Raw genomic sequence first — 57,671 nt, forward strand, 5'->3', positions numbered from 1 at the left:
GACGGCCAGTACGGGGTGTCCGTTGCGGCGGGCGTCGGAGAGCCGCTCCAGAAGCAGCACGCCCACGCCCTCGCTCCACGCGGTGCCGTCCGCCGCGTCCGCGAAGGACTTGCAGCGGCCGTCCGCCGCCAGCCCGCGCTGCCGGCTGAACTCCACGAACAGATCGGGCACCGCCATCACGGTCACACCGCCTGCGAGAGCCAGGCCGCACTCGCCCTGGCGCAGGGCTTGGGCGGCCAGGTGCAGGGCCACGAGCGAGGACGAGCAGGCCGTGTCGACCGTGATGGCCGGGCCCTGCAGGCCCAGCGTGTACGAGACCCGGCCGGACGCCACGCTGAGCGTGTTTCCGGTCGTACGGTAGGCCTCCACCGCCTCCGGTGCATTGCGCAGGTGGGAGGCGTACTCGCTGTACATCGCACCGCTGAACACACCGGTGCGGGTCCCGCGCAGGGTGGCCGGCGCGATGCCCGCGCTCTCCACCGCCTCCCAGCTGGTCTCCAGCAGCAGACGCTGCTGCGGGTCCATCGCGGCGGCCTCGCGCGGACTGATCCCGAAGAACTCGGCGTCGAAGCGGTCGGCGTCGTGGAGGAAGCCGCCGTTGCGGGCGTACGAGTGACCCGCGCGGTCGGGGTCGCCGTCGAAGAGCCGGTCCAGCGCCCAGCCGCGGTTGGTGGGGAAGGGGCCGATGGCGTCGGTGCCGTCGGCGACGAGCTGCCACAGGTCGTCGGGGGAGCGGGTGTCGCCCGGGTAGCGGCAGGCCATGCCGACGATGACGACCGGGTCCTCGTGATCGGATGTGCCGCGCACGGCGATCTGCTGCCCGGTACGGACCACCACGCCCTCGCCCGCCAGCTTGGCGAGCTCGCCCGCCAGGAACTCCGCCAGGGCCGTGGGAGTGGGGTGGTCGAAGACGGCCGTCGCCGGCAGCGTGATCCCGCTGACCTCCACGACACGCCGCCGCAGCTCAAGCCCGGTCAGCGAGTCCATGCCGAGGGTCTTGAACGCCGTGTCCTCGTCGACGGCGTCCGCTCCCGCGAGGCCGAGGACGGCGGCGACCGTGGTCCGCACGAGCTCCCCGACGGCGCGCAGCCGCTCGGCCGGGGCGAGCGCGGCGGTGCGCTCGGCCCAGGAGGCGCCGTCCGTCCCGGACGAGCCGGTGGCCGCGGCGGCGCGGCGGCGTGGCGCGCGGACCAGCGTGCGCAGCAGGGCCGGCGCGGACCGGTCGGGGGAGCGCAGGGTCGGCAGGTCCAGGTCGGCCGCGGCGAGCAGCGGCTCCGCCGAGGTGAGCGCCGCGTCGAAGATCTGCATGCCGCGCTCGGCGGACACCGGCAGGACGCCCTTGCGTGCCCACCGCGCGATGTCGAGCTCGCTCAGCCCGCTGGTCATGGCACTGGCCGTGTCCCAGAGTCCCCAGGCGAGGCTGGTGGCGGGGAGGTTGTGGTGGTGGCGGTGGTGGGCGAGGGCGTCGAGGTAGGTGTTGGCGGCGGCGTAGTTGGCTTGGCCGGGGTTTCCGATGAGTCCGGCGATGGAGGAGAAGAGGATGAAGTGGGTGAGGTTGTGGTGGGTGGTGAGTTCGTGGAGGTGGTGGGCGGCGTCGGTTTTGGGGTGGAGGACGTGGGTGACGTGGTGGGGGGTGAGGTTGTCGAGGGTGGCGTCGTTGAGGGTGCCGGCGGCGTGGATGACGGTGGTGAGGGGGTGGTCGGTGGGGATGGTGTCGAGGAGGTTTTGGAGTGCTTGGCGGTCGGCGGTGTCGCAGGCGGTGATGGTGATGTGGGCGCCGGCTGCGGTGAGTTCGTCGTGGAGTTGTCGGGCTCCGGGGGCGTCGGGTCCGGTGCGGCTGGTGAGGAGGAGGTGTTTGGCGCCGTGGTGGGTGACGAGGTGGCGGGCGAGGATGTGGCCGAGTCCGCCGGTGCCGCCGGTGATCAGGACGGTGCCTTCCGGGTCCAGGGGGGTGGCCGGGACGGTGGGGGCGGGGGCGGTTTCGAGGCGGGGGGTGTGGAGCCGGTTGTTGCGGAGGACGAGTTGGGTGTCGGGAGCGTCGGCCGCGGTGTGTGCCGCTGTGGTGAGGCTGTCGGTGTCGTCGATGTCGAGGAGGGTGATGCGGCCCGGGTACTCGTTCTGTGCGGTGCGGACGAGGCCGGTGAGGGCCGCGGCGGGCAGGTCGAGGATGTCCTCGTCGGTGGTGAGGGCGGTGGCGCCGCGGGTGAGGACGATGATCCGGGTGGAGTCGAGTGCGGCGTCGGTGAGGAGTTCCCGGAGTACGGCCAGGGTGTCCTGGACTGCTCCGTGTACATCGGTGAAGCTCTCCGACAGGGCTATGAAGGAAGGAAGTTGCGCGCCGTCGCCCAAAGCCGTCCGTAGTTCGGCGACGTCGGTGTACGTGTCGCCCGAGACGGCCGCGGCCAGTCCGTGCGGATCGGACCCCAGCACCGCCCACAGCCCCGCCGCGCTCTCCACGGACGCCTGCGGCACGGGCTTCCACACCAGCCGGTGCAGCCCGGAGCCCCGTCCCGCGACCGCGCTCTGCGCGGCACGGAGGTCACCGGCCGGCCGGAGCGTGATCGAGTCGATCGTGACGACGGGCCGGCCCTCGGGGTCCGTCGCCGTCAGAGAGGCGGTGTTCGCGTCGACGGGAACCACGTGCACGCGCAGCGCGGTCGCACCCGCGGCGTGCAGGGTGACCCCGCTGAAGGAGAACGGGATGGTCAGCTCGGTGCCGTCACCGAGCAGCATCGCGTGCAGGGCCGCGTCGAGGAGCGCCGGATGGATCGCGAAGGCCGAGGCGTCGGCGTGCTGTTCCTGCGTGAGGGAGACCTCCGCGAACCGCTCATCGCCCGACAGCCAGGCCCGGCCCAGCCCCTGGAAGACCGGCCCGTACTCGTAACCGCGGTCCGCGAGGCGCTCGTAGACGTCGTCGAGCGGGACCGGCCGCGCGCCCTGCGGCGGCCAGGCCGGCGCGGCGGCCGGGACCGGGTGCTCGCCGGCGGCCAGTACGCCCGAGGCATGCCGGGTCCACTCCGCCTCGCTCGCGCCCTCGGGACGGGAGTGGACGGTGACGGACCGGGTGCCCGACTCCCCGGCCGGGCCGAGCGCGACCTGGAGGTGGACGCCGCCTTCCTCGGGGACGAGCAGCGGCGCCTCCAGCACCAGCTCCTGGAGCCGGTCGTGACCGAAGCGGTCACCCGCGGAGACGGCCAGGTCGACGAGGGCGGTGCCGGGCAGCAGGACCGTGCCGACGACCGCGTGGTCCACCACCCACGGGTGGGTACGGCGTGACACGCGGCCCGTGAACAGCACGCCCTCGCGGTCGGCGAGGCTGGTCACCGCGCCGAGCAGCGGGTGCTCCGCCGGGGTGAGGCCCAGCCCGGACGGGTCCTCCGCCGTGACCGGGGTGTCGAGCCAGAACCGGGTCCGCTGGAAGGCGTACGTCGGCAGCTGGACCCGCCGGGCGCCCGTACCGGCGAACACGGCGGACCAGTCGACGCCGACGCCGTGGCAGTGGGCTTCGCCGAGCGCGAGCAGCAGCCGCCCGGTCTCGTCCTCGTCGCGGCGCAGGGTGCCCAGAGCGGTGCCCCGCACACCCGCCTCGTCGAGGACCGCCTGCACCCCGATGGTGAGCACCGGGTGCGGGCTGACCTCGATGAAGGTGTGGTGCCCGGCGGCGAGGAGCTCGCCGACCGCCTGCTCGAACTGCACGGTCTCGCGCAGGTTCTGGTACCAGTACCCGGCGCCCATCACGCTCGCGTCGAGCAGCAGCGCCCCCGTCAGCGACGAGTAGACCGGCACGTCTCCCGGTCCCGCCTCGATCCCGTCGAGGAGCCGCGCCAGCTCGCCCTCGAGCTCTTCGACGTGGGCCGAGTGGGAGGCGTAGTCCACGTCGACGAGACGGGCCCGCGCCCCCTGCTCCTTGGCCTGGGCGAGGAACTCGCGCAGGGCCTCCGGATCCCCGGAGACCACGGTCTGGGCCGGGCCGTTGACCGCGGCGACGGAGATCCTGCCCCGCCATGTGCCGATCCGCTCGCGAACCCATGCTGCGGGCTGGGCCACGGACATCATGCCGCCCCGGCCCGACAGCACGGTCAGCGCGCGGCTGCGCAGCGCCACCACGCGGGCCGCGTCCTCGACGCTCAGTACACCGGCCACGCACGCTGCCGCGATCTCGCCCTGCGAGTGGCCGATCACGGCGGCCGGTTCGACACCCAGCGAGCGCCACACCGCGGCCAGGGACACCATCACGGACCACAGGACGGGCTGTACGACGTCCACGCGCTCGAAGCCGGGGACCCCCTGCGCGCCCCGGACGACGTCCAGGAGCGACCAGTCCACATGCGGCTCCAGGGCCGCCGCGCACTCGGCCATCCGGTCGGCGAACACCGGTGAGGATTCCAGCAGGCCGGCCGCCATGCCCACCCACTGCGCGCCCTGGCCCGGGAAGACGAACACGGGGCGGGCCGCCGGCCGGCTCTGCCCGGTGACCAGGCCCCGTGCGGTGGCGCCGTCGAGCAGGGCCAGCAGGCCCTGCTCGAGCTCCGCGCGATCACCGGCGACCACGGCGGCACGACGGTCGAAGTGGGCTCGGCCGACGGCGAGGGAGTGGCCGATGTCCTCGAGCCGGACGCCGGGGTTGTCACGCAGGTGGTCCAGCAGCCTGCCGGCCTGCGCCCGCAGCGCCTGGTCGGTCTTCGCGGACACGAGGAAGGGGACGGGCGCGCCCGCGGCCGGCGCCTCTGCGGCGGGCTCTGTTTCCTCGGCCTGCGGCTCCGCGGCCTGCTCCAGCACGAGGTGGGCGTTGGTGCCGCTGACACCGAACGAGGAGACGCCGGCCCGGCGCGGCCGGTCGCCCTCCGGCCACGGCGTGGCCTCGGTCAGCAGCGTGACGGCGCCGCTCGACCAGTCCACGTGCGAGGTCGGGGTGTCCACGTGGAGGGTGCGCGGCAGCAGGCCGTTGCGGATCGCCATGACCATCTTGATGACACCGCCCGCGCCTGCGGCGGCCTGCGTGTGCCCGATGTTCGACTTCAGCGAGCCCAGGAACAGCGGACGGCCGGGTGCACGGTCCTGGCCGTAGGTGGCCAGGATCGCCTGGGCCTCGATGGGGTCGCCGAGCCGGGTGCCCGTACCGTGCGCCTCCACCGCGTCGACGTCCGCGGCCGACAGGCCGCAGGCGGCGAGCGCCTCACGGATGACCCGTTCCTGGGAGGGGCCGCTGGGGGCGCTCAGCCCGTTGCTGGCGCCGTCCTGGTTGACGGCCGAGCCGCGGATGACCGCGAGGACCTCGTGTCCGTTGCGCCGCGCGTCGGAGAGCCGCTCCAGCAGCAGCATGCCGACGCCCTCGCCCCAGCCCGTACCGTCGGCCGCCTCCGCGAACGACTTGCAGCGGCCGTCCACCGACAGTCCGCGCTGCCGGCTGAACTCCACGAACATGCCGGGGGTCGCCATCACCGTCACACCGCCGGCCAGGGCCAGTTCGCATTCGCCGGCCCGTAGCGCCTGGGCGGCCGTGTGCAGTGCCACGAGCGAGGCAGAGCACGCGGTGTCGACGGTGACCGCAGGGCCCTCCAGGCCGAGGGTGTAGGAGGCCCGGCCGGAGACCACGCTCGTGTACGTGCCGGTCAGCAGGTAGCCGCCGACGCCCTCGCCCGCCTCGTGCAGCCGCGGACCGTAGTCCTGTGCCATGGCGCCGACGTACACGCCGGTCCCGCTGCCGCGCAGCGCCGCCGGATCGATCCCGGCGCGCTCCACGGCCTCCCACGCGGTCTCGAGCACCATGCGCTGCTGCGGGTCCATTGCCGTGGCCTCGCGTGGGCTGATCCCGAAGAACTCGGCGTCGAACCGGTCGACGTCGTGCAGGAACCCGCCCCGGCGGGTGTACGAGGTACCCGCACGGTCGGGGTCCCCGTCGAAGAGGGTCTCCAGCGCCCAGCCGCGGTTGCCGGGGAACTCGGAGACGGCGTCGCGCTCCTCCACGAGCAGCCGCCACAGGTCCTCGGGGGACTCCACCCCGCCCGGGAAGCGGCAGGCCATGGAGACGATCGCGATGGGCTCGTCGGAGCCGTGCTCGCGGCGCGGGACGGTCCGGGAGGGGGGCAGGGGCGCGGGCGCCGTCCCGGAGAGCTCGGCGAGCCGGGCGGCCAGCTTCTCGGGGGTGGGGCGGTCGAACAGCAGGGTCGTGGGCAGGCGCAGCCCGGTGGCGGCGACGAGCCGGTTGCGCAGTTCCACCGCGGTCGCGGAGTCGAACCCGAGCTCCTGGAAGGTGCGGGCGGGGTCGATGTCCGCGCCCGAGCCGCGGCCCAGGACCAGGGCCGCTTCCGAGCGCACCAGGTCCATCAGGAACCGGGCCGTGCGCTCGGCGTCCCCGCCGGCGCCGGGGGCGCCGGCGGGGGCGGCCCCGAGCCGGAAGGGGTACGTGGGCAGGGCGACGACCGGTGCGCCCGCGGGGAAGACGGGGCTCCAGTCCACCGGGGCGCCGTGCGCGTACGCCTCGGCCGCGCAGGACAGGAAGCGGTGCGGTCCCGCCGCGCCGCGCCGCAGCGAACCGACCACGGCGGCGGTGGACCCGGCCGCGTCCAGGGTCTGCTCGAGGGGCAGCGTCAGCACCGGGTGCGGGCCGATCTCGACGAAGAGGTCGTGGTCGGCCACGCACCGGACCGAGCTTTCGAACAGCACGGTCTCGCGCAGGCTGCGGAACCAGTACGAGGCGTCCAGCGAGCGGGTGTCCAGCAGCGCGCCCGTCAGGGCCGAGTAGAAGGGGATGGCGCCCTTGCGCGGGCGGATCGGGGCCAGCGCGGTGAGCAGTTCCTCGTGGATCTCGTCGATGTGCGCGGAGTGCGCCGCGTAGTCGATGGCGACGCGCCTGACCCGCACGCCCTCGGCGGCGAGCTCCTCCTGGAGCCGCTCGACGGCCTCCAGGTCGCCGGCCACGGTGATCGAGCGCGGCCCGTTGACGCCCGCGACCGACAGCCGTCCGCCGTACGGGGCGATCCTCGGCCGCACCTCGTCGAGGGGGAGCAGGACCGAGAGCATGGAGCCGCGGCCCGCGAGCCGGGCCTGGGCCCTGCCGCAGAGCGCGCTGGTGCGGGCGCCGTCCCGCAGGGTCAGTCCGCCCGCGACGACGGCCGCGGCCATCTCGCCGATGCTGTGGCCGACGACCGCGGCCGGCTCTATGCCGAAGGAGCGCCAGAGCGCCGCCAGGCCGAGGGAGGTCGCGAACAGCACGGGCTGGACGACGTCGATGCGGTCGAGCGCGGGTGCGCCGGACGCCCCGCGCAGCACGTCCTCCAGGGACCAGTCGACGTACGGGGCGAGCGCGTCGGCGGTGGCCCGGACACTGGCGAGGAAGACGTCCGAGGCGTCGAGCAGGTCGGCGGCCATGCCGGGCCACTGCGCGCCGTGTCCGGGAAAGACGAACACGGCCCGGTCGCGCGGCACGGCGGTACCGGCGACGCGTCCGGGACCGCGGCGGCCCTCGGCGAGCGCGGCCAGCTCCTGCGTGAACTCCGCCTCGGTGGCGGCCAGCAGGACGGAGCGGTGAGCGAACGCGGTGCGCGAGACGGCCAGCGAGTGGCCGATGCCGGTGACGTCGGGGCGTTCGCCGGAGCCCTCGGCGAGCTGTGCGAGGAGCTGCCCCGCCCGGGCGCGCTCGGCCTGCGCGGTGTGCCCGGACAGCACCCACGGCAGTACGCCGGCCCGGAAGGCGGCCGGCCGGTCGGCGAGCCGGTGCCGTGCACTTCCGCGGGGCGTCCCGCCGACCTCCACGGCCCACACCACCCCGTCCCCGTCGACCGCCCGGACCACTCCGGCCCGCCCGGCCCCTGCGGAGCGCACCGCCGCGGCCAGCCGAGCCCCGGCCCGGGCCCCTGCCCCGGCGAAGCCGTGGCTCTTGTCGGCGGCTTCGGCCGGGGTGATTGCGTCGCTTCCGGTGAAGCCCTCGTGCCTGGCGTCGCCTCCGTCGCCACCGGCCCCCGGCTCGTCCGAGATGGTGCCCGCCGCTCCGGCCGTGAGGCCGTCCTCGGCTTCGCCCGGCTGTCCGGCGTCCCGGCCGGCGGCCTCCCCCGACCGGCGGACGCCGTCGCCACCATCGACCGCTTCACCGGCCGCCGCGCGCCGCCCGGCATCCCGACCTTCGGTGGGGCCCCCGCCCGTGGCATCCGCTCCGTCGGCCTCCTCGCCCTCGGCGACCATGGGGTCCATGGTGTCCATGGCGGCCGGGCCCTGGGCCGAGGTCCCGGCCTCGGCCGGGACGGCGTCGGCTCCGGGCGCGGGCCGGGCCGCGTCCGGCCCCGCCGCCGGGCCCGTGGCGCCGAGCACGGCGAGGATCCTGTCGCCGTCCGCCTCGGCCCGAGGCAGGGGCTTGAGGACGACGACGGTGCCGTCCGCGGTGCCGGCGAGGGCGATCGTGCTCTCCCCGGACCGCAGACTCTCGGCCGCGAGGTGCACCGCGGCCGGCGCGGAAGCGGCGCCCGCGCGGACGGTCCGGTGCGCACCGTCCAGGCCGAACACGGCCCCGACCTCGCCACCGAGGTCCTCGCCCTCGCCCTCGTCCCCGGCGTCCGTGCCGAGGAAGACGCCCGTACCGGCGGTCCCGCGCAGCGAGGCCGGTACGACCCCGGCGTCCTCCAGGGCCTCCCAGCACAGTTCCAGCAGGAGCCGCTGCCGTGCGTCCACCGATGCGGCCGCCTCCGGCCCGATGCCGAAGAACGCCGGGTCGAAGCCCTCGGCGGGCCCGCCCGCTCCCGGGAAGCGGCAGGACAGGCCGATGACGGCAACGGGCTCCCCGGTGGTCCCACCGGTCCCGGCGGTCCCGACGAACTCGGCATCGCGGCGGGTGGTCTCGACAGACATGCGGATCCTCACTCCAAGTCCAAAGGTGTTCCGGGGAGCAGCACTTCGAGGGGGCCGCCCGGAACACCCGGGAGGCGACCCGCCTGTACGACCGGACCGCGCGCGGCGGCTACCACTCCACGCGCAGCCGGGCCAGTCCACGCGTGCCGAGGCCGTCCTTCCACACCACGGCGTCGGGCACCGCGGCCGTCCGCAGGGTCGGGAACCGCCGCGTCAGACGCTGCAGCACGATCTGCAACTGCAGCCTGGCCAGCGGGGCGCCGAGACAGCGGTGGACGCCGTGGCCGAAGGTCAGGTGGGCGGCGTCGCGCCCCTGCGGATCCAGCAGCCCGGGCTCCGGGAACGTCTCGCCGTCCCGGTTCCCGTGCAGCAGGGAGACGATGACGCCCTCCCCGGCCTGGACGGTGACGCTGCCGAGCGGTACGGGTTCCACCGCCACCCGGGGGAAGCTGATCGGGGTGGAGGGGGTCAGCCGCAGCAGTTCCTCGACCGTGGGGGCCAGCCGGTCGGGCTGGCCGCAGAGCTCCGCGTACGCGGCGGGGTCGTGGAGCAGGGCGTGCACCGACAGGCCGAGCTGCCCGACGACGGTCTCGTAGCCGGCCATCAGCAGGGTGAGCCCCATGGTGAGCAGCTCTCCCATGGACAGGTCGCCCCGCTCGTGCGCCGCGATCATGGAGGTGAGCAGGTCGTCCTGCGGCCGGTGGCGCTTGCGGTCGATCAGGTCGGCCATGTAGTCGATGAGTTCGAGGCGGCGGCGGGCCTTTTCCTGCGGGGTGCTGGCGGAGATGTCGAACAGCACCTCGACCCAGTCGCGGAAGCGGGAGGCGTCCTCGGGGGGTACGCCGAGCAGCGAGCACAGGACGGCCAGCGGCAGCGGGGCGACGAGCGCCTCGATCAGGTCGGTGCCGGGACCCGACGCCTCCAGGGCGTCGAGGTGGCGGTCGGCGAGCTCCTCGACGGCCGGTGCCATGGCGGCGGTGCGGCCGGTGGTGAACGCCTTGGTCACGACGCGCCGCAGCCTGGAGTGGTCCGCTCCGTCCATGCTCATCATGGAATTCGGCACGGGCTGGGCGTCGTTGAGTTTCGGTGCCTGCGGCGCGACGGCTTCGGCGCGGCTGAACCTCTTGTCCGTCAGGACCCGGCGCGCCAGTGCGTAGTCGCACACCAGCCACATCTTGTCGCCGGCGGGCGTGAAGAACGGGACGACGTCGATGCCGTCCGCAACCTGTCCCTCCCCGGCCACGTACTGACCGAGGAACTCCGGAAGCGGGCCCAGCGGGCCGGCGCTGCGGTGCTTCATGCCTTTCCTCCCCGTTGTGGTCGGCGGTCAGGTGTTCAAGAGGCGGCGCTCGGCCTCGCGCAGGACCGCGGTCTGCCGGTTGAACGCGATGCGCACGTAACTCTCACCGTCGGCGGGGTCGGCGAAGAAGGGCGTTCCGGGTACGACCAGCACCCCGGTCCGGTCCAGGAGTTCGCGGACGAAGGCGAGGCTGTCCTGCCGGCCGCCGGTGAGCGGGGAGATGTCGGCGAAGAGGAAGCAACCGCCCTCCGCGGGGGTGAACTTCATGCCCGCGCGGGAGAAGACGTCCTGGGCGAGGTCGCGCCGGTCGGCCATCTCGGCCGCGGCGAGCGCCAGGTCGAGGCCGTGGGCGGTGCGTCCGGCGGCCACCTGGAGGGGGACCGCGGCGCCCAGCGTGGTGAGCTCGTGCACCTGGCGAAGGGCGCCCGTGCGCACGGGGTCGGCCCGCAGGAAGCCCAGGCGCCATCCGCTGACGGCGTGGCTCTTGGACAGGGATCCGACGACGATGCTGCGCTCGGCCAGCCCCGGTACGTCGGCCACGGAGACGTGCGGGCGGCCGTCGAAGACGAAGGCGCGGTAGACCTCGTCGGATATCACGGTGACGTCCCACCGCTCGCACAACTCGGCCATCAGGCCGAGCTCCTGGCGGGTGAGGACGCGTCCGGTCGGGTTGCCGGGGGTGTTCAGGACCACGGCCCGGGTCCGGGAGGAGAAGGCGGCGGCCAGCTCGGCGGGGTCGAAGCGCCACTCGGGGGCGTGGAGCCGTACGTAGCGGGGTACGGCCCCGGTCAGTTCGACTGCCGCGGTGAAGTGGTCGAAGCCGGGGTCGAGGAGGACGACCTCGTCGCCGGGATCGACGGTCGCCAGCAGCGCGACGAAGAGGGCCTCCGTCGCGCCCGCGGTGACGGTGATCTCGGTGTCCGGGTCGGTGGGGGTGCCGAGGAACTCCGCGATCCGCTGCCGCAGCGCCGCGTCCCCGTTGGGGTGCTCGTACTGGTTGTGGCCGGCCCGCATGGCGCGGGCCGCCTCCTCGATCATGTCTGCGGAGGTTTCGGGATGGCCGGGCGTGCCGACCGCCAGATCGACGGCGTCGCGGGTCCGCGCCAGCATGAACACCTCGGTCAGCCCGCTGCCCTTGAGCCTCGCCGCACGCGACGAGACGGGCGACCTGTGGGCCCGTGAGTGCGTCATTTCCGATCCTCCTGCTCATGCCGAATCGACTGAATGCGATGAATAGGGAGGCGCAGTGCGAGCGCGGAGAAAATGGCCGTAGCCGTTCCGCTTTACCTCTGGTGCCTCGTGGGAAAGCCGAGCCGGCGGCTGTGGGAATTCTGCCGAGCCGCTCCGGAGAAACTCTGGCCGAGAATGAACATACCTCTCGCCCGGGAGGCGGAGAACAGAACGGCGACCGACAGGCGGCGCCGGCGGGCAACGGCTGTTCAGTTGTTCGACGGTCCGGTCGTTCCCGTCCCGTCGACGGGACGGCGCGGCTGCGGCGCGGGTGGCTTTGGCGGGCCTTTAGCACGTGCTGCGAGCCTCCACACCTGTTCTGTAGACCCCTTCACGTGGAGGCACGATGGCGATTCAGGTCGGCGACATCGAGGGATCGAGAACGGGTCGGATCCGTACGGGCCCCGAGACGGCACCGAGGCCGCGCCGGGGCATGGGCGAGGATCCGCGGCGGAGCCAGGTGCTGACCACCAAAGTGGGTCTGCAGATGCCCGCGGGGATGTCCTTCGACGACTGGGAGAAGGCCGGCCGCCAACTGTCCGGAATCGTGGATTCCTCCTCGTGGTGGCTGGGTGACTGGCTGGTGTACGGGAAGGACCACTACACCGACCGCTACCAGCGCGGGATCCGCGCGGCGGGGCTCCAGTACCAGACCCTGCGCAACTACGCCTGGGTCTCCCGCCGGTTCGACTTCACCCGCCGGCGGGGCTCCCTCAGCTTCCAGCACCACGCGGAGCTGGCGTCCCTGCCGCACGACGAGCAGGAGACGTGGCTCGATCGTGCCGAGCAGCGCCGGTGGACCACCAAACAGCTGCGCAGCGCCATCCGTGCCGCGCGCGAGAGCCAGGACCGGGTTCCGGTCCCCGCGGAACCGACGCGGAGGCTGGAAGTGCCGGGCAGCCGTCTGGAGTGGTGGCACAAGGCGGCCGAGCAGGCGGGCGTCGACTTCGAGCGGTGGGTGCTCGTCACCCTGGACAGCGCGGCGAAGCAGGCCCTCGCGGAGCTCGGCAGGCTGGAGGATGCCGGGGACGGGGCGGCGGAGCTCATGGCGGCAGCCGGGCCCCGAGCGCAGCTGGAGAACCGGGGCCCCTTGGAGATCGAAGGGCCGAGGCCGCCCGCGGGGCCGGGGCAGTGCGAAGGACCGGCCCCCGATGCCTGAACGGCGTGCGCACGACGGCGGCCCGTCGGGCCCGCACTCCGCGGGGGAGTGCGGGCCCTGAGGGGTCCGGGGAGCCGAGCCCCCGGGCCCCGTCCGGCCGATCAGGGCAGCTGCCGCATGAGGTCGGCCGTGTCGCGCTGCCGCGTGCACCCGCTGTGGGTGAAGGAGTCCAGCACCCGGCCGCGCACCTCGGCGGGCTGTTCCTGGCTGAGCTTGAACATGCCCTCGGCGCCGGTCACCGTGATCCGGAAGGCGCCCACGGCCGGCAGGAGCTGGTGGAAGTAGCCGATCGAGTCGGTCATGTCCCAGCCCGATCCGAACTTCGCCTCCTCGAAGGCGCGCACGGTGGACTGCACCACGTCCATCGTCTCCTCGCTCGATTCGATCTTCTCCACCACGCCCCGCACGTGCACCGAGGTGAAATCCCACGTCGGAGCCGCCGGTGATTTCTCGTACACCGTCGGGGAGACATAGGAATGCGGGCCGGTGAAGGTCAGCAGGACGACGCCGCCGGTCTTCATGGCCGCCCAGTGGGGATTGGCCTTGTTCATGTGCCCGAGCAGCCTGGCACCCGAAAGGTCCGGCGCCCATTCCTCGTTCGCCCGCGGATCGGCGATGACCGGCAGATGGGTGGCGAACGGGCCGTCCTCGGCGGTCCCGTTGATCACCGCCAGCGCCAATGGATTGTCGCGCATCAGATCTGTCATCCATGAACGGTCCGGTTCACGGTAGTTACTCGGGACGAACATCCGGTATTCACCCTCTCAGTCGGCGCCGTGCGCGAACACATGGATATCCGGACCGACCGTACCGCCGTCCTGTCACCGGGACACGGGTCTTCGGTATTCGGTTCGCGCAAAGGTCGCTCGGATTGCTTTGTTGGTGACTTCAGGTTGGCGCCGGGACGTTCTCCGGCGCAATACTGAATAAAGGTCTCCCGGATCACCGGTCGAGATTCCAAGACGCTAGCGGGAGAATTGTCTATGGGTACAACGAGTACGCATGAACACGAGATTCACGACGTGGTGGGCATTGGCTTCGGCCCGTCCAACCTGTCGCTCGCAATCGCTCTGGAAGAGCACCGGGCCAATGTTCCGGACCGTCCGGTCAAGGCCGCGTTCTTCGAGCGTCAGGCATCGTTCGGTTGGCACCGCAATATGCTGCTGCCGTCGACGACCATGCAGATCTCGTTCCTGAAGGACCTGGCCACCTTCCGCAATCCGGTGTCCAGGTTCAGTTTCGTTTCGTATCTGCACGAGGCCGGACGGCTGGTGCAGTTCGTCAACAACCAGGACTTCTTTCCGACCCGGCAGGAATTCCACCAGTACCTGGAATGGGCGGCGGCGGGCCTCGCCGACCGCGTGTCCTACGGATCCGAGGTCACCGCGATCCGCCCCGCCGGGGACGCCGCGGCCGGATCCCCCGACCACCTCCAGCTGGAAGTGCGGGGCGCGGGTGGCGGCGTCAGGCTGGTCAGGGCGCGCAACGTGGCCATATCGACCGGCCTGGTGCCGCGCCTGCCGGCCGGGGTGACGGCCGACGAACGGGTCTGGCACAGCTCCGAGTTCCTGGAGAGGTTCCGCGGCCTGGACCCGAACGAGCTCAAGAGCGTGGCGGTGGTCGGCGCCGGCCAGAGCGCGGCCGAGATCACCCGGTTCCTGTACGACATGCTCCCGCACGCGCGCGTCAGCGCGGTCATCCCGTCCTACGGCTACTCCGTCGCGGACGACACGCCCTTCGCCAACCAGGTGTTCGACCCGGCCGCGGTCGACGAGTACTACTTCGGCACCGACCAGGCGCGGGAGGCCTTCTGGCACTACCACCGCAACACCAACTACTCCGTGGTGGACGACGAGGTGATCCGCGACCTGCACCAGCGCTCGTACGAGGAGGAGGTGCGCGGCCACAAGCGGCTCCACTTCCTCAACCTCACCCGGGTGGCCGGGGTCGCCCGGACCGGCAGCCGGACGCGGCTCACCCTCACGTCGCTGCTCGACAGCGAGCCGCAGGAGCTGGACGTCGACGCGCTCGTCTTCGCGACCGGCTACGAGGGCATGGACCCGGCCGGCCTGCTCGGCGACTTCGACCGGCACTTCCTGCGGGACGAGGCCGGCCGGCACCGGGTGGAGCGCGACTACCGCCTGGTCACGGCATCGGGGCTGTCCTGCGGGATCTACCTCCAGGGCGGCACCGAGCACACCCACGGCCTGTCGTCGTCCCTGCTGTCGAACATCGCCGTGCGCAGCGGGGAGATCGCCGACTCCATCGTCCTGCGCAGGGCGGAGCAGGAGCTGGCCGGGGAACGTGCCGTCGAGGCCGCGGGCGCGGGCGCGGCGGTCCGGGCCTGACCGGATTCCCCCCGCACGACCGAAGGGTGGGCCCCGGTGCTGTTCGTCCAGCACCGGGGCCCACCCTTCGGACTTCACCGGCCCTTCCGCGAAAGGCGCGGAACACCGGATTCACTTCATGCGGCGTCGGCGGAAACCCGGTCCGCGGACATCGCGTCGCGCAGGCTCTTCGGCCGCAGGTCGGTCCAGTTCGCCTCGACGTGCTCCAGGCACAGCTGACGGCTTTCCTCGCCGAATACGACGCGCCAGCCGGCGGGGATCTCGGCGAACGACGGCCACAGCGAGTGCTGGTCCTCGTCGTTCACCAAGACGTAGAACCGGCCGTCGGCGTCGTCGAACGGGTTGCTGCTCATGCATCCACTCCAATTCAAGCCGTTCACGGTCCGATTCCCGCACGGGAAACGGGCCGTCATCCATTAATGGGGATGGAGTTGGCGAGACCGCCGTGCCCGATCATGGCACCTTTCGGGCGCCCCGTGGAGACCGGTGTGCCGATGAGGCAGTCCACCGGTCCCGTCGATGCGCTTCGCCCGCCGTCCTGTTGACGGGACGGCTCCGGACACCCTGCCCCAATTTCTGGGCGTCCTGCCTGAGTTCCGGGAAATGGGCTTCCTTTTGCGGCTTCTCACGCGCAATGCTGGACGGGCGACCACGGCCCCGTGCCGTGGTCCTTCACGTCCCCGGGAGCCGAGTCCTCCACATAAGGAGTTGTGCCGATGAGCGTCGCCAGCGCGGCCGGCCGTTCTCTTCCCCCTGCGCACGAGGTTCTCACGATGCCCAGCCGGTGGTCCGCCCTGGAGAAGGCGCGGTCCGTCTGCGAGGCGCTGCCCTGGCTGACCCGCCACCAGAACCGCACCGTCGTCATCAAGCTGGGCGGGCACGCCATGGTCGACGAGCAGCTGACCGCCGCCTTCGCCCGCGACGTCGTCTTCCTGCGCTACGCCGGGCTGCGGCCCGTGGTCGTCCACGGCGGCGGCCCGCAGATCGGAGCGGAGCTCGAACGGCGCGGCCTGGCGAGCGAGTTCAAGGCGGGCCTGCGGGTCACCTCCGCTCCCGCGATGGACGTGGTCCGGATGGTGCTCGCCGGGCAGGTCCAGCGTGAGCTCGTCGGACTGATCAACGCGAACGGTCCGCTGGCCGTCGGAATGACCGGCGAGGACGCGGACACCCTCACCGCGGTCCGGCACGTCCCGTGGGTCGACGGCGAACCGGTCGACATCGGCCGGGTCGGCGACATCACCCGGGTGGACACCGGAGCCATTGAGGCACTGCTCGCGGACGGCCGCATTCCGGTCGTCTCCTCCGTCGCCCGCAGCGCCGAGGACGGCCACGTCTACAACGTCAACGCCGATACGGCGGCCGCCGCGTTGGCCACCGCGCTGCGCGCGCAGGCGCTCGTGATGCTCACCGACGTCGAGGGTCTGTACGCGGGATGGCCGGCCGGCGGGGAAGTCATCGCCCGGCTCACTGCCCGCGAGCTGGAGAAGCTGCTGCCGGAGCTCGCCGACGGGATGGTTCCCAAGATGACCGGCTGCCTGCACGCCGTGCGGGGCGGCGTCGGCACCGCGCGCGTGATCGACGGACGGGTCCCCCACGCGGTCCTGCTGGAGATGTTCACGGACGAGGGCGTGGGCACGGTGATCGTGCCGGACCCGGATCCGGATCCGAGGCCGGAGGCGGACCCGGGGCCGGGCAGGGCGGATCCGGGCCGGGCGGAGGTACGGCCGTGAGCGGGACGGCCGCTGGGGTCCGGTCAGCCGTCGGCCATGATGGCGCCACTGTGATGCCGTGTGGCCTCACGCGGCATCACCCCGCAGGGCATCGTCCCGCTATGGGGAGCGGCCGATATCAATTCCCCTGCGCAGCACCGGCGGTAAGCGGAATACGGTCCGTCAGCGGCCTCGACCGCCCAGGTCGGCGGTGCCGGCGCAGCGGCGCCGAGCACCCCGTGCGGCAGTCGAACAACCGACTTCTTTCGGCCGCTTCCGCCAAGTGGCTCAGATGTGGCGCGACAGTGGCGCCATGCGTGTGCCATGATGGCGTCACGGAGCTGGCGCCGATCGGTCCCGGCAACGCGTTCGATCCCGCCTTCACGGACTTCGCCTTCACCGGCCCGACCCGGGTCCGGGGCCAGGCCCGCGGCCGGCTGTGCCGGCCGCCCCGACCCGACCGGAATCACCCCGCTCGTACCACCGATTCAAACAGGAGTTCTTTTCGTTATGGCCACCTTCCTTTATAAAGTGGGACGATTCGCCTTCCGGCGACGCGGTCTGGTCGCACTGTTGTGGGTCGCCGTTCTGGTCGGGGTCGGTTTCGCCGCCTCCACCGCGCCGGCTCCGCCCGCCGATACGTTCTCGATGCCGGGTACGGAGTCCCAGAAGGCCTTCGACCTGCTGAAGGAAAAGTTCCCGGCCATGAGCGTGGACGGGGCCACCGCCCGCGTGGTGGTCCGTACGCCGGGCGGCGAGAAGCTCTCCGACCCCGCCCAGAAGGCCAAGGTCGAGACCCTCGTCGGGGCCCTCGCCAAGGCGCCGGACGTGGTCTCCGCCTCCGACCCCTTCACGACCAACGCCCTCAGCCAGGACGGCACCACGGCCTACGCCGTCGCCACCTACAAGCTGACCGCGCTCAAGCTGGGCGACGAGGCCCACGACGGCCTCGACAAGGCGCTCGCCGACGCCCGCGCCACCGGTCTCGTGGTCGAGGCCGGCGGCGACGCCGTCAAGGTCGACGGGGCACCGGGCGGCGGCGCCGAAGGCATCGGCATCCTCGTCTCCGCGATCGTCCTGGTCCTCACCTTCGGCTCGATGATCGCCGCGGGCATGCCGCTGCTCACGGCCATCCTCGGCGTGGCCATCGGCGGCGCGGCCATCACCGCGCTCGGCAGCACCCTCGGCCTGTCCAGCACGACGTCCACCCTCGCGCTGATGATCGGCCTCGCGGTCGGCATCGACTACGCCCTCTTCATCGTCTCCCGCTACCGCTCCGAGATGGCCGAAGGCCGTGAGCGCCAGGACGCCGCGGGCCGGGCCGTGGGCACGGCCGGCTCCGCCGTCGTCTTCGCCGGCCTCACCGTCATCGTCGCCCTCGCCGGCCTCACCGTGGTGAACATCCCGATGCTCACCAAGATGGGCCTCGCCGCCGCCGGCACCGTAGCCGTCGCGGTCCTCATCGCGGTCACCTTCGTCCCGGCCCTTCTCGGCTTCGCGCCGGTCAAGGTCATGCCCCGCCGGGACCGCAAGCAGTACAGCGGCAAGCCCCTGACCGAGCGCCAGCAGCGCAAGGCCGACAAGCGCGCCGCCAAGGGCCCGAAGCCGAACCTGGGCACCCGCTGGGCGCGGTTCGTCGTCCGCCGCCCGCTCGTCGTCCTCCTCTTCGGCGTCGTCGGCCTCGGCGCCGTCGCGGTGCCGGCAGCGAGCCTCCAGCTCGGCCTGCCCGGCGAGGGCACCATGGCGCCGGAGACCACCCAGCGCAAGGCCTACGACATGCTGTCCGAGTCCTTCGGGGCCGGGTTCAACGGGCCGCTGATGGTCACCGTCCAGGCCAAGGACGCGGCGACCGCCGCCGCCGGGGTGGGCAAGGAGCTCGCCAAGATCGAAGGCGTCGCCACGGTCACCCCCGCCACGCCCAACGACAAGGGCGACACCGCGGTCCTCACCGTCATCCCCAAGACCGGACCCACCGAGACCGAGACCGAGGAGCTCGTCGGCCACATCCGGGGCGCCGCGGGCACCCTGGGGGCGGGCAACGGCGGCGCCGAGATCCTGGTGACCGGCCAGACCGCCCTGTTCATCGACTTCTCCCGGACCCTCGACGACGCGATGCTGCCCTACCTGGGCCTGGTCGTCGGACTCGCCTTCCTCCTGCTCGTCCTCGTCTTCCGCTCGCTGCTCGTCCCGCTCAAGGCGGCCCTCGGCTTCCTGCTCTCCGTGAGCGCGGCCCTCGGCGCGGTCGTGGCCGTCTTCCAGTGGGGCTGGCTCGGGGACTTCTTCGGCGTCGAGCAGCCCGGCCCGATCATGAGCACGCTGCCGATCTTCATGATCGGTGTGGTGTTCGGCCTCGCGATGGACTACGAGGTCTTCCTCGTGACCCGGATGCGGGAGGCCCACGTCCACGGGGCGCAGCCCAAGGACGCGGTGGTCACCGGATTCCGCTACGGCGGCCGGGTGGTCGGCGCCGCCGCGATCATCATGGTCAGCGTCTTCTCCGGCTTCATCATGGAGGACAACGTCTTCGTCAAGATGGTCGGCTTCAGCCTCGCCATCGCCGTCCTCTTCGACGCCTTCGTGGTCCGCATGGCCCTCGTCCCCGCCCTGTTCGCCCTGCTCGGCCGGTCGGCCTGGTGGCTGCCCCGCTGGCTCGACCGGATGCTGCCCAACATGGACGTCGAGGGCGAGAAGCTGAGCCGCACCGCTCCCGCCGTGCCCGCCCAGCAGCACCGCGAGCATGAGGCCGGCGCCCTGCGCTGACCCCCGCCGCACGACTCGAACGCCCGTACCCGGCGACCGCCGGGTGCGGGCGTTCGGCGCTCCGGCGGCCCGGCCGGTCAGGTGACGGGCAGTCCGGTCGGCTCCTTGATGCGCTTCATGATGATCTGCGAGTTGACCTCGGTGATGCCGGTGAGGGCGGTCAGCTTCTCGATCCACAGCCGCTCGTACGCGCGCAGGTCGGCGACGGCGATCCGCAGCAGACAGCCGGGGCTCCCGAAGAGCCGGTAGGCCTCGATGACGTCCGGGATGTTCTGGAGGGCCGCCTCGAAGGCCTCGACCGCCTCGCGGTCGCGGCGCACCTCCACCGAGACGAGCACCTCGAAGCCGCGCTCCACGGCCTCGGGGTCGATCACGGCGCGATAGCCCTGGATCACCCCGTCCTGCTCCAGCTGACGCACCCGGCGCATGCAGGGCGACGGGGTCAGCCCCACCCGCTGGGCCAGCTCCTGGTTGCTCAGCCGCCCGTCGGCCTGGAGCTCGCGCAAGATATCGCGGTCAATGGCGTCCATGGCGCAATTATCACCCACTCCCTCTCGTCAGCACCGGCGGAAGTCGCAAGCATATTGCGCCCGGATCGCTCTATCATTGCTGCTTTGAGTACATATGTGCGAGTGAAGGGTGGCCACGCAGCATGGGACGGATCGTCGTCATCAGCACCGGCGGCACGATAGCCAGCCGCTGGCAGGGCTCCGGATTCGCGGCGGACGCCGACGGCAACGAGGTCATCGCCACGGCCCCCCTGCCCGAGGGCATGACCGTCGAGGTCGTCGACCTGTTCAGCGTGAACAGCCCCCGCCTCACCACGGCCCACCAGCTCACCCTCCTGCGCACCGTGCACGAGGTGCTCGCCGACCCCGGCGTCGACGGCATCGTCGTCACCCACGGCACCGACACCCTGGAGGAGTCGGCGTTCCTCGTCGACCTCCACCACCACGACCCGCGCCCCGTGGTCTTCACCGGCTCGCAGCGGCCCATGGGCACCGCCGACGGCGACGGACCGGGCAACCTGTACGACGCACTGCTCACCGCGGCCACCACCCGCGGGCTCGGCGTCCTGGTCGCCTTCGCCGGACGCGTGCACGCCGCCCGCGGCACCGTGAAGACGCAGGCCGTGGACCTGGACGCGTTCGCCGACCCCTCCAGGGAACTGCTCGGGAAGATCGGCTTCGGCAAGGTCACGGTCCTGCGCAACCCGCAGCGCCCGGCCGCGCTCCGGCTGCCCGCGATGCCCGAACTCCCGCCGCGCGTGGACGTGGTGATGCACCACGCCGACGCCGACCCGGTGCTGCTGAACGCCTCCGTCGAGGCCGGCGCCCGAGGCATCGTCCTCGTCGGGACCGGCGCGGGCAACGCCACCCCGGAGATCGTCGAAGCGGTCCGGGCCGCCGTCGAGCGCGGGGTGCTGGTCGCCCTGACCACCCGGGTCATGGCCGGGCCGGTCACCGAGATCTATACGCACGGCGGCGCGGTGGACCTCGTCGCCGCCGGCGCCGTCCCCGCGGGCACCCTCCGCGCCGGCCAGGCCCGCATCGCCGTCCTCGCCGCCCTCCTCGCCACCGGGGACACCGCGGAACAGGCCCGCATCCTCCGCGAGTCCCTGACCCCGCAGAGCCCGGTACTCGTCGAGGCGTAGCCGCCGCCACGGTGGCCGGGCCCCGCGCACTAGGATCCGCAGCAACGGTCGTGACGCTGCAGGGGGTTGCATGGAGCCCGGCATCATCGGTACCCGACTGGCCTCGGCGGTCATCGGGCCCCTGATCAAGAAGTTGTTCGTCGCCGAGGGCGTCGGCGCGGCCCTGGTCGACAGGCCGGTCCGGATCTCGGGCTATGTGTCCTTCAAGGGCGAGAAGCGCTCGCTGACGGACTCCGACCTCCACAACCTTGCCGCCAAGCTCGTGAAACAGGCGCTCCGTACCGGTGAGCGCCCGGTCGCCGCGGACGAGGAACCGGCGGTCGTCGACGCCCTCGCGAGCACCCTGCACGCCCTCGGCGACCTCACCATGACCGATGTGGACGCCGTCCGGCTCGGCTCCGCCGACTTCGCCCGGGAGCTGCGCAAGGCCGCCGGCCGGCCGGAGAAGCACCTGACCGCCGACGCCACGCACTTCTACGAACGGCTGCTCGAGGCCGCCTGTGTGCACGTCCTGCAGTTCTTCACGCAGCGCTCCACGTTCGTCGCGCACGCCCTGGTCCAGCAGACCCGCGGCCTCGCCGAGCTGACCGCCAAGGTCGACGAGCTGATCCGCCGCGACCCGCTGCCCGGCGCGGAGGACACCGCGTTCGAGCAGCTGTACCTGCCGTACGTGGCCAAGAAGCACGCCAAACTGACGATCTACGGGATCGACCTGGGCAACTCGCCCGCGCGGTGGCCGCTGGACGCCGCGTACCTGAGCCTGGAGGCCACCTCGCTGCCACCGGGCCGGCCGTTACGGCGGAAAACACGCGAACGGAAGACCGAAGGGCCCCCCGCAGCCCACATCCCGGCCCCCGATCCGAGCCGGGCCCCGGCCGTCGGGAACGCGCTCACGCAGTGGCTCACCGGAGCCCCGCAGTACGCGCAGCCGGCCGACCGGGCACTGGCAGGCAGCCCGCGCGTCCTCCTGCGGGGCGAAGCCGGCTCCGGCAAGACCACGCTCGTCCAGTGGCTGGCCGTCACCGCCGCCCGCCAGGACCTCACCCCGCAGATGGAATACCTCGACGACCGCGTCCCCTTCGTCCTGCCGCTGCGCACGCTCACCCGGCACGGACAACGGCTGCCGACACCCGGGGACTTCCTGACCGCAGCCGGCTGCCCGCTCGGGGACGCCCAGCCCGACGGCTGGGCCCACCGCGTCCTCGCGGCGGGGCGCGGCCTCGTCCTCGTCGACGGCATGGACGAGATCCCCGACGCGGAACGGGGGCGCACCCGCACGTGGCTGCGGGACCTCATGGACACCTACGGCGTGGACAACCGATGGCTCGTCACCTCCCGCCCCTCCGCGGTCGGCGCGGACTGGCTCGCCGAAGAGGACTTCACCGAGCTGACCCTGTCCGCGATGGGCCGGGCGGAGGTCGCCACGTTCATCAGGCGGTGGCACACCGCGGCCCGCGACGGCGGCGACGCGGACACCGACCTCCAGGAGTACGAGGCCCAGCTCCTCACCGCCGTACGGGCCAAGGCCGACCTCGGCCGCCTGGCCACCAACCCCCTGATGTGCGGACTGATCTGCGCCCTCCACCGCGACCGGCACGGCTACCTACCGCACGGCCGCAAGGACCTCTACGAGGCCGCCCTCTCGATGCTGCTGAGCCGCCGCGACCGCGAACGCGACATGCCGGTCCCGGACCTGCGGGAGGAGCCGCAGCTCGACCTGTTGCAGCGCCTCGCCTACTGGCTGATCAAGAACGGCCGTACGGAGATGGACCGTTCCCGGGCCGAAGACATCCTCGGCCGGGCCCTGCCCATGGTCCCGGAAGTCGCCGCCCTGGGCGACGCGCCCGTCGTCTTCGAGCACTTCCTCCAGCGCAGCGGACTCCTGCGCGAACCGGGTCCCGCCACGGTGGAGTTCGTCCACCGCACCTTCCAGGACTTCCTCGGCGCTCGGGCGGCGGTCGAGGAGGGCGACTTCGGCCTCCTCGTCGGCCACGCGGACGACGATCAGTGGGAGGACGTCATCCGGATGGCCGTCGCCCTCGCCCGCCCCGCCGAACGCGTCACCCTCATCCGCGCCCTCCTCGCCCGCGGCGAGAACTCCTCCGACAAGCGCATCCGCGCCCGTATCTACCTGCTCGCCGCGGCCTGCCTCGAACACGCCACGACCCTCGACCCCGACGTACGGGCGGCCGTGGAAGCACGCACCGCCACCCTCATCCCTCCGGCGAACGCCGAGGAGGCCCGAGCCCTGGCGAAGGTCGGCCCGCTCGTCCTGGGCCTGCTCCCCGGGCCGGAGAAGCTGGACGACATGGACGCCTACCACGTGGTGATCGCCGCCTCCCGGGTCGGATCGGACTCCGCAGTGTCCTGTCTCGCGCAGTTCGCCGCACACCCCTGGCCACCGGTCCGCTCCGAGCTCCTCCTGGCCTGGCCGCGCTTCGACAGCGCCGACTACGCCGACGAGGTCGTCGCGCACCTGGATCCCGCGGGCCTGCAGTACACCGTCCGGTCCGAGGAGCAGTTGGGCCAGCTGGAACGCCTCGCCGTCCGGCCGGAGGGCCTGATCGCCAGGGGCGGCGTGTCGCCGGAGGCCCTGGCGGCGTACCTCGGCCGGCACAGCCTCCGGGCGATCACGTTCGCCGGCGTCACACTGGCGGGTCTGGAATGCCTGCGCGGACAGTCCGCCCTGCACACGCTCGAGATCGACGGCTGCCCGGACCTGACGGACCTGTCAGCGATCGGCGGTCTGCCGATCCGCCGCCTGGTCATCACGACGAACCGGCCGGACCTCGACCTGCACGCCGTCGCACAGCTGGGGCAGCTGGAAGTGCTGACCGTCAACGGGCCCGCCGGCCTGAGCTGGTCCACGCGGTCGCTGCCCACGAGCGCCCCGCTCCAGGGGCTGCTGGTGCGCGGCGAGACGAGCCCCGCGCACGGACTCGACGGGCTCGGTTCGCTCCCCGCGCTCGCGAGCCTCGTGCTGAACGCCGAGTCCAGCCCCGCCTCGGCCGCCGACTGGCAGGAGATCCGGGCCCTGCACCGCCTCGACAGCCTCAGGGTGTCCGCCGCCTCGATCGGGGCCATGCCGGCGGGCATGACGCTCCCGGGGGTGACGGGTCTCACCCTCGACGGCGGTTGCGGGGAGAGGGTCCTTCGGATGGTGATCCGGCGGCTGCCCCTGGCGTTCCCCGGGCTCGGCGAATGCCGCTTCCTGGGGAAGTTCACGGCGGAGGGCGACCTCGGCATCGACATCGGGCCGATGGCCGCACTCCCCTACCTGAAGGAGATCCACGTCCTCGCGGGCCGTGGCCGGGTCCGGGGCGGCGAGCGGCTGCCGTCGTCCACGGAGGTGTTCTGCGAGTGACCGGGCGGCCCGCCGGGAGGCCGCCCGGTCCGCCGGTGTCAGCCGCCGAACGCCGACAGGATGCGGTCCGCCGCCGAGGTCGGAGTGAGCGAGCCCGCCCGGACCGCGGCCTCCAGGTCCGGCGCGAGCTCCCGTACGGCCGGGTTCGCACGGAGCCGTTCGAGCAGCTCGTCGCGGACCATCGACCAGGTCCACTCCACCTGCTGCGCCGCCCGCTTCGCCGCCAGTCGGCCGCCCGCGTCCAGCAGGGTCCGGTGCTGCTCCAGGCGGTTCCACACCTCGTCCAGGCCCGTCGACTCCCGGGCGCTGCACGTCAGGACCGGCGGCGTCCAGGCCGCGTCCACCGGGTGCATCAGCCGCAGCGCGCCCGACAGTTCCCGCGCGGCGGCCTTCGCGTCCCGCTCGTGCGGGCCGTCCGCCTTGTTCACCGCCAGGATGTCGGCCAGCTCCAGGACACCCTTCTTGATGCCCTGCAGCTGGTCGCCCGTACGGGCCAGGGACAGCAGGAGGAAGGAGTCGACCATCCCCGCCACCGTGGTCTCCGACTGGCCCACGCCGACCGTCTCGACGAGGACCACGTCGTAGCCCGCGGCCTCCATCACGATCATCGACTCGCGGGTGGCCTTGGCGACCCCGCCCAGCGTCCCCGCCGACGGCGACGGCCGAACGAACGCCGCCGGGTCCACCGACAGGCGCTCCATCCGGGTCTTGTCACCCAGGATGGAGCCACCCGTGCGCGTCGACGACGGGTCCACCGCGAGCACCGCCACCCGGTGCCCGAGCCCCGTCAGCATCGTGCCGAAGGCGTCGATGAAGGTGGACTTGCCCACCCCGGGCACACCGCTGATGCCGATCCGGCGCGCCCGGCCCGAGTGCGGCAGCAGCTCGGTCAACAGGCCCTGCGCGAGCGCCCGGTGCGCGGGCAGGGTGGACTCGACGAGGGTGATCGCACGCGCGATGAACGCGCGCTTCCCGTCGAGCACCCCCTTCGCGTACGCCTCGATGTCGATCTTCGGCACCGGCGCCCGCCTACAGCTCGTGGCCCAGGTCCGCGGCCAGCCGCGTCACCAGGTCGTGGGCCGCGTCCGGGATGACCGTTCCGGGCGGGAACACCGCGGTGGCGCCCATCTCCAGCAGCGTCGGGACATCCGCCGGCGGGATCACCCCACCCACGACGATCATGATGTCCTCGCGGCCCTCCTCCGCCAGCTGCTCGCGCAGCGCCGGTACGAGGGTCAGGTGACCGGCCGCCAGCGACGACACGCCCACCACGTGGACGTCCGCCTCGACGGCCTGACGGGCCACCTCCGCCGGGGTCTGGAACAGCGGACCGACGTCCACGTCGAAGCCCAGGTCGGCGAAGGCGGTCGCGATCACCTTCTGGCCGCGGTCGTGCCCGTCCTGGCCCATCTTCGCGACCAGGATGCGCGGACGCCGCCCCTCCGCCTCCTCGAACCGGTCCACCAGCGCACGGGTGCGCTCCACCGACGGGGACTCGCCCGCTTCGTTTCGGTACACGCCCGCGATCGTACGGATCTGGCTCGCGTGCCGCCCGTACACCTTCTCCAGCGCGTCCGAGATCTCGCCCACGGTCGCCTTGGCGCGCGCCGCGTCCACCGCGAGGGCCAGCAGGTTGCCGTCGCCGCGCTCCGCCGCGTTCGTCAGCGCCCGCAGCGTGTCCTGGGTGACCGCCTCGTCGCGCTCCTCGCGCAGCCGCCGCAGCTTGGCGATCTGCTGGGCGCGCACCGAGGAGTTGTCGACCTTCAGGACCTCGATGGCCTCGTCGCTGTCCACGCGGTACTTGTTGACGCCGATCACCGGCTGGCGGCCCGAGTCGATCCGCGCCTGCGTACGCGCCGCGGCCTCCTCCACGCGCAGCTTCGGGATGCCCGCGTCGATGGCCTGCGCCATGCCGCCGGCCGCCTCGACCTCCTCGATGTGCTGCCAGGCCCGCCGCGCCAGGTCGTACGTCAGCTTCTCGACGTACGCGCTGCCGCCCCAGGGGTCGATCGACCGGCAGGTCCCCGACTCCTGCTGGAGCAGCAGCTGGGTGTTGCGGGCGATCCGCGCCGAGAAGTCCGTGGGCAGCGCGAGGGCCTCGTCGAGGGCGTTGGTGTGCAGCGACTGGGTGTGGCCCTGGGTCGCCGCCATCGCCTCGATGCATGTGCGCGTCACATTGTTGAAGACGTCCTGCGCCGTCAGCGACCAGCCCGACGTCTGCGAATGCGTGCGCAGCGACAGCGACTTGGCGTTCTTCGGGTCGAACTGCTTGACCAGCTTCGCCCACAGCAGGCGCGCCGCGCGCAGCTTCGCGACCTCCATGAAGAAGTTCATGCCGATCGCCCAGAAGAACGACAGGCGCGGTGCGAACGCGTCCACGTCCAGCCCCACCGCCTGTCCCGCCCGCAGGTACTCCACACCGTCCGCGAGGGTGTACGCCAGCTCCAGGTCGGCCGTGGCACCGGCCTCCTGGATGTGGTAGCCGGAGATGGAGATCGAGTTGTACCGCGGCATCTTCTGCGAGGTGAACGCGAAGATGTCGGAGATGATCCGCATCGAGGGCTTGGGCGGGTAGATGTAGGTGTTGCGGACCATGAACTCCTTGAGGATGTCGTTCTGGATGGTCCCGGCGAGCTTGTCGGGGGAGACGCCCTGCTCCTCCGCCGCCACGATGTACAGCGCGAGGACGGGCAGCACCGCGCCGTTCATCGTCATCGACACCGACATCCTGTCCAGCGGGATCCCGTCGAACAGCTGCCGCATGTCGTAGATCGAGTCGATCGCCACGCCCGCCATGCCGACGTCGCCGGTCACGCGCGGGTGGTCGCTGTCGTAGCCGCGGTGCGTGGGCAGGTCGAAGGCCACCGACAGGCCCTTCTGGCCGGACGCCAGGTTGCGCCGGTAGAAGGCGTTCGACTCCTCGGCCGTGGAGAAGCCGGCGTACTGCCGGATCGTCCAGGGCTGGTTGACGTACATCGTCGGGTACGGGCCGCGCAGGTACGGCGCCACGCCCGGGTACGTCCGCAGGAAGTCCAGGCCCTCCACGTCCCGTCCGGTGTAGAGCGGCTTGACGCCGATGCCCTCGGGCGTCTCCCACAGCAGGTCGGCGGCCGCGGTGCCGGTGGACTCCTTCACCGAGGAGCGCCACTGCTCCTCGGTGACCCCGGAGGCGGCGGCGGGACCGAGCGCCAGCTCGGAGAAATCGGGGATGCTCATGCGGGCACTCCCATCCGGTCGAGTACGGAGGACAGCACGGCGACGGCGTCACAGCCGGCGAAGACGTACTCGTCCACGGAAGCCTCTGCGGTGCCCGGCCGCCCGGCGAGGAAGACGGTCGTGGCGCCCGCCGCACGCAGGGCCTCGGCCACCGCCGCGGCCTGCTCCTCGTACAGCGCGTCGCTGGAGCAGAGCACGGCCATGCCGTCGGCGCCGCTCGCGGCGTACGCCGCGGCGGCCGTCGCCGGGTCCACCGACACCGGGTCGTGCACGGACTCGATCCCGCCCGCCTGGAACAGGTTCGAGGCGAAGGTGGCGCGCGCGGTGTGCGCGGCCGCCGGGCCCAGCGCGGCGAGGAAGATCCTCGGCCGGGAACCCGTCGCCGCCAGGTGCGCGTCGCTGCGGGCCCGCAGGGCCTCGTACGCCTCGTCGCGCCGCACGCGCGGCAGCCCGCCGGTGGGAGCCGCGGGCGCGGGCTCGCGGACGACCGGCTTCTCCGAGAGCAGCGGGAACTCGCTGACGCCGGTGATCGGTTCGCGCCGCTTGGCCAGCTTCTTGGAACGCTCCGCCCAGGTGGCGGCGAGCCGTTCGGCGACCAGCCCGGAGCGCAGGGCGGCGGCCAGACCCCCGGCCTTCTCCACCTCCCGGAAGAACTCCCATGCCGCGTGGGCGAGTTCGTCGGTGAGGCGCTCGACGTAGTAGGAGCCGCCGGCCGGATCGATCACCCGGGCCAGGTGCGACTCCTCCAGCAGGATGGTGGAGGTGTTGCGGGCGATGCGGCGCGCGAACGCGTCGGGCAGGCCCAGTTCGTTGTCGAAGGGGAGCACGGTGACCGAGTCGGCGCCGCCGACACCCGCGGCCATGCAGGCCACGGTGGTGCGCAGCATGTTCACCCACGGGTCGCGGCGGGTCATCATCACCGGCGAGGTGACGGCGTGCTGCACCTGGGCACCCGCCTCCGGGGCCCCCGAGGCCTCGGCGATCCGGGCCCACAGCCGGCGCGCGGCACGCAACTTGGCGATGGTGAGGAACTGGTCCGCGGTCGCGGCGTACCGGAACTCGAGCTGCCCGAGCGCGGCGTCGACGCTCAGCCCACCTGCGGAGAGGGCGCGCAGGTAGGCGACGCCGGCGGCCAGCGACAGCCCCAGCTCCTCGGCGGCGCTGCCGCCGGCCTCGTGGTAGGGCAGGGCGTCAACGGTCAGGGCCCGCACCCCCGGCAGGCCGGCGGCGGCCTCCCGGGCCAGCTCCACGGCGGCGGCCGGGTCCAGCGCCTCGCCGGTCCGCGCCTCGTGGCCCAGCGGGTCGGCGCCCAGGCAGGCCCGCACGGCCTCCGGAGCCACCGAGCGCTCGGCGAACAGGTCCAGCAGGGCGCGGGCGGCCCCGGCGTATTCGGCACCGGCGTCCAGGGTGATCGGGGCGAGGTCCAGGTAGACGCCGTCCAGGGCCCGGGCGAGGCCGTCGACCGGGATGCCGCCGCTGCCCACGGTGAGCCAGAGGGAGGTGACCCCGTTCTCCAGGTCGGCGAGGGCCGCCTCGTTCAGGCGCTGCGGATCGTGACCCGCGAGGCGCTGGCGCACGTCCCAGCCGTTCGCGGTGGTGCCTTCCGGCCTGCCTCCGCGGACGAAGGGGGCGAAGCCGGGAAAACCGGTGTCGGGCACCGTCCCGTCGGACGGCGCGGTGTACAGCGGGCGGGTGGTGAGCCCGTCCTCGAGTGGGGTGGACAGCGCATCTTCTGCGGCCTCGCCGGATGCTTCCTTGCCCGACTTGCGCAGTACGCCTTCTACAAGGCGCTGCCACTGCTCATGCGTCGCGTCAGGGAACTCGGCGGCCAGGGAGAGCCCGTCGTCAGGCAGGACCGTCATGGCTCGAATGTAGGGGAGCGCGCTCAGGTGGCACCATACCGACGGGTGTGATCTCCCCCTCTCGGAGCTTCCCGAGAGCGTCCTGGAACACCCGGCTGAGCAGCACGGTTGCGGCGGCCTCCGCGAGCACGGCCGGACCCCCGTGCGGGACCGCGATCCGTTCGGGACCGTCGCAGACGTGCGAGAGCTCCATCGCGGCGACCCGGAGCTCCTCCCTGGCGGCCCTCGTGCAGGAGCCTCGCCGGCTCGGTCACGACCATGACCGCCGGATTGAAGACATCCGACAGAAGGGCCGCCGCACGGCCCACCGCGCGGGGCGTCACGCGGTCACCTCGGGGGCGGGGTGCGCCCCCCGGTGATGCCGGTTCTCCCGCGGCGGGCTCGACGGGCCCGGTTGCGCGGGTCGGGGCCCGAAACGGTACGTGTCCGGAGGCGGCCCGGGCCCCTGCGCCGGGGCCGAAGGCCGGCGTACGTCCGGTATGCGGGCCCTGCGGTGCGGATCCCGGCGAACGCGTGGCGGCCGCATTGCGGCACCGTGAAATCCGGCCACGGTTTTCGGCCGCCGGGGCGGGGTGGCGGATGGGGCGGCATACGAGGGAAAGAGCAGGTCGGGGCAGGTGGACGGGGTGGGCGCGGGGGCCGGCGAGGCAGCCGCCGGGTGGCCGCGGACGGGGGTTGACCCCGGTCCGGGGCGCTGACACGCTCCGGGACATGACCGCGAACGAACTCCTCGCCCCGCGGCTCCGCACCCCCGGCCCCTGCACCGCGCCGGGTCAGTGTCCGGGCCGCTGTCCGGCCCCCTGTCGCCCCTGACACCTCCGCCGCCGGGCACCACCGCCAAGGGCTGTCGTCCCCGGCGGGCGCACCGGCAGCCACGGCGCCTCGCTGCGCTGTCGGAACGCCCGGACGCGCCCGGTACGAGGACGCTCCTCCGCCGTGCGACGCACCTCATCCGACGCCGCGCGCTGATCCGGGGGATTACGGGACAGCCCTCAGCCTCGACCTGTGGCGGACGGCGGAACGCGGCCGCGATCCGGCCCGGCCGGATCGATGCCCGGTGCCTCGCACTCCCCTGATCCCCATCTGACCGCCCCGACAGTTCGCCGGCTGCGAAGGACCGGCGGGTGCCAGTGGCCGGTCCGGTGGTCCGCAGGCCGGCGGGTCACGTCCGACCGGCCCCGTCCGCCCCCGGCTGTCGGCTGTTCGAACTGCCGGTCCGGTGGTTCGTGGGCCGGTGAGCCCTGGACCCGGCGTCCAGGGCTCACCGGGCCGACGGCCCGAGATGGCCTGCGGTCCGGGACTCGCAGACCGGGCTGACCCTGCCCAAACGCTCCGCGGGCCCGGCCCACCAGCGCCGCGGGCCGGTGGCCCGGCCGTTCACGGCCGACAGGTCGGCCGGGTCACGACCCGGCGGATCTGCTCGGACGGAGGCCGGTGGGGCCGCCGGTTCGCCGGACCGAGGGCCCTCCGCGACCTCGGTCCGACGCCCGGCCCCCGGCCCGCACGCGTCACCTGCCCCACCCGCACCCTCCCCGAACCGCAACCGTCTCGAACCCGCCCCGTAGCAGCAGGGCACCCCTCCCGCATCCGCCCACACCGAAACCGGTCCCCGCGGCGAAGCCCGCACCCGTGAAGCCGTCGTCCCGCAGCCGCCGCCCCACCGAACCCGCCCCCGCGCATCCGCACGCCACCGAGGGCCCGTACCCCGTTGCACGCGCGGCATCAGCCGCACAGGACCCACCCGCACGAACCCGCCGCAGCCGCACCCGCACCGGCCGGCTCAGCGGCGCGGAACGGTTCGTCCGGTCCTTCATCGCTCCATTTCCTCCGCCGCGCAACAACTCCCGCAGCCACACTCATTCCAGGAGTCACCATGGCCACTGCCACCCACACCGACCCCCGCACCCACGCCGGCACCGCCCTCACCGTCACCAGGATCGGCGGCCGCATCGGTGCCGAGATCGGCGGCATCCGGCTCGGCGGCGACCTGCCCGAGGCCGAGGCCGCCGCCATCCGCGCCGCCCTCCTCGCCCACAAGGTCGTCTTCTTCCGCGGCCAGGGGCACCTCGACGACGCCTCCCACGAAGCCTTCGCCGCGCTGCTCGGCGCTCCGGTCGCGCACCCCACCGTCCCCTCCGCGGACGGCCGTTACGCCCTCGGCATCGACTCCCACCACGGCGCCCGCGCCAACCAGTGGCACACGGACGTCACCTTCGTCCCCGCCTACCCCGCCTTCTCCATCCTCCGCGCCGTGACCATCCCCCCGTACGGTGGCGACACCCTCTGGGCCAACACGGCCACCGCCTACACCCACCTCCCCGAGCCGCTGCGCGCTCTCGCCGACGGTCTGCGCGCCGTCCATTCCAACGAGTACGACTACGCCGCCCTGCGGCCCGACGCCCTGCCCGAGGCCCTGGCCCAGTACCGCGAGGTGTTCACCTCCACCAAGTTCCTCACCGAGCACCCGGTGGTCCGCGTCCACCCCGAGACCCGCGAACGCACCCTCCTGCTCGGCAACTTCGTCCAGCGGATCCAGGGCCTCACCGGCCGCGACTCCCGCGCGCTGCTCGACCTCTTCCAGGCCCACATCGAGAGCCCCGAGAACACCGTCCGCTGGCAGTGGCAGCCCGGCGACGTCGCGATCTGGGACAACCGCGCCACCCAGCACTACGGCGTGAACGACTCCGACGACCACGAGCGCACGCTGCGCCGCGTCACCGTCGACGGCGACGTCCCGGTCGGCCCCGACGGAGCCCCGTCCCGCCTGCTCGGCCCGCAGACCGTCCCGGCCCCGGCCTTCGGTATCGCCTCGGGCGCCTCCACCTCGGACGCCCCCGCCGCCTGATCAGGCAGAGGCCTGATCCCGCAGAGACCGTACGCCGCCCAAGGAGCCCCCGTGCCCAAGCTGCTCGCCCTCACCGGCAGCCCCTCCGCCCACTCCCGCACCGACGTCGTCGCCGACCTCGCCCTGCGCCACCTGACCGGCTCCCACCCCGGCTTCGAGACCGCCCGCCTCGCCGTGCGCGAGCTCCCCGCCGCGGACCTGCTCGCCGCCCGCCGCGGCGAGCCCGATATCCGCCGCGCCCTCGAAGCCGTCGCCGAGGCCGACGGCCTCATCATCGCGACCCCGGTCTACAAGGCCTCGTACACGGGCCTGCTCAAGGCCTTCCTCGACCTGTTGCCGCAGGACGGCCTCGCCGGCAAAACGGTTCTTCCGCTCGCCACCGGCGGCAGCCTCGCCCACGTCCTGACCATCGACTACGCGCTGCGTCCCGTGCTCGCAGCCCTCGGCGCCCGGCACGCCTCTGCCGGCCGGTTCGTCCTGGACTCCACCGTCGAGCGCGGCTCCGGTCCCGACCGGCTGCGGCCCGAGGCGGAGCTGGACCTCCTCCAGGCCGTCGACGAGTTCGCGGACGCCCTGCGCGTCGCCGGCCGCCCCCCGACCGCCGCCATTCCTCTGACCCCCGCCACCGGGCCGAAGGCGGCCGACGCGCCGAACGCGGCCGACGCGCCGAACGCGGCCGAGGCTCTCACCCCCACCGCCGCCCCGTAGGTCCTCCCCGCCCCGTGCGACCCGTACCGACAAGGATCCGTCATGCCCGCAGCCCTCACCTCTACCACCACCTCCCGTCGCCAGTTCCTGACCCTGCTCGGCATCTCGGCGGCCGCGGTGAGCTGCGGCACGGCCACCGCCGGCGGCGGACCCGGCTCCGGTGAGGCCGGCCAGGTCACCACCCTCAAGTACCAGGGCAGCGTGGGAGCCGTCACGCTCCCCGAACTCGCCGCCGACCTCGGCTACCTCGGCGACGTCAAGCTGGAGTGGATCGGCAACACCATCAGCGGCCCGCAGGACATCCAGTCCGCCGCCACCGGCCAGATCCACTTCGGCGGTGCCTTCAACGGCGCCGTGGTCAAACTGGCCGCCGGCAAGGCACCGATCACCTCCGTCATCTCCTACTACGGCTCCGACCAGCACTCCTACAGCGGTTACTACGTCCTCGAGGACAGCCCCATCCGGACCGCCCGCGACCTGATCGGCAAGAAGGTCGGCATGAACACCCTGGGCGCACACGCCCAGGCCATGCTGGAGATCTACCTGCGGCGCAACGGGGTGTCGAAGACGGACTCGGCCAAGGTCGAATCCCTGGTGGTACCCCCGGTCAACACCGAACAGGTCCTGCGGCAGAAGCAGATCGACGTCGCCGTGCTCGGCGGGGTGCTGCGCGACAAGGCCCTCGCCGCCGGCGGGATCCGCCCGCTCTTCACCGACTTCGAACTGCTCGGCCCCTTCAGCGCGGGCAGCTACGTGATGACGAAGCGCTTCATCAAGGAGAACCCCGACACCGTCCGGGCCTTCGTCACCGGAGTGGGCAAGGCCATCGAGTGGTCCCGCGCCACCCCGCACGAGCAGGTCGTCGCCCGGATGACGGAGATCGTCACCAAGCGCGGCCGCAACGAGGACACCGCCACCCTCAAGTACTGGCGCTCGTACGGCGTCGCGGAGGCCGGCGGCCGGATATCCGACAAGGAGTTCCAGGTCTGGCTGGACTGGCTCGCCGAACGCGGCGACATCGAAGAGGGCCGGCTGAAGGCGACCGACCTCTACACCAACGAGTTCAACGGAAACGGGACGGGGTGACGACGGGCATGGCGAAGATCGTGTTCGAGGGCGTCCGCAAGACCTTCGGGGACTTCACGGCCCTCGACGGCATCGATCTGGAGATCCGCAGCGGTGAGTTCCTCGTGGTCGTCGGCCCCAGCGGCTGCGGCAAGTCCACCCTCCTGGACCTCCTCGGGGGCCTGTCCACCCCGACGGCCGGCCGGATCCTGCTCGACGGCAAGCCGGTCACCGGGCCGGGCCTCGACCGGGGCATCGTCTTCCAGCAGTACGCGCTGCTGCCGTGGCGCACGGCGCTCGGCAACGTCGAGTTCGGTCTGGAGGCCACCGGCGTCCCGCGCCGCGAGCGCAAGGACCGGGCGCGGGAGTTCCTCGACCTCGTCGGCCTGACCGGCTTCGAGGACCGGCACCCGCACCAGCTCTCCGGTGGCATGCGCCAGCGCGTGGCCATCGCCCGCTCGCTGGCGTACGACCCCGACGTGCTGCTGATGGACGAGCCGTTCGCCGCCCTCGACGCCCAGACCCGCGAATCCCTCCAGGACGAGCTGCGCCGCATCTGGCAGCGCACCGGCAAGACCGTCGTCTTCATCACGCACGGCATCGAGGAGGCCGTGTACCTCGGCCAGAGGGTGGCCGTCATGACCTCCCGGCCGGGGCGGATCAAGGAGATCGTCCCCGTCGCCTTCGGTGAACGCCCGGACATCGGCACCGGAACCGAAACCGGAACCGGAAGGAGAAGCGCCACCGGAAACGGCAGCGCCACCGGCAGCGGCCCGGTGTCCGCCCACGGCCCGCAGGGCGAGGACCTGCGTTCACGTCCGGAGTTCGCCCGCTACCGCCACGAGATCTGGACCCTCCTCCACGACGAGGTGGCCCGCGCCCGGCAACTGGAGAAGGAGGAGGCATCCGTATGACCACCGGAACCGACACCACAGCCACCGCCACCGCCGTGCTGCCCGCGGCGCCGGCCCCCACCGAGGAGGAACGGGGCTCCGCGCCCCCGCCGCGTCCGGTGCCCGACGCCCGGCACGCAGCACGCCCCGCCCGGCAGCCCTTCCGGGCACTGGCACGCCGGCTGCGGGCCGCCGCCCTGCGGTCGGTGGCGATCCTCGCACTGCTCGGGCTGTGGGAGGCCGCGCCCCGGCTCGGCCTGGCCGACCCCACCTTCCTGCCGCCGGCCAGCGAGGTGGCCGCCGCCTGGTGGGAGCTTCTGGGCAACGGCCAGCTCGGCCGGCACACCTGGGCCAGCCTGGTCCGCTCCTTCGGCGGCTTCGGCATCGCCGTCGCCGTGGCCGTCCCGCTGGGGCTGCTCATCGGCTGGTACCGGCCCGTCGCCGCCCTGCTCGGCCCGCTGCTGGAGGTGTTCCGCAACACCGCCGCGCTGGCCCTGCTGCCGGTCTTCGTGCTCCTGCTCGGCATCGGCGAGACATCGAAGGTGTCCATCGTCGTCTACGCCTGCGTCTGGCCGATCCTGCTGAACACCATCAGCGCCGTCGGCAACGCCGACCCCACCCTCGTCCGGCTGGCCCGCTCCATGGACCTGTCCACCCCCAGGCTCTTCCAGAAGGTGATCCTGCCGGCGTCCGTACCGGCCGTCTTCACCGGCATCCGGCTCGCCGGCGCCGTCTCCATCCTCGTCCTCGTGGCCGCCGAGATGATCGGCGCGAAGGCGGGCCTGGGCTACCTGATCAACGCCTCGCAGTTCAACTTCGCGATACCGCAGATGTACGCGGGCATCGTCACCATCTCCGCCATCGGCGTGGCCTTCAACCAGCTGCTGATCACGATCGAACGCCGTCTGAGCACCTGGCGCGTCCCCTCCTGACGCCCCGCCCCGTCCGGGCGGCCCGGACCCCGCCCGGGCAGACCGGCACCCTCCCCGCCCCGCCCCGCTCCACGACCAGACCACGAGGACCCGCCATGACCGCTCCCCGGACCCTGCACCTCAACGCCTTCCTCATGAACGCCGGTCATCACGACGCCGCCTGGCGCCACCCCGCCAGCCGCCCCGAACGCGTCACCGACCTGAAGTACTTCCAGGAGCTGGCCCGCACCGCCGAGCGCGGCCGGCTCGACTCCATCTTCTTCGCCGACGGTCTCGCCCTCTGGGGCAAGGCCCGCTACAACGCCCTCGGCGGGTTCGAGCCGCTCACCCTGCTCTCCGCCATCGCCGCCGTCACCGAACACATCGGCCTCATCGCCACCGTGTCCACGACCTTCAACGAACCCTTCAACCTGGCGCGCAAGTTCGCCTCCCTCGACCACATCAGCGGCGGCCGGGCCGGCTGGAACATCGTCACCTCCGGCACCCTCGACGAGGCGCGCAACTTCAACCGGGACGAGCACCTGGAACACGGCCTCCGCTACGACCGGGCCCGTGAGTTCCTCGACGTCGCCACCAAGCTCTGGGACAGCTGGGAGGACGACGCGATCGTCCTCGACAAGGAAGCCGGCATCTACGCCGACACCGGCAAGCTGCACCCCGCCGCGCACCGCGGCGAGTACTTCGGCGTCGCCGGCCCGCTCAACGTCCCACGCTCCCCGCAGGGTTACCCGCTGCTCGTGCAGGCGGGCTCCTCCGAGTCCGGGAAGGAGTTCGCCGCCCAGTACGCCGAGGCCGTCTTCACCGCCCAGCAGACCCTCGCCGACGGCCAGACCTTCTACAAGGACCTCAAGTCCCGTCTGGCCAGATACGGCCGTGCCGAGGACGACCTGCTCGTGCTGCCCGGCATCGCCCCCGTCATCGGCTCCACCGAGGCCGAGGCGAAGGCCCTGGAGCAGGAACTCACCGACCTCCAGGTGCCGGAGTACGGTCTCGCCCAGCTGTCCGGCATGCTCGGCGTGGACCTCACCGGTCTGCCCCTCGACGGCCCGCTGCCCGACCTGCCCGAGGAGCAGGACATCAACGGCAACAAGAGCCGCTTCACGCTCGTCGCCGAACTCGCCCGCCGTGACGGCCTCAATCTGCGCGAGCTGATCGCCCGCCTCGGGGCCGGCCGGGGCCACCGTGTCTTCGCCGGCACCCCCGAGCAGATCGCCGACCAGCTGGAGCAGTGGTTCACACAGGGCGCCGCCGACGGCTTCAACATCATGGCGCCCGTGCTGCCCGCCGGCCTGACCGACTTCGTCGACCAGGTGGTGCCGGTCCTCCAGCGCCGCGGACTCTTCCGCACCGAGTACACCGGCCGCACCCTGCGCGAGAACTACGGCCTGCCCCGCCCCGCCAACCGGTACGCCGTGGCGGCCTCATGACGGAACCCGCCACCGCCGTCGTGGTCGTCGGCGGCGGACCAGGCGGGGGCCGCGTCATCCCGGCCGGCAGGGGCCCACTGCGGCAGGAGCCGTGCGACGGCCGAGGACGGCACCTACGCCGGTACGTCCCGCCCGTCCCGCCTGTCCCGCCCGTCCCGCCTGTCCCGCCCGTCCCGCCCGTCCCGTCCGTCCCGTCCGTCCCGGCGCCCGCGCGGCCGGCTGCCCGGTGGACGCGCTGTTCGCGGCGCAGCCGACCGGGCCCCTGCCCGGCGAGCCGGCCGTACGCGGCGAGGCGGCGGCGTCCGCAGGGGGCGCTGGGCAGCCACCGGGGAGACGTCGGCGGGGGTGAGGGGCGCACGCCCGGCGTGCTGCCGGCGATCGGCCCGCCGCCGGGACCGACGGCGGCCCCGATCGCCTCCTGAGCACGCGCGTGCCGCGCAGTTCGCTGCTCCGGCGGCACGCGGCCTGGTCAGACCGTCAGGACGATCTTGCCGCGGGTGCGTCCCGCGGCGCTCAGCTCCCAGGCCTTGGCCGCCTCGGCCAGCGGCAGCGCGTGTTCCACGTTCACCGTGAGCTTGCCCGTGTCCGCCAGCTCCGCGAGGAAGGCCAGGTCGGCGGGGTCCGGGCGCACCCACAGCTGGTGGGCGCCCTTCGCGGCGGCCTCGTTGTCGGCGATGGACACCACCCGGTCGCGCTGCCGGACCAGCGACTGGAGGGTCTCGATGACGCCGTCCCCGTAGAAGTCCGGGCCCGCGTCCACGCCGTCGGGCGCGAACTCGCGGACCCATTGCGGACGTAGCCGTACACCTCGTCGCCCACGCCGAAGTCGAAGGTGTCGGGGCCGACCGCCTCCACGACACCGGCCATGTCCCAGCCGGGTATGACGGGGTGGCGGACTTCGAGGATGGGGGTGGGGTCCAGGTAGCCGGCGGCGAGCTGCCGGTCGGCCGGGTTGACCCCCCTTCACGGTCGGCCCCAACGCGGCGCCCGCTCCCGCTATTGCGGACCGTTCAGGCGGGCAGCGTGTTGCGGTGCGAGCGCCTGCGCGCCGCGCTGAACAGCGCCTGGATCTGGGCGCCCGACTGCTCGACGTCGTCGAGGGGCGAGGGGAAGGGCAACCGCACATCGCGATGGCCGCGCCGCTCCTCGAGCCGCAGGGTGATCCCGTAGCGGTCCATGGCGAGCGGCAGAGCGCGCACGACCGCCGCGGTGGGCTGCGGCCGCACCAGGCGCAACAGGAGTGTGACGAGGTCGTGGTGGTCGTCGAGGAGGTGTGTGAGCATGCCCGCCTCGTACGCGGCGAGCGGGTCGGGGTCGGCCTCGTCCAGTTCCTCCAGGCCTGCATACGCGATGCCCTCGGCGGTCTCGAGCTCGGCCCGCTCGAACTCCATGCAGGTGGAGTCGGCGCCGGACTCGGCGGACAGTTCCGAGTAGGGGGTGAGCAGCCGCCCCAGCACGGTGACGCGGGCGCGCACCCGGTCGCGTACGGGCGTGGGTGCGACGTCGGTGAACTCCAGCCGGATCGCGGGACGGTGCTCGGCGTGGCCGCCGGGTTCGGCGGGGTGCAGGTGCAGCCGGCCCATGGGGTCGCCGCCGTCGAGGTGGCGGACTTCGGAGCGCAGCCCGTCGGTGACCACCGTCATGGAGTGGGCGGCGGCCAGGATCGACCGGATCCGCTCGGCCGCGGTGGGCAGGGCGGCCGAGGTTGCGGGGTCACCGAACAGGCGCATGCGGATCTCTCCATCGTCCGAGTGGGTTAGGTATGCCTAACCTAACTCATCCTGGTTCCGGAGAGTACCCGGCGCGGTTCGTGTCGTTGTTGGGCTGAACGGGTGAAACACGAGAGGATGGGGGGATGCACATGAAGCGCGCGGCCGAGGCGGCCCGGTGAGCAGGTACGACGTCACCGACGAACAGTGGGAGGGGCTCGCGCAGGTGGTACCCCTGCGCAGCCGCAACGAATGGCCCTCCCGGGTGGACCACCGCACGATTCCCAAGTCGCCGGGGGCGACGGCGGCGGAGCAGCGGCGCTTCGTGGTGATCAGAGTCCAGATCTTCGCGGACGCCCGGGAGGTTGCCGAGTACCTGATCGCGCAGATCCCGGTACTGCTCGACCTCACCGGTGCGGACAGCGAAGTGGCCAAGCGGATCCTCGACTTCAGCAGCGGGGTGGTGTTCGGGCTGGGCAGCGGGATGCACCGGGTGGACCGGAACGTCTTCCTGCTCGCGCCCGTGGGGACCGAGGTCGAGGGGATCGCGGCCGCGGCCGTCCCCCGATCGTAGGAAGGTCCGTACGAAGGAACGGTTCGCCGGGGCCGCGGGGGGCGCCGCGGCCCGTACCGTCCGGCGCATGGACGCCACCGCCGTCGCGTTAGGCGACGCCCCTACCGATTCCCCCCAGGCCGGACCGGCCGACGGGCCCTCCGGCGGACCGCCGGCCCGGGGGGTGCCCGCACCGCCGGGCGCACGGATCGCCTCCGCAGCTCCCGTGCCCGCCGATCCCGTGGCGGCGCTGCCCCGGGAGCCCGGCCGCCCGGCTTCGTCGCAGGCCGCGGTGGCGTCCGGGTCTCCCGCTGCGCCGAGCACACCGGTCGCCCAGACGGCCGGGGCGGGGCCTGATCCCGACGTGGCGGCGCCCGGACCCCCGGGCCCGGCGTCTCCTGTGGCGCCGTCCCTTTCCACGGGCGGCGCCCCGGCCGGCCGGGTACGGGCCGGGGGCCGGGCGGCCCCCGCATCCCTGCCCTGCGCGCAGCCGGAGTCCGCCGGGGCGGCCGTCATGGCCCCGGGGTCGCCGAAGGCTCCGGCGGAGCCGGACGTCTCCCGACGCAGGGTTTCGGACCGCCCCGCGCGGGCCGGCGCCGCGACGGTGTCCGCCGGCCCGGCTCCCGCCGCCGCTCCCTCGGTACCGGCCGCGACGGACCGTCACCCCGTCGTGCCGGCGCAGGCGTCGCACCGCGGGTCCGCCCGGCCCGTCGAGCTCGCGCCGCGACAGCCGCATGCGCGGCCCGTGATCACGGAACTGCGGCTGTCCGCCTTCGGGCGGCACCGCGGCGCAGCCTTCCCGATCGGGCCCGTCACCCTCTTCGCCGGGCCGAGCGGCAGCGGCAAGTCCCAGGTCCTGGCCGCCTACGAGGCCCTGGCCGGACTCGGCCGGGGCGCCACCCTCGAGGAGGCCTTCGCCGACCCCGGCGCCCGCATCCCCGAACGGGCCCTGCCCGACGCGCAGCGGCGGCGCGGGTTCCGCCTCGGCTGCACGGTCGACGGCCCCGCCGGACCGGTCCGGCTCGATCTCGCCGTCCAGGCCGAACCCGCCCTGCGGATCGCCGGCGAACGGCTGTCGCAGGACGGGCAGGTCCTGTTCGCCACCGCCCTGCGCGACCCCGGCCGGCGCTCTGTGCAGGCCGCCTGGCTGACCGGCGGGGCCGTCGGCGTCACCCGGGCTCCGCTGCCCGACGACCGCCTCGGCACCGCGCTGCTCCCGCTGCGGGTCGCGGGCTCCACGGCCGGCCAGCGGAAGGTGCTGACCGCCGCGGAGCAGGTGATCGTGGCCCTGCGCTCGGTGTTCTCCTGCGACCCCCGTCCGGACCGGATGCGTGCCCCCGTCCCGCAGGGCGAGGGCCGGCTGCTGGGCGACTGCGCCAACCTGGCCGACGTACTGCGCCGGACCCGCCACGAATGCGCAACCCGCCATGCGCTGCTGGCCGAGGCCGCCCGTACCGGCTGCGCGGGGCCCGTCGCCTCCCTGGACGTCAGGGCCTCGGCGGGCGGCGCCGTCACCGCGGTCCTGGACCGCGGACCCGGCCGGCCCGCCACGGAGCTGGGCCGGCTCGGCGCGGGCGAACTCCGCTTCCTGGCGCTGGCGCTGGTGCTGCTCACCGGGCCGGGGGTGCTGGACATGGACCCGGCCGCCGAACTGCTCTCCGCGCAGCAGGCGCTGACGGTGCTGGCCGACGGCCTCGATCGCGGCCTCGACGGGAGGCAGGGGGGCGAACTGCTGCGTCTGGCGCTGCTGTCCTGCGGCCGCGGCCACGTCCGGCTGCTGGCGGCCGTGGGGGAGGGGACCGCGGCCGCCGCCCGCCGCCTCGCGGGTGTGTCGGTGGTAGACCTGTCGTCATGAACGAGACGCAGGAGCCCCGGCAGCCCGAGCGGCGGCCCGAGGAGCGGCTGGACCTGCTGCAGCGCAGGCTCGCGCAGTTCGCGGCCGCGCGCGGCTGGGAGCCGTACCACACGCCCAAGAACCTGGCGGTCGCGCTGAGCGTGGAGGCGGCCGAACTGGTGGAGATCTTCCAGTGGCTGACACCGGAACAGTCGGCGAAGGTCATGGAGAAGCCTGAATCCGCCCACCGCGTGGCCGATGAGGTCGCCGACGTGCTCGCGTATCTGCTGCAGTTCTGTGAGGTTCTCGGGGTGGATGTGCTGGATGCGCTCGCCGCGAAGATCGAGAGGAATGAACTGCGCTTCCCCGTAAGGGGTGGTCCGACACCGAATCGTCACTCTTCGGAGTGATGGACTCCTCCACAATCACGATTCTGTCCACATTTTCCGAATACCCCTGGCTTTACTGACTCGTTGCCCTCACTCTGGGTAGTGGTGAGGATGGCGGGGTGTCGTGCGGACGGGGGACGGCATATGGATGCAGTACGGCTCATCGCGGCCGGCCGGCACGCTCTGGCACAGAGTGGGGCTGCGTGGGACATCGTGGGCGAGGCCTGGCAGGCCCAGGCGCTCGCGCAGGGGATCGGGAGCTGGCTGGCGGTCACCGGGCCGCCGGAGCTGAGATCGGAGGCACGGGGACTGGGGGAAGCGGGAGGCAGAGGATGCGGGGTACTGGACCGGGCGGCCCTGCGCGGCGAGGGCAGCGCGCCCGAGTACCCGCCGCGAGCCGCACAGCTGAGCGTGGTGGGGGATGTCCGTCAGGTGCTGCTCGGACTACAGGCGTTGCTGGGTGAGGTGGGGATAGCCCTGGTCGGGGTGGCCTGCGGCACGGACGACGAGGCCCTGTACTGGCAGTGCATAGAGTCGATCGACGCGGCTGACGAGTCGAGCGACCGGGTGCGGGCGATCCTGCGCCGGATGGCGGTGCGCGAGCGGGGCTCCGCCTCGGGCGTGGCCTGAGCCGGGCGCCCCGGCCCGGGCACTGGGGACCGGCCGGCACGGAGAGCTGCAACGGGCCGGGTCCCGCCGTGCGTGGCGGGACCCGCGCGGTCAGGTGGACCGGTGGGCCGGGCGCTCGCCTGCGGCGGTGCGGTCCGCGGAGGACTGGAGATCGGCGTCGAGCTGGGAGAGGTCGGCGTTCAGTGCGGCCATCAGCTCCTCCATCTGCTGCAGCAGGCCCTTCGGCGCGCCGCCGCTCCGGGCGGGCACCGCGGACTCCCGCTCTGCGGGGTCGTGTGCTGCCTGTCCGGTGCAGCCGGTCTGTCGGGGGGTCTCCGGCACGGCCTCGTGGGACATGGCGGCCTCCTCGGCCCTGGCCCTTCCAGGGGAAGGGGGCGGTGGACGCACCTGCGGGAGGCCGCCGGCGCGCGGGCCGGGCGGTCCGGCTCCGTCCGAGCAAACGATCCCCGTCCGGGCTGGTCACTGGCCGCCCCGGGCCCCGACACATCCGGTTGACGAAGATTCACCCTGGCGGGGCGGGAGGGGCAGGATGGACCCATGGATCTTCGCATTTTCACCGAGCCCCAGCAGGGCGCGAGCTACGACACCCTCCTGACCGTCGCCAAGGCCACCGAGGACCTGGGCTTCGATGCGTTCTTCCGTTCCGACCACTACCTGCGCATGGGAGCCGCCGACGGCCTGCCCGGCCCCACGGACGCCTGGATCACCCTGGCGGGGCTGGCCCGCGAGACCACGCGTATCCGTCTCGGCACCCTGATGACGGCGGGCACCTTCCGGCTGCCCGGCGTCCTCGCCATCCAGGTGGCCCAGGTCGACCAGATGTCCGGCGGCCGCATCGAGCTGGGCCTGGGCGCGGGCTGGTTCGAGGAGGAGCACAAGGCCTACGGCATCCCCTTCCCGGCGGACCGGATGGCCCGGCTGGAGGAGCAGCTGGCCATCGTCACCGGGCTGTGGGCCACCGAGCCCGGCGCCGCCTTCGACTACGCGGGCGACCACTACCGCGTGGAGAAGTCGCCCGCCCTCCCCAAGCCCGCCCAGGCCAGGATCCCCATTCTCGTCGGCGGCCACGGGGCCAGGCGCACCCCCCGGCTCGCCGCACGGTACGCGGACGAGTTCAACATGCCGTTCGCGTCGATCGCTGACAGCGAGCGGCAGTTCGGCCGGGTCCGGGAGGCCGCCGAACAGGCCGGCCGGGGGCCCGACGACCTCGTCTACTCCAACGCCCTCGTGGTGTGCGTGGGCAAGGACGACGCCGAGGTGGCCCGCCGGGCCGCCGCCATCGGCCGGGACGTCGACGAGCTCAAGGCCAACGGCCTGGCCGGCTCGCCGGCCGAGGTCGTGGAGAAGATCGGCGCCTACGGCACGGTCGGCACCTCCCGCGTCTACCTCCAGCTGCTCGACCTCGACGACCTGGACCACCTGGAGCTGATCTCCTCCCGGGTGCTGTCCCAGCTCCGCTGAAGGCCGGGGAAAGCGATGCCCCGCGCAACCGCCCCGCTCGCCGAGGCGCTGGCCCGCCGGACCGTCGTCCTCGACGGCGGGCTCAGCAACCAGCTCGCCGCCCAGGGCTGCGACCTGACCGGCGGCCTCTGGACCGGCCGTGTCCTCGACGAACGGCCGGTCCAGGTCGAGGCCGCCCACACCGCGTACGCGCAGGCCGGCGCCGAGGTGCTGATCACCGCCGGCTACCAGGTCGGCTACGAGGCCTTCGCCGCCCGGGGCCGCGACCGCGACGCCACCACCGCGCTGCTGCACCGCAGTGTCGTACTCGCCGCGCGCGCGGCCGAGGCCGCCGACCACGACGTGTGGGTCGCCGCCTCCGTCGGCCCGTACGGAGCGGTGCTCGCGGACGGCTCCGAGTACCGCGGCCGGTACGGGCTGAGCGTGCGTGAGCTCGCAGCGTTCCACCGCCCCCGTATCGAGGCCCTCCTCGCCGCGGGCCCCGACGTACTGGCCGTGGAGACCCTCCCCGACCCGGACGAGGCCGAGGCGGTGCTCACCGTCCTCGCGGAGACGGGCGCCCCGGCCTGGCTGAGCTACACCGTGGCCGCAGGCCGCACCCGGTCCGGACACCCGCTGCCCGCGGCCTTCACGCTCGCCGCGCAGGCCCCCCAGGTCATCGCGGTCGGCGTCAACTGCTGCGACCCTGCGGACGTCCTCCCGGCCCTGGAAGCGGCGGCCTCCGTCACGGCCAAGCCGCTGCTGGCCTACCCCAACGACGGCTCCGTCTGGGAGCCGGCCACCGGCACCTGGCGGGCACCCGGGCGCATGCCCCCCTGGCCCACGGACGCCTGGCGCCGCACCGGAACCCGGCTCATCGGCGGCTGCTGCCGCATCGGCCCCGACCGGATCGCGGAACTGGCCCGGGAGACCGTCCCGCCCGGCGGATCGATCAGGTGACGAAGCGTCAATTGGCGTTATTTTACGTGCAGTTCGGGCCAACGCGGCTTCCCTCCAGGTGCGGGAGCTGACAGGTGCCACCAGGGCGGGCACGATGCTCCGACATTGAACGGGGGTCGTGATGAGCGCTACCGCCCCGGCCTGCACCGGCCGATGCACTTCCTCGTCGGCGGCGCGCCCTTTTTCCCGCCCGCCGGGCAGCAGCCGCGCACCGCCCCGCAACGCCCGCTGAGCTACCCGCCCGGTGCCACCGCACGGGACGTCCCGCCCGGCGAGGCCGCCGCACTGCTGGAGGGGATGGAGTACTGGCTGACCTGCCTCGGCTCCCACGACGCGCTGCGCATGGGCGACGACGAGCGCGCCCTCCCGACGGAACGCCGGGGGTCGTTCGACGACGCCGTGGCCCACCTGCCGGGGACGCCTTCGCCTGGCTGGTCCTGGCCGAGCCCGTCCCGTACGAGCGACTGGAACAGGAGCGCGCCGCACTGGCCGTACAGCTCCCGCGGCTGCGCCAGCGGGAGAACTCCGCGGCGGACCGGGTGGCCGCCGAACGGGCCGAGGCCCGCTACCGCGAACTGACGCACAATGGAGGCCGGAGCTGGTGCTGCTTGTCCCGGGCCGCTCACGACAGCTGCTGAATCCCTCCCGGGGTTCAATTCAGCTGGTCGCGCACGAGATCAAGGAATGCCTGTCGGCTCGGATGTATGTGCGCCCAGACCTTCTCGTCCTGCGGATCTTCCGGGTCTTCGGGGCCCTTTCTGACCACCTCCTGTACTGCCCAGGCGAGGCTGCGTGCCGCTTCGCTGACCTCGGACGCGCACAGTACGTGGATCGTCTTCTGCGTCACCCACACCCTGTCAAGGACCTGCCGTGCCCGGGCCTGCCACTGTTCGTCAGCCAGGTTGTGGTGATGCCGGTCCACCGCGACTCGTTCTGCTTCCTGCACCGCAGACAGAAATTCGATGAGGTGAGTGAGACGCTCGTTACGGCGCGCCTCGGCAAGTTCACGAGCGCTGCGGCGCGCCTCGCCGCGTTCCAAGGCGTGTCCTGCCGAGCGCTGGGTCAGTATCGACATGAGCCCGCCGAGCAGGACGCCGATGAGCGGCGCAAGCGTTGTCCACACAACGTCAGACTATGACATCGATGGCATGGACATGGGGCGGGGGCCGGGCAATTTCGGGCCGGACAGGGGCACGCGGTCGTCGCCGCCTTCGACAGCGGCGGGCAGCAGACGGCGGAAATCACGGACACCCGCTCCGTGACCATCATCTGGATCATCACGGGCCCCTGGGCGTCAGGGAAGGTGGGCGCCCGAGACGGCGGCGGCCGCAAAGCAAGTGCCGAACAAGCGGGTCCCGTCGGGAGGGTGCCAAGCGGTTGGGCGTCGCTGCCTCCGTAGGCCTCCTCCATGATCGCTCCCGGGGGCGGTGTGCGGTTGTACGAGGCACGCGCGCCCGTGTCGTCCGTCGCGAGGGCGACGACCGCGGCCGGGAGGCAGGCCGGGTATCCGGACGTCTCCGCCGAACCCCAGTTCCCTGCGGCGGCTACCAGCACGGGCGGTGCCACCTCAGCGGAGCAGTAGCTCAGCAGGTAGTCGACGCTTCTGCCGGGGTGCTGATGGGCAAGGACGCGTTCACGGGCCTGAGCGGGTGGGCCCGCCTCGTCGGCGGCGTGTTCACCGCGGCCGCGGTCGGCGGGGCGGCGTTCGCCGTCGTCTCGGCTTACAGGGCGGCATACGGGTGGCCCGTAGAAGTCGATCTCGGCAACGACCACCTGCTGACCACTGGTTCCACAACCGGCGGCAGCGCCTGAAGCAGGCAGCGAGCCGGCTCGGCCGCGCGGTGGTACCGGCCCTGTGCTCCCTAGGTGCGCTCACGGTGGCCATCGGGTGCATCTGGTTCTGGCCGCGGTCGGGCCCGAAGGAGGCTCTCGTCGAGGTGACGCGCGGCAGACGCCAAGGTCTGCGGCACGCTCCTCAGCTCCAAGACCGACCGCGAGCTGCGGATCAGGCGGCCGAACGGCGACGTCGAGACCTTCGGCGCGGCCGACCTGACGTCGGTCAAGACCGTAGGCAACTGCCCCTCCTGAGCCCTGCGCCTCCCCGGTCGCCCGCTGGACGAGTGGGCCAGCACCAGGAGGGCCTGACGGCCGGCCGGCAGTCGTCGCCACCGCGTCCCGATCTGCCTCTGCCGCCCGGAGAGCTGCCTGGCCAGGAACCGCAGGGTGCGGTTGGGGAGATCAATCGAGGACGGGTGGGCAAGCACGCGAAGCTCCTGGCGGACACGGGTGATCTTGGTCTGGAACACGCCTACCAGGAGCTTCGTCGTTCCGTACACCCGCCAGCACCCCAGCACCGCCGTCAGGTCGGAAAAGGCTCACTGATCACTTCGGAACGACTCGTCTAGCGTTCGCAGGCGACGCCGTCACCGTCGCGGTCCAGGTGTCGGCCGTACCCCGGGTCCCCCCGGCGGATCGGGTCCGCGCCCGCCGCCCGCACGGCTGTGCAGTTCGCGTAAGAGACGTTCCCGCCCCCGCTCCCGCCCGTCGCGTCGTCGTCGGGTGCCGGGGCGGTCGTGCGGGCGGTCGTGGGCGGCGCGGGCGCCGGGGCGGGCGGCTTCGGGCGCAGGTCGGTGCCGGGCGTCGCGGGGCAGGCGGTGCCGGGCGCCACCAGGTGCACGACCGGAGCCGCGCTCTGCGGCACGAGTCCGGTGCCGGCCGCGACGTCCTGGAAGCAGACGAGCCACGTCCCGTGGTCGGCGGGGAGGGTGACGTCGGCGTAGGCGCTCGACGCACTGAGTTCGCCGTCGATCAGTTCCTCCACCGCCTTCTCCGCCTGGGCATAGGGCCACCCGACGGCCGACGGCATCTGCGGTGCGGCGCTCGGCGCGGGCGCCGCCGTCGGCGGAGTCGGAGTCGGAGTCGGGCTCGCGCTCGGGGTGGGCGAGGCGGAGGACGCCGCGGCCGCCTGCGGCTTGGCCTCGGCCCCGGTCTTCTCCGGCGGGTCCGACATCAGCGGTATCAGGAACCAGACGCCGGACAGCACGGTCGCGAGGATCTTCTGCGTCCGCTCCCACCGGCTCGTCCAGGCGAGCGCGATCCCCGCGGGCGGAAGGACCACGAGTGCCGTGATGATCAGGGCGGGGTGCTGCCACCAGCGCCGCGGCGGCGTGGGCGCGGGTGCTGGGGCATAGGCGTGCGGGGGCGGGTACATGGCGCTCCTGAGGCTGAACACGGAACACGGTGCGGAGCGCGCGAGCCTATCCAGAAGGTTGAAGATCGTACTTGTTTTCGCTCTAAATCCGTTGGCCCGAGGATGATCCGGCAGTCATGCTGAACCGCATGTTCCTTACGATCACCACCACCGGGACCGCCGACAATCCGGCGACTGACCTGGGCTTTCTCCTGCACAAGCACCCGGACCGGGTCCGCGTGGAGAACCAGTCCCACGGCACCGCCCACGTGTTCTACCCCGAGGCCACGGCCCAGCGGTGCACGGCGGCCCTGCTGTTGGAGGTCGACCCCGTCGCGCTCGTCCGCCGCGGGAAGGGCAAGGGCCGGGGCGGGGCGCCCGACGCCGCGCTCGCGCAGTACGTCAACGACCGGCCGTACGCGGCCTCCTCGCTGCTCGCCGTCGCGCTCGCCGGGGTGTTCCGCACCGCCCTCAAGGGCCGGTGCGTCCTGCGCCCGGAGCTGCCGGAACAGGCCCGCCCGCTGCGCGTCGAGATCCCCGTACTGCCCGCGCGCGGCGGCGCCGCGATGGTGCACCGGCTGTTCGACCCGCTCGGCTGGGACCTCGTACAGGCCGAGCCCGTACCGCTCGACGAGCAGTTCCCCGAGTGGGGGGACTCCCGCTACGTACGGCTCGTGCTGGAGGGCGAGCTGCGCCTCGCGGACGCCCTGCGCCAGCTCTACGTGCTCCTGCCGGTCCTCGACGACGCCAAGCACTACTGGATCGCCGCCGACGAGGTCGACAAGCTGCTGCGCGCCGGCGACGGCTGGCTCGCCGCGCACCCCGAGAACGCGCTGATCAGCTCCCGCTACCTGGCCCGCCACAAGCGGCTGACCCAGGACGCCGTCGAGCGGCTGGAACTGCTCCGCCTCGCCGAGTCCGACGGCAGCGAGGTCGAGGAGATCGACAACGCGGTCGACGAGACGCGCGACACGCAGGAGAGGCCCGTGCCGCTCGCGGTGCGTCGGCGCGAGGCCGTCCTCGCCGCCCTGCGCGCCGCCGGAGCCCAGCGCGTGCTGGACCTCGGCTGCGGCCAGGGCCAGTTGGTCCAGGCGCTGCTGGGGGACCCCGCGTACACCGAGATCGTCGGCATGGACGTCTCCGTGCGCGCCCTGACCGTCGCCGCCCGGCGGCTGCGACTGGACCGCATGGGCGAGCGGCAGAGGTCGCGCGTCACGCTGCTCCAGGGCTCGCTCGCCTACACCGACAAGCGGCTGGCCGGCTACGACGCGGCCGTGCTGAGCGAGGTCATCGAGCACCTGGACCTGGAGCGGCTGCCCGCGCTGGAGTACGCGGTGTTCGGCTCGGCCCGCCCCCGCACGGTCCTCGTCACCACCCCGAACGTCGAGTACAACGTCCGCTGGGAGACCCTGCCGGCCGGGCACGTCAGGCACGGCGACCACCGCTTCGAGTGGACCCGTGGGGAGTTCCGCGCCTGGGCCGGCCGGGTCGCCGAGCGGTTCGGCTACACGGTCGCCCACGTCCCCGTGGGGGACGACGACCCCGAGGTCGGGCCGCCGACGCAGATGGCCGTCTTCACCCAGGCGGCCGTCGGCCGACCCGACGCCACCACCGACACGACCGAGACCACCACCACCGACTCCCCGAAGGAGGGCGAGGCAGCATGACCACCGAGACCAAGCGCAGACTTCCCGTCACCGACCTGTCCCTCGTCGTCCTGATCGGGGCCACCGGATCGGGCAAGTCCACCTTCGCCCGCAAGCACTTCAAGCCCACCGAGGTCATCTCCTCCGACCACTGCCGGGGCCTGGTCTGCGACGACGAGAACGACCAGAGCGTGAGCCGGGACGCCTTCGACGTCCTGCACTACATCGCCGGCAAGCGCCTCGCCGCCGGCCGCCTGACCGTCGTCGACGCGACCAGCGTGCAGGCCGACGCCCGCCGGCAGCTCGTCGCGCTCGCCCGCGAGCACGACGTGCTGCCCATCGCCATCGTCCTGGACATGCCCGAACAGGTCTGCGCCGAGCGCAACGCGGCCCGCCCCGACCGGGCCGGCCTGCCCCGCGCGGTCATCCAGCGGCACCGCCGCGACCTGCGCCGTTCCCTGCGCGGCCTGGAGCGCGAGGGCTTCCGCAAGGTGCACGTGCTGCGCTCCGTCGAGGAGGCCGAGGCCGCCGAGGTCGTCCTGGAGAAGCGCTTCAACGACCTCACCCACCTCACCGGCCCCTTCGACATCGTCGGCGACATCCACGGCTGCTCCTCCGAGCTGGAGACCCTCCTCGCCAAGCTCGGTTACGAGGACGGCGTCCACCCCGGGGGCCGCACGGCCGTCTTCGTCGGCGACCTCGTCGACCGCGGACCCGACAGCCCGGGCGTCCTGCGCCGCGTGATGGGCATGGTCAAGTCCGGCAACGCCCTGTGCGTGCCCGGCAACCACGAGAACAAGCTCGGCCGCCACCTCAAGGGCTCCAAGGTCCAGCGGACCCACGGCCTCGCCGAGACGATCGAGCAGCTCTCCCACGAGCCGCCGGAGTTCGTCGAGGAGGTGCGGGAGTTCATCCGCGGCCTCGTCAGCCACTACGTCCTCGACGGCGGGAAGCTGGTGGTCTGCCACGCCGGCCTGCCCGAGAAGTACCACGGACGCACCTCCGGCCGGGTCCGCTCGCACGCCCTGTACGGGGAGACCACCGGTGAGACGGACGAGTTCGGCCTGCCCGTGCGCTACCCGTGGGCCGAGGACTACCGCGGCAGGGCCGTCGTCGTCTACGGCCACACCCCCGTCCCGAACACCGCCTGGATCAACAACACCATCTGCCTCGACACCGGCGCCGTCTTCGGCGGCCGGATGACCGCCCTGCGCTGGCCCGAGCGCGAACTGGTCGACGTACCCGCAGAGAAGGTCTGGTACGAGCCGGTCAGACCGCTCGTCACCGAGGTGCCCAGCGGGCACGACGGCCGTCCCCTGGACCTGGCCGACGTCCACGGCCGCCGCGTCGTCGAGACCCGGCACCTGGGCAACGTGGGCGTCCGCGAGGAGAACGCGGCCGCGGCCCTGGAGGTCATGAGCCGCTTCGCGGTGGACCCGCGGCTGGTCCCGTACCTGCCGCCGACCATGGCGCCGACCGCGACCTCCCGCGAGGACGGCTACCTGGAGCACCCGGCCGAGGCCTTCGCCCAGTACCGCAAGGACGGCATCGCCCAGGTGGTGTGCGAGGAGAAGCACATGGGCTCCCGAGCCACCGTCCTGGTCTGCAAGGACGCCGACGCCGCCCGCGAGCGGTTCGGTGTGGACGGCCCGACCGGCTCCGTGTACACGCGCACCGGGCGGCCCTTCTTCCACGACCCCGAGGTCACCGAGGAGGTCCTGGCGCGGCTGCGCGCGGCGGTCACCGGCGCCGGGCTGTGGGAGGAGCTGGGCACCGACTGGCTGCTCCTCGACGGGGAGCTCCTGCCCTGGTCGCTGAAGTCGGGCGGCCTGCTGCGCAGCCAGTACGCCGCCGTGGGCGCCGCCTCGCGCGCCGTCTTCCCGGATGCGGTCGGCGCCCTGGAGGCGGCGACCGCCCGCGGCGTCGACACCGGCGCACTGCTGGAGCGCCAGCGCGGCCGGGCCGCCGACGCGGCGGCCTTCACCGAGGCCTACCGCCGCTACTGCTGGAGCACCGACGGGCTGGAGGGCGTACGGTTCGCGCCGTTCCAGATGCTGGCCGCCGCCGGGCGGTCGCTGGCCGCCGTACCCCACGACCGGCAGCTGGCCTGGCTGGACCGGCTGGTCGAGGCCGACGACCCGGCCACTCCGGGCGGCACCGGACTCCTGCGCCGCACCGGCCGGATCGTGGTCGACACCGGGGACGAGGACTCCGTAAGGGCCGGCACCGACTGGTGGCTGGAGCTGACGGCGGCCGGCGGCGAGGGCATGGTCGTCAAGCCGCTCCAGGCCTACGCCCGCGACGGCAAGGGCCGGCTGGTCCAGCCCGGGGTGAAGGTCCGCGGACGGGAGTACCTGCGGATCATCTACGGCCCGGAGTACACCCGTCCGCAGCAGCTGGAGCGACTGCGGGAGCGGTTCCTGGGGCACAAGCGCTCGCTCGCCCTGCGGGAGTACGCGCTCGGGCTGGAGGCGCTGGACCGGCTGGCGGCCGACGAGCCGCTGTGGCGGGTCCACGAGCCGGTCTTCGCGGTCCTCGCACTGGAGTCGGAGCCCGTCGACCCGCGGTTGTGAGGGTCGTGGCGACGGCCGCGGCGTAAAGGCGGAGCCCCCGTACGGCCCCGAATTAGGTCGTATGGGGGAACTTTCGCGGAGAACTCCGGGAAAACCGCCGGCGGGATCGTTCATCCAGGGCAGCGGAACGACCGTGACCCTGGAAGGACGGAACACCACCTATGAAGATGACCGCGCGCGGAAGCATTGCGGCGCTCCTGACCTGTATGGCCGCGGCCGGTGTGGCCACCCCGGCCGCGGCCGACGGGGTGCCGGTGGGTGTGCCGCTCGAAGGTGTGGAGACGACGACGGGCCTGGACGTGCCGCGGATCGCCACCGCGGTGCCGCTGCCGGTCGTCGGAGCGCCCGAGGCTCCCCGCATGCACAAGGGGGACATGCTTCCCACGCCGCTGCTCCCGGCGGTCCCGATCGCCACCGAGCTCGGCGAGACCCTGGTCACCTCCCCGCTGCCGAACCTGGCGGGCCGGCCCGAGACGGACGGCGAGGGCTCCCTGGAGTCGCCCGCCACCACCGTGCGCACCCGCACCCCGGGCGCGGTCCTGGGCTCCCCGCTCACGATGCCGGACGGCTCCAACTTCGGGCTGCCGAACCTGACCACGCCCAAGCTGGGAGTCCTCACGCCGGAGATCGCGGGAGCGCCGGAAGCACTTCTCGGTGTCGCGCTGCCCCGCTGAGCCGACGCCACCTCAAAAGGCCGCCCGGTCTGCGAACGTGTACGGCATGGGATTCCATGTCGATTCCGAGACCGGGCGGCTTCGCCGCGTCATCCTCCACCGGCCCGACCTGGAGCTGAAGCGGCTCACACCGAGCAACAAGGACGCGCTCCTCTTCGACGACGTGCTGTGGGTGCGCAGGGCCCGCCAGGAGCACGACGGTTTCGCGGACGTGCTGCGGGACCGGGGCGTGGCGGTCCACCTCTTCGGAGACCTGCTGTGCGAGGTGCTGGGGGTCCCGGAGGCCAGGCGCCTGGTCCTGGACCGGGTGTTCGACGAGAAGGAGTACGGTCCGCTCGCCACCGACCACCTGCGGTCGGCCTTCGACGGGCTGGCCTCGGCGGAGCTGGCGGAGGCGCTGGTCGGCGGGATGACCAAGCGGGAGTTCCTGGAACGGCACACCGAGCCGGTATCCGTACGCTTCCACGCCCTGGACCTGGACGGCTTCCTGCTGGGGCCGTTGCCCAACCACCTCTTCACCCGGGACACGTCCGCCTGGATCTACGACGGTGTGTCGATCAACGCGATGCGGTGGCCCGCCCGGCAGCGCGAGACCGTCCACTTCGAGGCGATCTACCGGCACCATCCGCTCTTCACCACGTCCGGCGCCTTCCACTACTGGTCGCAGGGGCAGGCGGACTACCCCTCGACGATCGAGGGCGGCGACGTCCTGGTCATCGGCAACGGCGCGGTGCTGATCGGGATGAGCGAGCGGACCACGCCGCAGGCGGTGGAGATGCTGGCGCGGGGCCTGTTCGCCGCCGGGTCGGCGACGTCCATCGTGGCCCTCGACATGCCGAAGCACCGGGCCTTCATGCACCTGGACACGGTGATGACCATGGTCGACGGAGATACGTTCACTCAGTACGCGGGGCTCGGCATGCTCCCGTCCTACACGATCGAACCGGGCGACGGGGGCAGCGAGCTGAAGGTGACCGACCACCCCGCGGAGCACATGCACCGGGCCATCGCGGCGGCGCTCTCGCTCGACTCGATCCGGGTGCTGACCGCGACCCAGGACGTGCACTCGGCGCAGCGCGAGCAGTGGGACGACGGGTGCAATGTGCTGGCCGTCGAGCCGGGGGTGGTCGTCGCCTACGAGCGGAACGTGACCACCAACACGCACCTGCGCAAGCAGGGCATCGAGGTGATCGAGATCCCGGGAAGCGAGCTGGGGCGGGGCCGGGGCGGACCGCGCTGCATGAGCTGTCCGGTGGAGCGGGACGCCGTCTGAGCAGGCGGGCCCTGCGGCCGGTCCGGCAGACGTCACACCCCCACGCTCTGTATATCAATACGGAGCGTCGTATAGACTTCCAGCATCCCCTGTCACCGTGACGCTGGAGCGACCCCATGGCCCCCGACCTCAAAGGCCGCAGTTTTCTCAAGGAGCTGGACTTCACGGCCGCCGAGTTCCGCGGCCTGGTCGAGCTCGCCGCCGACCTGAAGGCGGCCAAGAAGGCCGGGGTCGAGCAGCGCCTGCTCCGGGGCCGGAACATCGCGCTGATCTTCGAGAAGACCTCGACGCGCACCCGCTGCGCCTTCGAGGTCGCCGCCGCGGACCAGGGCGCCCGCACCGTCTACCTCGACCCGGCCGGCTCCCAGATGGGGCACAAGGAGTCGGTCCGGGACACCGCCCGGGTACTGGGCCGCATGTTCGACGGGATCGAGTACCGGGGTGACAGCCAGGAGGCCGTCGAGGAACTCGCCGCGCACTCGGGCGTGCCGGTCTTCAACGGCCTGACCGACGACTGGCACCCCACCCAGATGCTGGCCGACGTCCTCACGATGACCGAGCACAGCGCCGAGCCGCTGCACCGGATCGCCTTCGCCTACCTCGGCGACGCCCGTTTCAACATGGGCAACTCCTACCTCGTCACCGGCGCCCTGCTGGGCATGGACGTACGGATCGTCGCGCCCAGGAACTACTGGCCCGCCGAGCATGTGGTGGCCGAGGCGCGCAGGCTGGCGGCGGACAGCGGCGCGCGGATCACGCTGACCGAGGAGGTCGCCGAGGGCGTCGCCCAGGCCGACTTCGTCGTCACCGACGTCTGGGTGTCCATGGGGGAGCCCAAGGACGTCTGGGACGAGCGGATCGAGGCGCTGTCCCCGTACGCCGTCACCATGGACGTGCTGCGGGCCACCGGGAACCCGGACGTGAAGTTCATGCACTGCCTGCCTGCCTTCCACGACCTGGGCACCAAGGTGGCCCGGGAGATCCACGAGCGGCACGGGCTCGACTCGCTGGAGGTGACGGACGAGGTATTCGAGTCGGAGCACTCCGTCGTCTTCGACGAGGCCGAGAACCGGCTGCACACCATCAAGGCCGTGCTCGTCGCCACGCTCGGCCGCCCGGGCCCGGGTGACGCATAGTCATACGCGCGGCTTCACGCGTCGGCCGGCAGGAGCCGCCGTGAGGGCAGGGTGAACCAGACCGCCGTGCCGCCCGCCGTGCGGCGGTGGCCGCAGGTGGAGCTCAGCGTCCGGACGAACAGGAGTCCGCGGCCGTGCTCCTGCCAGAGGTCGGGGTGGGCGTCCCGCGGGCCGGCCGACAGCTCGCGGAGCAGATGCGGGTCGCCGTCGTGGACCTCGACCCGGCAGCCGTCCGCCAGGATCTAGACGACGAGCTCGATCGGGCCGGGGGCCGGCGTGTGCCCGACGGCGTCGGCGACCGGTTCCGCGGTCAGCAGCTCGGCCGTGTCGCTGTCGGCGGGCGCGTCGGCGTCCGCCGGCGCCGTGCGGACGAGGGCGCGGGCGAGGGTTACGGCGGCCGCGTGGGGCAGGGTGATCCGCCAGCCGGGGCTTCGGGGCACCGCGGGATCCTCCGCAGGGGGAGTCCGCGGACCGCCCCCGGTGTATGGCGCTTCCCTGACGACGGTCACGAACAGGTGATACCGTCGGGCGTGTGAGCCCCTTCACCGGTTCCACACCAGCGACCGAACGGTGGCACCACCTCCGGGTCACCCGGCAGGACGGCGTCGCCACCGTCACCTTCGACCGCCCCGAGAAGATCAACGCGCTCACCTTCGGCGCCTACGCCGACCTGCGCGATCTGCTCGCCGAACTGTCCCGCGAACGTTCCGTGCGCGCCCTCGTCCTGGGCGGCGAGGGCCGCGGCTTCTGCTCCGGCGGAGACGTCGACGAGATCATCGGCGCCACCCTCGCCATGGACACCGCCCAGCTCCTCGACTTCAACCGGATGACCGGCCAGGTCGTCCGCGCGATCCGCGAATGCCCCTTCCCGGTGATCGCCGCCGTGCACGGGGTGGCCGCCGGAGCCGGAGCCGTCCTCGCACTCGCGGCCGACTTCCGGATCGCCGACCCCACCGCACGCTTCGCCTTCCTCTTCACCCGCGTCGGCCTCTCCGGCGGCGACATGGGCGCCGCCTACCTGCTGCCCCGTGTCGTCGGCCTCGGCCACGCCACCCGGCTGCTGATGCTCGGCGAACCCGTCCACGCACCGGAGGCCGAGCGGATCGGGCTGCTCAGCGAGCTCACCGAGGAGGGCAAGGCCCACGTACGGGCAGCCGAACTCGCCGCCCGCCTCGCCGCCGGCCCCTCCCTCGCCCACGCGCAGACCAAAGCCCTGCTCACCGCCGAGCTCGACATGCCGCTGGCCGCGTCCGTCGAGCTCGACGCGGCCACCCAGGCCCTGCTCATGAACGGCCAGGACTACGCGGAGTTCCACGCGGCCTTCAGCGGGAAGCGGCCGCCGGAGTGGAAGGGCAGGTAGCGCCATGCCCCTCGGCAGCGCATTGCGGGTCGCCGTCGTCGGCGGCGGACCGGGAGGGCTGTACGCGGCCGCACTGCTGGCCCGCCGGGGCCACACCGTGGAGGTGTGGGAACGCAACGCCCCGGACGACACCTTCGGCTTCGGCGTCGTGCTCTCCGACGAGACCCTCGGCGGCATCGAACGCGCCGACACCGCCGTCCACGCCGCCCTCAGCGCGGAGTTCGTGCGCTGGGACGACGTCGACGTCGTGCACCGGGGACGGCTGCTGACCTCCGGCGGCCACGGCTTCGCCGCCATCGGACGGCGCCGGCTGCTGGAGATCCTGCACGAGCGCTGCGCCGGGCTCGGCGTCCGCCTCCGCTTCCGCACCGCGGCCCCCGAGATCACCGAGCTGCGCGCCACCCACGACCTGGTGGTCGCGGCCGACGGTGTGCACAGCGCGATCCGCGAGGCCGACGCCGCGCACTACGGTCCCACCCTCACCGCGGGCCGCTGCCGCTACATCTGGCTCGCCGCCGACTTCGCCTTCGAGGCCTTCCGCTTCGAGATCGCGGAGACCGAGCACGGAGTCATGCAACTGCACGCCTACCCGTACGCCGCCGACGCCTCCACCGTCATCGTGGAAATGCGCGAGGAGGTCTGGCGGGCGGCAGGCCTCGACCTCTGCGACGAGGACGAATCGGCCGCCCGCTGCGCCAAGGTCTTCAGCGAGGCCCTGCGCGGCCGGCCCCTGCGCGGCAACCGCTCCGCCTGGACGCGATTTCGCACCGTCGTCAACGAGCACTGGTCCCACGGCAACGTGGCACTCGTCGGCGACGCCGCGCACACCGCCCACTTCTCCATCGGCTCCGGCACCAAACTCGCGGTCGAGGACGCCCTCGCCCTCGCCGAAGCGGTGGACGCCTGCGAAGGGGACGTACCGGCCGCCCTCGCCGCCTACGAGCAGGCCCGCCGCCCGGCCGTCGCCAGCACCCAGCGGGCCGCGGCCGCC

40 protein-coding genes and 2 pseudogenes (1 of these 42 running past the window's edge) are annotated in these 57,671 nt (G+C 72.9%); 26 read left to right on the forward strand and 16 right to left on the reverse strand.

All coding sequences use genetic code 11. The features are described 5' to 3' along the window. The 3 genes from ACZ6JS_RS31225 to ACZ6JS_RS31235 form a co-directional block, all read right to left on the reverse strand. On the reverse strand, positions 1-8,841 hold an 8,841-nt coding region (locus ACZ6JS_RS31225), incomplete at its 3' end, for an SDR family NAD(P)-dependent oxidoreductase (RefSeq protein ID WP_469302951.1). A 109-nt stretch (positions 8,842-8,950) separates the two neighbouring features. Continuing rightward, positions 8,951-10,141, reverse strand: a complete 1,191-nt coding sequence (locus ACZ6JS_RS31230; protein WP_469302953.1) for a cytochrome P450 — start codon at positions 10,139-10,141, stop codon at positions 8,951-8,953. Between the two features lie 27 nt (positions 10,142-10,168). Then, the gene (locus ACZ6JS_RS31235) at positions 10,169-11,332 is read right to left on the reverse strand and encodes a pyridoxal phosphate-dependent aminotransferase (RefSeq protein ID WP_469302954.1); all 1,164 of its coding nucleotides are present in this window, start codon (positions 11,330-11,332) and stop codon (positions 10,169-10,171) included. Positions 11,333-11,717: 385 nt separating this feature from the next. Between ACZ6JS_RS31235 and ACZ6JS_RS31240 the strand changes: the two genes are divergently transcribed. Beyond that, positions 11,718-12,530, forward strand: coding sequence for an LmbU family transcriptional regulator (locus tag ACZ6JS_RS31240; RefSeq protein WP_469302956.1), 813 nt, complete (start codon positions 11,718-11,720; stop codon positions 12,528-12,530). Between the two features lie 101 nt (positions 12,531-12,631). Here the strand turns inward: ACZ6JS_RS31240 and ACZ6JS_RS31245 are convergent, their stop codons facing one another. Continuing rightward, positions 12,632-13,279 carry an FMN-binding negative transcriptional regulator gene (locus ACZ6JS_RS31245; protein WP_060180554.1) on the reverse strand — a complete coding sequence of 216 codons (648 nt, stop codon included), beginning with the start codon at positions 13,277-13,279 and terminating at the stop codon, positions 12,632-12,634. Positions 13,280-13,513: 234 nt separating this feature from the next. On the opposite strand from ACZ6JS_RS31245, the gene ACZ6JS_RS31250 reads away from it, so the two are divergent. Continuing rightward, entirely contained in the window at positions 13,514-14,878 is a 1,365-nt protein-coding gene (locus tag ACZ6JS_RS31250; RefSeq protein WP_469302957.1) for a lysine N(6)-hydroxylase/L-ornithine N(5)-oxygenase family protein, read from the forward strand. A 116-nt stretch (positions 14,879-14,994) separates the two neighbouring features. Here ACZ6JS_RS31250 and ACZ6JS_RS31255 read toward each other — a convergent pair whose 3' ends face one another. Next, positions 14,995-15,231, reverse strand: a complete 237-nt coding sequence (locus tag ACZ6JS_RS31255) for an MbtH family protein (protein ID WP_469302960.1) — start codon at positions 15,229-15,231, stop codon at positions 14,995-14,997. Positions 15,232-15,651: 420 nt separating this feature from the next. Here ACZ6JS_RS31255 and argB point away from each other — a divergent pair, with 420 nt between their 5' ends. Further along, entirely contained in the window at positions 15,652-16,608 is a 957-nt protein-coding gene (argB, locus tag ACZ6JS_RS31260; protein WP_469303172.1) for an acetylglutamate kinase, read from the forward strand. 489 nt (positions 16,609-17,097) lie between these two features. Beyond that, positions 17,098-19,347, forward strand: coding sequence for an MMPL family transporter (locus ACZ6JS_RS31265; protein ID WP_469302961.1), 2,250 nt, complete (start codon positions 17,098-17,100; stop codon positions 19,345-19,347). A gap of 77 nt (positions 19,348-19,424) precedes the next feature. Here ACZ6JS_RS31265 and ACZ6JS_RS31270 read toward each other — a convergent pair whose 3' ends face one another. Next, on the reverse strand, positions 19,425-19,877 hold the full coding sequence (locus tag ACZ6JS_RS31270; protein ID WP_469302963.1) for an Lrp/AsnC family transcriptional regulator: 453 nt from the start codon (positions 19,875-19,877) through the stop codon (positions 19,425-19,427). Between the two features lie 122 nt (positions 19,878-19,999). Between ACZ6JS_RS31270 and ACZ6JS_RS31275 the strand changes: the two genes are divergently transcribed. After that, positions 20,000-21,001 carry an asparaginase gene (locus ACZ6JS_RS31275; protein ID WP_469302964.1) on the forward strand — a complete coding sequence of 334 codons (1,002 nt, stop codon included), beginning with the start codon at positions 20,000-20,002 and terminating at the stop codon, positions 20,999-21,001. Between the two features lie 70 nt (positions 21,002-21,071). Beyond that, positions 21,072-24,365: an NACHT domain-containing protein gene (locus ACZ6JS_RS31280; RefSeq protein ID WP_469302966.1), complete on the forward strand. Its 3,294-nt coding sequence runs from the start codon at positions 21,072-21,074 to the stop codon at positions 24,363-24,365. A gap of 38 nt (positions 24,366-24,403) precedes the next feature. Here ACZ6JS_RS31280 and meaB read toward each other — a convergent pair whose 3' ends face one another. Genes meaB through ACZ6JS_RS31295 form a run of 3 tightly spaced genes read right to left on the reverse strand, consistent with a single transcriptional unit; the run spans position 24,404 to position 29,443 of the window. Further along, positions 24,404-25,384 carry a methylmalonyl Co-A mutase-associated GTPase MeaB gene (gene meaB, locus ACZ6JS_RS31285; protein ID WP_469302968.1) on the reverse strand — a complete coding sequence of 327 codons (981 nt, stop codon included), beginning with the start codon at positions 25,382-25,384 and terminating at the stop codon, positions 24,404-24,406. A 10-nt stretch (positions 25,385-25,394) separates the two neighbouring features. Next, positions 25,395-27,581, reverse strand: coding sequence for a methylmalonyl-CoA mutase (scpA, locus tag ACZ6JS_RS31290; RefSeq protein ID WP_469302969.1), 2,187 nt, complete (start codon positions 27,579-27,581; stop codon positions 25,395-25,397). Beyond that, complete coding sequence (locus tag ACZ6JS_RS31295; RefSeq protein WP_469302971.1) at positions 27,578-29,443, reverse strand: methylmalonyl-CoA mutase family protein; 1,866 nt, start codon at positions 29,441-29,443, stop codon at positions 27,578-27,580. Before ACZ6JS_RS31295 ends, scpA begins: the two co-directional genes overlap by 4 nt. A 1,873-nt stretch (positions 29,444-31,316) precedes the next feature. Here ACZ6JS_RS31295 and ACZ6JS_RS31300 point away from each other — a divergent pair. The 6 genes from ACZ6JS_RS31300 to ACZ6JS_RS31325 all read left to right on the forward strand — a co-directional run bounded on the left by ACZ6JS_RS31300 (position 31,317) and on the right by ACZ6JS_RS31325 (position 37,313). After that, a complete protein-coding gene (locus ACZ6JS_RS31300) occupies positions 31,317-32,288 on the forward strand; it encodes a TauD/TfdA dioxygenase family protein (protein ID WP_469302973.1) in 972 nt (323 codons plus the stop codon). A 51-nt stretch (positions 32,289-32,339) separates the two neighbouring features. Beyond that, the gene (gene ssuE, locus ACZ6JS_RS31305; RefSeq protein ID WP_469302974.1) at positions 32,340-32,996 is read left to right on the forward strand and encodes an NADPH-dependent FMN reductase; all 657 of its coding nucleotides are present in this window, start codon (positions 32,340-32,342) and stop codon (positions 32,994-32,996) included. 42 nt (positions 32,997-33,038) lie between these two features. Beyond that, positions 33,039-34,082 (forward strand): ABC transporter substrate-binding protein, encoded by a 1,044-nt coding sequence (locus ACZ6JS_RS31310; protein WP_469302976.1) that lies wholly within the window; start codon positions 33,039-33,041, stop codon positions 34,080-34,082. 8 nt (positions 34,083-34,090) lie between these two features. After that, a complete protein-coding gene (locus tag ACZ6JS_RS31315; protein WP_469302978.1) occupies positions 34,091-34,975 on the forward strand; it encodes an ABC transporter ATP-binding protein in 885 nt (294 codons plus the stop codon). Beyond that, on the forward strand, positions 34,972-35,886 hold the full coding sequence (locus ACZ6JS_RS31320; protein WP_469302980.1) for an ABC transporter permease: 915 nt from the start codon (positions 34,972-34,974) through the stop codon (positions 35,884-35,886). Before ACZ6JS_RS31315 ends, ACZ6JS_RS31320 begins: the two co-directional genes overlap by 4 nt. Before the next feature lie 95 nt (positions 35,887-35,981). After that, the gene (locus tag ACZ6JS_RS31325; RefSeq protein ID WP_469302981.1) at positions 35,982-37,313 is read left to right on the forward strand and encodes an LLM class flavin-dependent oxidoreductase; all 1,332 of its coding nucleotides are present in this window, start codon (positions 35,982-35,984) and stop codon (positions 37,311-37,313) included. Positions 37,314-37,782: 469 nt separating this feature from the next. Here ACZ6JS_RS31325 and ACZ6JS_RS31330 read toward each other — a convergent pair whose 3' ends face one another. The 3 genes and pseudogenes from ACZ6JS_RS31330 to ACZ6JS_RS31340 all read right to left on the reverse strand — a co-directional run bounded on the left by ACZ6JS_RS31330 (position 37,783) and on the right by ACZ6JS_RS31340 (position 39,043). Further along, positions 37,783-38,073, reverse strand: a complete 291-nt coding sequence (locus ACZ6JS_RS31330; RefSeq protein ID WP_469302983.1) for a zinc-binding dehydrogenase — start codon at positions 38,071-38,073, stop codon at positions 37,783-37,785. Positions 38,074-38,156: 83 nt separating this feature from the next. Then, positions 38,157-38,234: pseudogene (locus tag ACZ6JS_RS31335) on the reverse strand (hypothetical protein); the annotation flags it as partial. 89 nt (positions 38,235-38,323) lie between these two features. Further along, positions 38,324-39,043 carry a DUF2470 domain-containing protein gene (locus tag ACZ6JS_RS31340; RefSeq protein ID WP_469302985.1) on the reverse strand — a complete coding sequence of 240 codons (720 nt, stop codon included), beginning with the start codon at positions 39,041-39,043 and terminating at the stop codon, positions 38,324-38,326. 157 nt (positions 39,044-39,200) lie between these two features. On the opposite strand from ACZ6JS_RS31340, the gene ACZ6JS_RS31345 reads away from it, so the two are divergent. The 4 genes from ACZ6JS_RS31345 to ACZ6JS_RS31360 all read left to right on the forward strand — a co-directional run bounded on the left by ACZ6JS_RS31345 (position 39,201) and on the right by ACZ6JS_RS31360 (position 42,428). Next, a complete protein-coding gene (locus ACZ6JS_RS31345; protein ID WP_030651331.1) occupies positions 39,201-39,596 on the forward strand; it encodes a cell division protein SepF in 396 nt (131 codons plus the stop codon). A 493-nt stretch (positions 39,597-40,089) separates the two neighbouring features. After that, entirely contained in the window at positions 40,090-41,430 is a 1,341-nt protein-coding gene (locus ACZ6JS_RS31350) for an AAA family ATPase (protein ID WP_469303175.1), read from the forward strand. Further along, positions 41,427-41,819: a nucleotide pyrophosphohydrolase gene (locus tag ACZ6JS_RS31355; protein WP_469302987.1), complete on the forward strand. Its 393-nt coding sequence runs from the start codon at positions 41,427-41,429 to the stop codon at positions 41,817-41,819. Before ACZ6JS_RS31350 ends, ACZ6JS_RS31355 begins: the two co-directional genes overlap by 4 nt. Before the next feature lie 123 nt (positions 41,820-41,942). Next, positions 41,943-42,428, forward strand: coding sequence for a DUF6099 family protein (locus tag ACZ6JS_RS31360; RefSeq protein WP_469302988.1), 486 nt, complete (start codon positions 41,943-41,945; stop codon positions 42,426-42,428). Between the two features lie 90 nt (positions 42,429-42,518). Here the strand turns inward: ACZ6JS_RS31360 and ACZ6JS_RS31365 are convergent, their stop codons facing one another. After that, complete coding sequence (locus tag ACZ6JS_RS31365; RefSeq protein WP_469302990.1) at positions 42,519-42,764, reverse strand: hypothetical protein; 246 nt, start codon at positions 42,762-42,764, stop codon at positions 42,519-42,521. Between the two features lie 201 nt (positions 42,765-42,965). On the opposite strand from ACZ6JS_RS31365, the gene ACZ6JS_RS31370 reads away from it, so the two are divergent. Next, positions 42,966-43,889 (forward strand): LLM class F420-dependent oxidoreductase, encoded by a 924-nt coding sequence (locus tag ACZ6JS_RS31370; protein ID WP_469302992.1) that lies wholly within the window; start codon positions 42,966-42,968, stop codon positions 43,887-43,889. A gap of 15 nt (positions 43,890-43,904) precedes the next feature. Then, positions 43,905-44,828 carry a homocysteine S-methyltransferase gene (gene mmuM, locus ACZ6JS_RS31375; RefSeq protein ID WP_469302993.1) on the forward strand — a complete coding sequence of 308 codons (924 nt, stop codon included), beginning with the start codon at positions 43,905-43,907 and terminating at the stop codon, positions 44,826-44,828. Positions 44,829-45,480: 652 nt separating this feature from the next. Here mmuM and ACZ6JS_RS31380 read toward each other — a convergent pair. Next, positions 45,481-45,951, reverse strand: coding sequence for a hypothetical protein (locus tag ACZ6JS_RS31380; RefSeq protein WP_469302995.1), 471 nt, complete (start codon positions 45,949-45,951; stop codon positions 45,481-45,483). 488 nt (positions 45,952-46,439) lie between these two features. Here ACZ6JS_RS31380 and ACZ6JS_RS31385 point away from each other — a divergent pair, with 488 nt between their 5' ends. After that, the gene (locus ACZ6JS_RS31385; RefSeq protein WP_469302996.1) at positions 46,440-46,640 is read left to right on the forward strand and encodes a hypothetical protein; all 201 of its coding nucleotides are present in this window, start codon (positions 46,440-46,442) and stop codon (positions 46,638-46,640) included. A 589-nt stretch (positions 46,641-47,229) separates the two neighbouring features. On the opposite strand, the gene ACZ6JS_RS31390 is transcribed toward ACZ6JS_RS31385, so the two are convergent. Further along, the gene (locus ACZ6JS_RS31390) at positions 47,230-48,039 is read right to left on the reverse strand and encodes an excalibur calcium-binding domain-containing protein (protein ID WP_469302998.1); all 810 of its coding nucleotides are present in this window, start codon (positions 48,037-48,039) and stop codon (positions 47,230-47,232) included. 128 nt (positions 48,040-48,167) lie between these two features. Between ACZ6JS_RS31390 and ACZ6JS_RS31395 the strand changes: the two genes are divergently transcribed. From ACZ6JS_RS31395 to argF, 5 genes are all read left to right on the forward strand, one after another. Next, positions 48,168-49,685 (forward strand): 3' terminal RNA ribose 2'-O-methyltransferase Hen1, encoded by a 1,518-nt coding sequence (locus ACZ6JS_RS31395; RefSeq protein ID WP_469302999.1) that lies wholly within the window; start codon positions 48,168-48,170, stop codon positions 49,683-49,685. Then, positions 49,682-52,237: a polynucleotide kinase-phosphatase gene (locus tag ACZ6JS_RS31400; RefSeq protein ID WP_469303000.1), complete on the forward strand. Its 2,556-nt coding sequence runs from the start codon at positions 49,682-49,684 to the stop codon at positions 52,235-52,237. The genes ACZ6JS_RS31395 and ACZ6JS_RS31400 overlap by 4 nt, the downstream gene beginning before the upstream one ends. Before the next feature lie 161 nt (positions 52,238-52,398). After that, the gene (locus ACZ6JS_RS31405) at positions 52,399-52,911 is read left to right on the forward strand and encodes a hypothetical protein (RefSeq protein ID WP_469303002.1); all 513 of its coding nucleotides are present in this window, start codon (positions 52,399-52,401) and stop codon (positions 52,909-52,911) included. Positions 52,912-52,957: 46 nt separating this feature from the next. Continuing rightward, complete coding sequence (locus ACZ6JS_RS31410; RefSeq protein WP_469303004.1) at positions 52,958-54,184, forward strand: arginine deiminase; 1,227 nt, start codon at positions 52,958-52,960, stop codon at positions 54,182-54,184. Positions 54,185-54,300: 116 nt separating this feature from the next. Next, a complete protein-coding gene (argF, locus tag ACZ6JS_RS31415; RefSeq protein WP_469303006.1) occupies positions 54,301-55,320 on the forward strand; it encodes an ornithine carbamoyltransferase in 1,020 nt (339 codons plus the stop codon). Positions 55,321-55,334: 14 nt separating this feature from the next. Here the strand turns inward: argF and ACZ6JS_RS31420 are convergent. After that, positions 55,335-55,760, reverse strand: a pseudogene (locus ACZ6JS_RS31420) (ATP-binding protein). A 92-nt stretch (positions 55,761-55,852) separates the two neighbouring features. Here ACZ6JS_RS31420 and ACZ6JS_RS31425 point away from each other — a divergent pair. Next, entirely contained in the window at positions 55,853-56,680 is an 828-nt protein-coding gene (locus ACZ6JS_RS31425) for an enoyl-CoA hydratase family protein (protein ID WP_469303007.1), read from the forward strand. A gap of 4 nt (positions 56,681-56,684) precedes the next feature. Next, positions 56,685-57,671 carry the 5' end (the start) of a bifunctional salicylyl-CoA 5-hydroxylase/oxidoreductase gene (locus ACZ6JS_RS31430; protein WP_469303009.1) on the forward strand. Its footprint extends 1,269 nt past the window's final position, so only the first 987 of its 2,256 coding nucleotides appear in the window; it begins with the start codon at positions 56,685-56,687; the stop codon falls past the right edge of the window.

This window comes from Streptomyces sp. NPDC046349, assembly GCF_055587885.1.

Bases quoted from the DNA above. Each gene is read 5' to 3' on its own strand.
- ACZ6JS_RS31230 (WP_469302953.1), bottom strand. From the start codon at position 10,141: ATGAAGCACCGCAGCGCCGGCCCGCTGGGCCCGCTTCCGGAGTTCCTC.
- ACZ6JS_RS31235 (WP_469302954.1), bottom strand. From the start codon at position 11,332: ATGACGCACTCACGGGCCCACAGGTCGCCCGTCTCGTCGCGTGCGGCG.
- ACZ6JS_RS31240 (WP_469302956.1), top strand. From the start codon at position 11,718: ATGGCGATTCAGGTCGGCGACATCGAGGGATCGAGAACGGGTCGGATC.
- ACZ6JS_RS31245 (WP_060180554.1), bottom strand. From the start codon at position 13,279: ATGTTCGTCCCGAGTAACTACCGTGAACCGGACCGTTCATGGATGACA.
- ACZ6JS_RS31250 (WP_469302957.1), top strand. From the start codon at position 13,514: ATGGGTACAACGAGTACGCATGAACACGAGATTCACGACGTGGTGGGC.
- ACZ6JS_RS31255 (WP_469302960.1), bottom strand. From the start codon at position 15,231: ATGAGCAGCAACCCGTTCGACGACGCCGACGGCCGGTTCTACGTCTTG.
- argB (WP_469303172.1), top strand. From the start codon at position 15,652: ATGCCCAGCCGGTGGTCCGCCCTGGAGAAGGCGCGGTCCGTCTGCGAG.
- ACZ6JS_RS31265 (WP_469302961.1), top strand. From the start codon at position 17,098: ATGGCCACCTTCCTTTATAAAGTGGGACGATTCGCCTTCCGGCGACGC.
- ACZ6JS_RS31270 (WP_469302963.1), bottom strand. From the start codon at position 19,877: ATGGACGCCATTGACCGCGATATCTTGCGCGAGCTCCAGGCCGACGGG.
- ACZ6JS_RS31275 (WP_469302964.1), top strand. From the start codon at position 20,000: ATGGGACGGATCGTCGTCATCAGCACCGGCGGCACGATAGCCAGCCGC.
- ACZ6JS_RS31280 (WP_469302966.1), top strand. From the start codon at position 21,072: ATGGAGCCCGGCATCATCGGTACCCGACTGGCCTCGGCGGTCATCGGG.
- scpA (WP_469302969.1), bottom strand. From the start codon at position 27,581: ATGAGCATCCCCGATTTCTCCGAGCTGGCGCTCGGTCCCGCCGCCGCC.
- ACZ6JS_RS31295 (WP_469302971.1), bottom strand. From the start codon at position 29,443: ATGACGGTCCTGCCTGACGACGGGCTCTCCCTGGCCGCCGAGTTCCCT.
- ACZ6JS_RS31300 (WP_469302973.1), top strand. From the start codon at position 31,317: ATGGCCACTGCCACCCACACCGACCCCCGCACCCACGCCGGCACCGCC.
- ACZ6JS_RS31310 (WP_469302976.1), top strand. From the start codon at position 33,039: ATGCCCGCAGCCCTCACCTCTACCACCACCTCCCGTCGCCAGTTCCTG.
- ACZ6JS_RS31315 (WP_469302978.1), top strand. From the start codon at position 34,091: ATGGCGAAGATCGTGTTCGAGGGCGTCCGCAAGACCTTCGGGGACTTC.
- ACZ6JS_RS31320 (WP_469302980.1), top strand. From the start codon at position 34,972: ATGACCACCGGAACCGACACCACAGCCACCGCCACCGCCGTGCTGCCC.
- ACZ6JS_RS31325 (WP_469302981.1), top strand. From the start codon at position 35,982: ATGACCGCTCCCCGGACCCTGCACCTCAACGCCTTCCTCATGAACGCC.
- ACZ6JS_RS31340 (WP_469302985.1), bottom strand. From the start codon at position 39,043: ATGCGCCTGTTCGGTGACCCCGCAACCTCGGCCGCCCTGCCCACCGCG.
- ACZ6JS_RS31350 (WP_469303175.1), top strand. From the start codon at position 40,090: ATGGCCCCGGGGTCGCCGAAGGCTCCGGCGGAGCCGGACGTCTCCCGA.
- ACZ6JS_RS31355 (WP_469302987.1), top strand. From the start codon at position 41,427: ATGAACGAGACGCAGGAGCCCCGGCAGCCCGAGCGGCGGCCCGAGGAG.
- ACZ6JS_RS31360 (WP_469302988.1), top strand. From the start codon at position 41,943: ATGGATGCAGTACGGCTCATCGCGGCCGGCCGGCACGCTCTGGCACAG.
- ACZ6JS_RS31365 (WP_469302990.1), bottom strand. From the start codon at position 42,764: ATGTCCCACGAGGCCGTGCCGGAGACCCCCCGACAGACCGGCTGCACC.
- ACZ6JS_RS31370 (WP_469302992.1), top strand. From the start codon at position 42,966: ATGGATCTTCGCATTTTCACCGAGCCCCAGCAGGGCGCGAGCTACGAC.
- mmuM (WP_469302993.1), top strand. From the start codon at position 43,905: ATGCCCCGCGCAACCGCCCCGCTCGCCGAGGCGCTGGCCCGCCGGACC.
- ACZ6JS_RS31390 (WP_469302998.1), bottom strand. From the start codon at position 48,039: ATGTACCCGCCCCCGCACGCCTATGCCCCAGCACCCGCGCCCACGCCG.
- ACZ6JS_RS31395 (WP_469302999.1), top strand. From the start codon at position 48,168: ATGTTCCTTACGATCACCACCACCGGGACCGCCGACAATCCGGCGACT.
- ACZ6JS_RS31400 (WP_469303000.1), top strand. From the start codon at position 49,682: ATGACCACCGAGACCAAGCGCAGACTTCCCGTCACCGACCTGTCCCTC.
- ACZ6JS_RS31405 (WP_469303002.1), top strand. From the start codon at position 52,399: ATGAAGATGACCGCGCGCGGAAGCATTGCGGCGCTCCTGACCTGTATG.
- ACZ6JS_RS31410 (WP_469303004.1), top strand. From the start codon at position 52,958: ATGGGATTCCATGTCGATTCCGAGACCGGGCGGCTTCGCCGCGTCATC.
- argF (WP_469303006.1), top strand. From the start codon at position 54,301: ATGGCCCCCGACCTCAAAGGCCGCAGTTTTCTCAAGGAGCTGGACTTC.